Below are 56332 nucleotides of genomic sequence, written 5' to 3'. Positions count from 1 at the left end.
GCAAGGAGTTGCGGGATCGGGTCAACGAGCCGGAGTGATATCGGTCCATTCGGATATTGGAGTCCTCATGCTTTGGATAAGGCGCATACTGCTGATGGGTGGAGTGCTGTTTATCGCTCTTCTCGTAGTAGTTATGGTATTGGAAAACCGGCAGGTTACTCATTTCGAACTGTTCGGTTTGCTTACCCCCGAGCTGCCCGTTGTTCTCTATGTTGCCTTGGTGTTCATCTTGGGTGGTTTCATTGGCCTATTGGCCGGTTCGTCACTTTTAGCGCGAGCTAATATACGTATCAAGGCAATCGAGAAGGATCTTGCCAAGGCTCGGAAAGAGAGAGATTCCTTACTTGCTCGGCTTTCTTCATCGAGTGATGGGGGGGGCTGACAATGGCCTGAGGCGCAAGGACTCATAGCGGATCGACTGGTTAGAGTGGCCTTCCATCTTGATTGCGTTCTGCCATCATTTTGCTTGTTACCTCCGGGCTTTTTCTTTGAAGCTGTTTCGCGATTTGAATCGTATGCTCAGCTGTACTGAGCGAGCAATCAGTCTTCAGAAAACTAAAATACTTCTTACGGAACTGAGGCGTGTTCTTGGCTGTCTATCGTAGAATTCCTTGTACAGATAATCTCTGGCACAGGGTGTGCTACTTGAGGAGGCGTCGAGATATGTCATGTTTTTTATATGCACTCTCTTTGTCTTGGTGATAATGCACATCGGTGGAGTTGTAGCTTCTCGTTTCGAATAGCTTCAGTTCGGGGCTTGCGTGAGCTATAGAAGACAGATTATGGAGTTCCGATAATGGTAGCGTTGAAAGAAGAAAAAAACGGTGGCGGTGAAATTGATCTCGTAAGACTTTTTCAGATTCTATGGAAGGGAAAGTGGATTATCCTGGTCGTAGCTCTTATATTTGGCATTGTTGCTGCTATATATGCCTATACAAGTAAGCCAGTTTATGAAGCCAGTATCGCCGTGTTGCCACCCTCGCTGAGCAATGTTGCCGGTTTTAACCAGGGGCGCACCAAGGAGTCGGGTCTTCAGGCATTTAAGGTTCAGGATGTCTATTCCGTGTTCTTGCGCAATCTTCAAGCTGATGAGACTCGGCACCGCTTCTTCGAGAATGTCTACTTGCCGTCGCTAGGAGGTGAGAGGCCGGCGTCGCGCGATAGTCTCTATAGGGTATTTAATGAAAAGATCAGTATTACTCTGCCAGACAAGACCCAGCCGAGTCGCTATCGGCTAACAGTAGAACAGGAAGATCCTGAGCTGGCCGCTGAGTGGATCCGTCGCTATCTTGCCGATACGGCCGAACATTCCGTCCAAGAAATGGTTAAGAATGCGCACCGTGAGATAGAGGTCAAGGCTCGGGATGTCGATCAGCGGATCCAAACGCTACGTGAAACTGCTAAGTTACGCCGTGAAGATAGAATTGTGCAACTTAGAGAGGCTCTAAAAGTCGCGGATGCTGTGGGGTTGGAAAAGCCTCCGATGATAAGTGGGCAGGTATCTGAGCAGCTTTCGGCTATCATGAACGGTAGCTTGATGTATATGCGGGGCAGCAAGGCGCTTAGAGGAGAGATTGAGGCTTTGGAAAGTCGTGTGTCAGATGATCCTTTCATCCCTGCTTTACGAACTCTGCAGGAGCAGGAGAAACTCTATAGTAGTTTACGGGTAAACACCGACGAGGTTGCTGTGTTCCGTCAGGATGGTTCGGTTGAGACGCCCGATTCTCCCGTGAAGCCGAAGAAGCTTTTACTCGTCATGATGGGGTTGTTGCTCGGTGGTGCGGTTGGTGTCGTGGCTGTCGTGTTTAATTCGCTCTATCGCAATAAGCGGTAATTATGGTTGGAATGGGCAGGGACGCCCTATCCGGCTGTGCCTCTCATAAAATAAGCCATATCATTCGATATTTTCCCTTTATTTTCTTCGAGCCCATGGCCTTTTCTGGAAAAATGTAAGCACTCCTTTTGTTAAGTAGGTGGAGAAGCTGGAACACTTTTCTATTGAAGGGGATGAGCAGTGATCCTGCATTCATTTTCGCTCCGGATAACGTTGTTGAACGGATGGTAGCGCCTCTAGCGTCCAACGAGGAACGCTGCGGTCTAGTCAATTTTTTGACTATTTCTGCGGTCAGTAGCCAGCAAGGCTGGGGCTCGATCATGGGATTCTTCCAGAGTCAAGCAGCTTATCGAAGGAAGAGACTGTATATAATCGAACGGATTGGCGGTATGGCTCGTCTTGCCAGTGATGCTAGCTGTGACAAGGCAGGTAGGTTACCCTTTGCCTAGCGGGGCGAGCCTTGTACTTCAAAGGGCTAGCCTTGGAGTACAAGGCGCAAGCAGATATCTTGCTAGCCAGGTCAAAGATACCTGCATCCTGTCAAATGCGCTGTAAGGGAAACAGGGAGTGTCGGGAGGGTTTGGCTAGCGACTCCCTGTTCTGTAGACATGATAACAGGTGGTTCATATAGGTCCTGTTACTACTTGCTGAGATGGAAATATGGAAAACCTGAGAGAAAAAGTTACTAGAAAGTTCAAGAATAAAGAGGCTCTTGTCGGGATCGTGGGGTTGGGCTATGTCGGACTCCCGCTTATGTTGCGTTATAATTCGATCGGTTTTAGAGTGCTTGGCATTGATATCGACGCCGAAAAAGTTAGAAGGCTGAATTCCGGTGAAAGCTATATTGAGCATATATCCGCGGAAAGCATTTCTCACGCTTGCTCTTCTGGTTTTGAAGCTACGACCGACTTCTCTCGGGCAAAAGAGTGCGACGCACTTATTCTTTGTGTTCCGACCCCGCTGAATAAATATCGCGAGCCGGATATGAGTTTTGTGGTTAATACGACGGAAGCTATTAAGCCGTATCTGCGTGAAGGACAAGTCGTCTCTCTTGAAAGCACAACCTATCCAGGTACCACTGAGGAGGAGCTGCTACCCAGGGTTCAGTCCGATGGGCTGGTCGTTGGGAAAAGTATATTTCTAGTCTATTCGCCAGAGCGTGAAGATCCAGGTAATCCGAATTTTGAAACCCGCACTATTCCAAAGGTAATTGGGGGGCATACCCCGGAATGCCTGGAAGTTGGAGTCGCTCTTTACGAACAGGCTATAGATAAAGTAGTTCCAGTGAGCTCTACCAAAGCTGCGGAAATGACCAAATTGCTGGAAAATATTCATCGCGCGGTGAATATCGGCCTGGTCAATGAGATGAAAGTAGTCGCGGACCGAATGGGTATCGATATTTTTGAAGTGGTAGATGCTGCAGCGACCAAACCTTTTGGATTTACCCCTTATTATCCAGGGCCTGGTTTGGGAGGGCACTGTATTCCCATCGATCCTTTCTACCTGACCTGGAAAGCACGCGAATATGGCTTGCATACTCGCTTCATCGAACTTTCTGGTGAAGTCAACAAGGCTATGCCGGAGTATGTAGTCAGTAAGCTAATGGATGGGCTGAATGAAAGAGGTAAGGCTCTTAAAGGCAGTCGCGTCTTGGTACTGGGTATTGCCTATAAGAAAAACGTAGATGATATGCGTGAGTCTCCTTCGGTTGAAATCATGGAACTGATTCAGGCCAAAGGAGGCATTGTCTCTTATAGCGATCCCCATGTTCCCAGTTTCCCCAAAATGCGTGAGCATCACTTTGACCTTGCTAGTGAGCCTCTGACTGCCGAAAGGCTTTCTCGTTTCGATGCGGTTGTGTTAGCAACTGATCATGATCGGTTTGATTACGATCTTATCCATGCTCACGCCAGCCTGGTTGTAGATAGTCGTGGAAAATATCGGGCGCCATCGCAGAAGGTAATCAAAGCCTGATCCCACAGTAGTCAAGTAGCTACTTGGCTGCGGACATTGACTTCGTCAGAGATATTTCATGAAACGTTTTGCTCTCATTGGTGCTGCTGGTTACATTGCCCCCAGGCATATGCGCGCTATCAAAGATACCGGAAATGTATTGACATGTGCCTATGATATCAATGATTCCGTTGGGATAATCGATAGTATCTCTCCGCAGAGTGAATTCTTTACGGAGTTTGAGAGATTTTACGACTATGCTTGGCGATTAAAGCGTAGGCCTGAGCAAGCTTTAGACTTTGTCTCTGTCTGCTCGCCTAATTACTTGCATCATTCCCATATCACAGCAGGTCTCCGTTTGGGTTGCGACGTGATCTGTGAAAAGCCTTTGGTTCCTAGTTCTGAATTGCTCGATGATCTTGCCATTGTCGAGCATGAAACCGGTCGTCGGCTTTGGAATATTCTCCAATTACGTCATCATACAGCAATTCTTGATCTGAAGAAGAAGGTGGAAAATGGCACCAAAACCCACAAGCATGAGGTTGACCTGACCTATATAACTAGCCGCGGCAAGTGGTATATGGAAAGCTGGAAAGGCGATCCCAGAAAATCCTTTGGAGTGGCCACGAATATTGGTGTGCATTTCTACGATATGTTGCATTTCATATTCGGTAGGTTGCAAAGAAATGTTGTTCACTACTCAAATGAATCTAAGGCAACAGGTTACCTTGAGTATGAAAATGCGCGAGTGCGCTGGTTCCTTTCCATCGATGCCAATGATCTTCCCGCCTCTGTTAAGGGTAAAAAACCTACTTATCGCTCGATTACTTGTGATGGCGTAGAAGTCGAGTTTTCAGAAGGTTTTACCGATCTGCATACGCTCAGTTATGAGTCGATTCTTGTTGGGGGAGGCTTCGGAATCGAGGAGGCACGTCATTGCGTAGAGACAGTGGAAACCATTCGCTCCCTCAAAGCAGTAAAAGCTGAAAATGAAGAAGGTCACCCATTCTTGGCTAAATTGGTGTGATGTTATGGGGTTTTATCAGCACGATAGCGCAATTGTTGACGAAGGAGCTCAAATTGGAGACGGTTCTCGAATTTGGCACTTCGTGCATGTGTGTGCAGGGGCTAGAATTGGCAAGGAAGTTTCTCTAGGCCAAAATGTGTTTGTTGGAAATAAAGTATCCATTGGTGATCGATGTAAAATTCAGAACAACGTATCTGTCTATGACAATGTTACTCTAGAGGAAGGGGTCTTTTGTGGACCGAGTATGGTATTTACAAATGTCCATAATCCACGTTCGCTAATTGAGCGAAAAAGTGAGTACCTGAATACACTGGTGAAACGTGGCGCTACCTTGGGAGCCAACTGCACCATTGTCTGTGGGGTAACTATCGGTTCCTTTGCTTTTATTGGGGCTGGAGCTGTAGTCACGTCAGATGTGCCATCATATGCGTTGATGGTAGGTGTTCCCGCACGACAAGTTGGTTGGATGAGCGAGTACGGTGAAAGACTTGATTTGCCGGTGAATGGAAAAGGTAAGGCTACTTGTCCACATACTGGGGATACGTATCGACTGTCTGCAGATGGACTGGTGAAGGAGTTGGTGGCGTGATTGACTTTATTGACCTGCGGGCGCAGCAGGCACGTATTAAAGATAAGCTCGACCTCGCAATTGCCCGGGTACTTGAGCATGGACAATATATACTTGGTCCCGAGGTGGCTGAGTTAGAGCAAAAGCTGGCCAATTATGTCGGGGTTCGGCACTGTATCAGTGTAGCTAACGGGACAGATGCCCTGCAGATTGCGCTGATGGCATTGAATGTAGGGGCTGGCGATGAAGTTATTACCCCAGGATTCAATTATATAGCCACTGCGGAAACAGCTGCATTACTAGGGGCAACACCGGTTTATGTCGATGTTGACCCTCGCTCATATAATCTAGATCCAAAGCTGCTGAAAGCAGCTATCACAGCAAGAACTAAAGCGATTATTCCTGTATCGTTGTATGGGCAGTGTGCCGATTTTGACGAGATTAATGAGATTGCAGCGGAGTATGGTATCCCTGTTATTGAGGATGCTGCTCAGAGTTTTGGTGCAATCTATAAAGGAAGGCGCTCCTGTAGTTTGACTAAAATTGCATGCACCAGCTTTTTCCCTAGTAAACCATTGGGTTGTTACGGTGATGGTGGAGCAATTTTCACGGAAGATGACGGCTTGGCCGAGGTTATGCGCCAAATAGCTCGACATGGCCAAGACCGTCGCTATCATCATATCCGGGTGGGAGTAAATAGCCGCCTTGATACCTTGCAGGCAGCTATCCTTCTTTCAAAGATGGAAGTTTTTGATGAGGAAATGCAGTTACGCCAAAGAGTAGCACAACGTTACAGTTCTTTATTGCAGGCTGCAGGGCTTGACTCTATGCCCTACATTGAGCCGTATAATGTTAGTGCTTGGGCTCAATATACTATTCGTGTGAATGAACGGTATAATGTTCAGAGCTATCTTAAAGATGCAGGTATCCCAACTGCTGTTCATTATCCTATCCCCCTGAATAAACAGCCGGCGGTTTCTAACGACAAAGCATATCTGCCAGTTGGGGATATGGTTGCAGAAGAGGTATTGAGTCTTCCAATGCACCCTTATCTCACTGACGAAGCAATTGAGACTATTGTTAAGGCTCTCGTCAAATGAGCAGTATTCTCATACTTACAAATGCTTTCCCTTATTATCCTGGGGAGCAATTTATTGAAGATGAGATAGCATTTTGGGCTGAGAGCTCATTTTCCGAGGTGTATATTTTGCCCGCCACTTGCGGAAAAGATAGAAGATGGCTGCCTGAGAATATAACGCTCTCAACCCCGATTCAAGAAAAATCGAGATTGAATTTGATTTTTAGAGCGCTTATTTCCGCTGTCTTCATAAAAGAGATTCGATGTTTGATAAAAGCAAGGGAATTCAGCTTTTTAAAATTATATTATGCATTGAAAGCGTCGGCATTGACCAAGTCATCTGAGTTGGCGTTGCGCCAATTCGTATCCAATAATGGAAAAATCGATGTCGTTTATTGTTATTGGAATGATGTACAAGCTTACGCTTCTTGTTTGCTGAAGCAGGAAGGGTTAATCGGTAAAGTAATCTCTAGAGCTCATGGGTTCGATCTTTACGAAGAGCGACGCGCGCATGGCTATATGCCTCTGAAGCGACAGTTTGTTGATTGTTTTGATGCCGTATTTCTTCTTTCCGAACAAGGCAGAAATTATTATCAAGAGCGCTATTCTGCAGCCGATGAAAAACTCAAGATTTCTAAGTTAGGTGTACCCATTCCCAAAGGTGGTTCAAAAGTAAGTGAGGAGGGACTCCATCTGGTCTCTCTTTCTTCATGTATTCCTATAAAAAGAATTGACAAAATCATTTCCACTGTGAGGCTTCTTGCCCTTGAACACCGCTCCATTAAAATAAAGTGGACCCACTTGGGAGGAGGAGCTTTGAAGCTTGATCTCGAGTCTCTAGCCAGGACGGAACTAGGAGAGCTTGAGAATGTAAGTTTTCACTTTATGGGAGAAGTCGAAAATAAAGAAGCGAAAGCTTTTTTCCTAAATAATGCTGTTGATTTCTTTATTAATGCAAGCGAGTCGGAAGGTGTGCCGGTTTCTATTATGGAAGCGATGAGTGCTGGCGTTCCTGCAATTGCTCCTTGTGTAGGTGGAATCAGATCTCTGATAGATAATAGTTGTGGGCGGTTGCTTTCTGAAAACCCTACTCCCGAAGAGTACTGTAGCTCAATTTCCAAACTCTATCTGGGAGGAGACAGGAAAACAATGCGGGAAACGGCACGTAAAAAAATAGAGAAAGATTTTAGTTCTGAGCAGAACTATAGGTCTTTTATAAAAGAAGTAGAATATTTAGTAGAAGAAAAATAATGGTTTCTCGGAAGATAGCGGTTTTTGCTATAGGCTCTATCGGGTCGGCTGTTCTTGGTCTGATAACGCTCCCTATAATTACTTGGTTTTATTCCGCTGAAGATGTTGGCCGGATTGCAATGCTTCAAGTTGCCTCAAACTTCTGTGTTCTCCTTTTTTGTCTAGGGTTGGATCAAGCCTATGTGCGTGAATATCACGAAGAAAAAAATCGCTCGGCATTATTGAAATCATGTCTTTTCCCCGGGTTGTTTTTTTTGCTTTTGTCTTGTTCTTTTTTGTTTTTTTATGATGCATCGATACTTTCTGATTTTATGTACGAGAAAAGCGATGGTCTACTTGCCTATCTGACAATGCTTTGTTTTGTTTTTGCATTGGTTTCTCGCTTCCTCTCCCTGATTCTGAGAATGCAGGAAAGAGCTCTTGCGTTCTCTTTGACTCAGATATCGCCTAAAATTCTTTTTTTGATCGTCATTGCGTCATTTTTTGTTTTTTCCATACCGGCCTCTTTTGTAAGTTTATTAGTGGCGCAAGCAATATCTATGTTTACGATCATGTCTATTTTTGCTTGGAATACCCGTGGTGAATGGAGACCATGGAATGCCTATACGTTGTACAAGACACAGTTTCATGAGTTGTTGCGTTTCGGTCTACCATTAGTTGTGGGCGGAGTGGCGGCATGGGGACTGTATGTCATGGATAGACTCTTTTTGCGTGCCTTCTCTACCTTTTCAGAGTTGGGGATATATTCAGTAGCGGTGAGTATCGCAGCAGGTGCTGGTATTCTTGGAAACATTTTTACGACCATATGGTCTCCAACGGTCTTCAAATGGGCTGCCGAGGGGGTTGATGAAAAGAAAATTGATGAAATATCGGAGCATGTACTGGCGTGCGTTTTCTATATATTTATAATAAGTGGGCTGTTCTCTTGGATGGTTCCACTTTTTTTACCTGAAGCATATGCGCCCATACAGTACATGATAACAGTATGTGTGGCCTCTCCCTTACTTTATGCTCTCTCAGAGGCAACGGCGATCGGCATCAGCATTTCTCGCCGAACCGGTCTTTCTATGCTGTCTTCTATTTTAGCTGCGTTAACTAGCTTCGGTGGTAATTATCTGTTGGTTCCTCTCTATGGAGCAGCTGGTGCAGCGGTAGCTACTGCTGTTGCGTTTTGGGTTTTTCTATTCTGCCGAACTGAGTTTTCGTGTTCGGTGTGGCGTAAGATACCTAGGCTTAAGCTTTATATGGTTACCTCTTTCTGCACTTTGACAAGCTCATTGATTTTGCTCTCCGAAGAAAAAAATCAGGCTCTTATCTTGGTTTTCTGGGCATTACTTGGATTGAAAGGAGCTTTCCTTTTCCGAAAATCTATTGGGCTTCTTCTTTCGGTGCTTATTTCTCACTATAGGAAAAGAAAAACATGTTGAGCAGAGGGCTGGTGATTTTATTCTGCTCTATGATGTTTAAAGAGGGTTCACTTTATGGTTAATCAAGGGGGCGTTGTGATCAAGAGCTCTAAAACTTTGCTCTTTGGCTTCTTGATTCTTGTTTTCCTTTTTGTCTGTTACTTTTTTAGTTTTGATGTAAGCTCCTATGTTGATGAGCTTTCGATAGCTTTTATAGTGCTTGCGCTTTTTGTTTATATTTTTCTCTCATTCCTTTCTTTAGGGTTTAAGCCCACCTCTTTGACAGTTCTTTTTTTTGTATCGACGGCTGTGTTCATTTTTGGGCGGTTTTTTTCAAAAATATTGAATCCCGATGTTGATATTTTTGCAATAGACTTTTTTGCTACATATAAACTAGCTCCTTATGATGGGGTGAGGCTTGGCTTTTTATCGATGATATTCCTGTTTTCAATGTATATGGGAGCTGTGCTGGGGCGGGATATCAAGTTTAAGCTAGGTAGTTCTGGCGGTGTAGAGGAAGGAGGGGGGCATTTCTCTCCCATGCTTCGCATGGTTATCTTTTTCTTGGTTGTCATTATCTGCTCGATAAATCTGTATGTAGAATACAGGAATTATGTGATTTCGTCATCTGATGGTTATCTGTCCCTATATTCTTTTCAGGGCGAGGCTTATGCCGGTGGTAAGTTTTTTAAAAGCCTCTTCTATATTGCACTTGGTTTGAGCTACTCATTTTGTCTAGAGCGTGAGAAGAAAATAATAATACTCTCGTTGTTTGTCATGGGGCTTTTGTCTTTGCTCGCAGGACAGCGAGGAGGGTTTGTTATTTCTCTATTCATGCTGCTCTGGGCATATGGAATAAACCATAAGGTCAGTTGGTTTGGCGTACTGGCTGCCTTTTCTTTGTTTTTTCTCAGCCTGGTTTTGTTTGGCTCTTTAAGTGCAAGGAGTTTGGCCGTTAATTTAGATAGTGGTTGGTTAGGGTTTGTCTCCAAGTTTCTATATGATCAGGGGATATCCTTGATGGTCTTTGATGTTTCTACTAAGGTTTCTGACTATCCTCTGGTGGCTACGATTCAGAATTTTGTCCCTGGTGCGTCTAGGCTTGCATCAATCTTCTATGACTTGCGCATGCAAGACGTGAGTTATGCAGACTATCTTGCATATCACCTCGATCCTGTTACATATCTCGGAGGGCTAGGTTTGGGATGGAGCCTGCCTAGTACGTTTTATATATGGTCGTTCGAGCAGGTTTTTCTATTTTCTGCCTTTTCAGCATGCTTTGGTTTCTTGTTGAAAACCCTAGATAACAAGACCCTTTCCAGTTCATTTTTTCTGGGCCTGGCGGCTTGCCTGGTTTCGGTGATTATCATTCTTCCTAGAAGCCAGTTCTCTAATGTTATTCCTCTGGCGATATATTTTTGTGTATTTTTTCCCGTTTTTTCGGCTTTCGCAAAAAAGTCAAAATATATTATGAGTAGCCCGGTTAGCGATAGAGGATAAAGGACATGGGTGTAGATGTTTCAATTTTGATGCCGGTCTATAATGAAGTTTTGCATCTTGAAGAGGCTCTCCAAAGTATTTCTGAGCAGGGTGAAAAGCTTTCTATTGAGGTCGTCTGTGTTGATGATTTTTCTACGGATGGGACGTGGCAGTTGATGGAGCAGCTGCGGAATAAATATAATTTTCTCAAGTGCTATAAGAATGAAAAAAAAGGTAAGAACAATGCCTTCAATTTTGCCTATGAGAGGTCTAGTGGAGGTGTTGTGGTGTTGTTGGCTGGTGACGATAAACTTGTACCTAACACCTTGAGAGCGCGAGTAGATCCAGTACTGGATCAAGATGAGAACTTTATTACTCTCTGTAAATATAGAACTTTTTCAAAAACTAAGTACCTAGATGGAATGGTTTTTCCTAAGGATAGAGAGTTAGGTTCTCTTTCGGGGGGGACAATAGCTTTCAATAGAAGATTTGCTGAGAGAGTCTTTCCTATTCCGCCTGTTCTTGGAAATGAGGATATGTGGATTAAGTGTCACGCCACCTATGCTGAAGACGTGAATGTTATCCATGTTCCAGTTGTTTCTCTGTTATATCGTTTGCATGATAATAATTCTTTAAAGAGAGATGTTGGGTTTTCTAAAAAAAACGAAATGATTTCGAAGAGATCCATTGTTTATAGTGTTTATCTAGAGAGATACAGGGGAGAGCTCTCGGTAGCGGTCTCCGCTTCGTTGGCTAAGCTCGCTGCTTTAGAAACTCTTCGTGCAAATCGATCCATTCTCAGCATTCTCTTCTTCAAGAATATTCCTCTTGTCGATAAGCTTCGAGCTATTGTTTATGCTTCGCCGTTGCTCCATTGGATTCATATTAGGCTGTTAAGATGGACCTCAAGAACTTGATTTGATTAAGTTAAAATCATACATCTGAGGCTTTTGTAGGAGCTTGCGATATAACAAGGATGGAGTGATTTTGAAGATCACATATATCTTGAATCGTTCGGACTTCATGGGAGATGCCAATGTACACTTGCTTGACCTCGCTCATGGGGCTCGGCGGGCTGGCCATGACGTTACAATTCTTGTAGGCAGGGATGGGGTCTTCTTTAAAAGTTTGAGAGAAAGAGGGATTTCTTGCTTTCCTTTGAAACATATAAAGAGAGACATTGAACTAGTATCTGATCCATTCGAGACTTGGCTGCCCAAGGGTTATTGGGATAGTTGGGGCCGAGGCGAGTTGAGATAGTCATTGGGATATAACATGAACATTTTGGTTACTGGTGGTGCCGGCTTCATTGGAAGCAAGGTGGTTTCGGAGCTGCGGAAGCGGGGTATGAATGTCCGAATCTCCTCAAGGAAGATGCAATCCATCGTTGGGGTTGATTGTGTGAAAGTCGACCTCCTCAACAGTGAGGTCGATCTCGACTTCCTGGTGTCCGACTGTACGGTTATTCTCAACTGCCTCGGAGAGCTTCAGGATGAGAGCAAGATGCATGCTCTTCACGTCGAGGCAACAGAACGGCTGATCATTGCTGCGAAAAGAAGTGCTCGCCAATCTGGTATGCCAGTGCATTGGGTCCAACTAAGCAGTGTGGGTGCATACGGTCCTGTTCTGGAAAAGGCCAACTCCGAGCGTATTGTCACGGAGGAAACCGCTTCTGCTCCGGTAGGAGTTTATGAATGCACCAAGACGATTGCCGATGAACTGGTGATGTCTTCCGTCGAAAATGGTGTTTTCAGCTATTCTATTTTGCGGCCGTCCAATGTATATGGTTCAGGAATGCCAAACGGGTCGTTGCGTCAATGGGCGCGATTGATCAAGGCGCACTGTTTTTTCTATGTGGGGCCCCCAGGATCAGTTTCTACCTATGTACATGTTGACGATGTTGTCGAGGCACTTCTGCTCTGCGCATTTGAGGAAAGAGCGAAGAATCAGATATTCAATATTTCCAATGATTGCACACAAGAGAGCCTAGTGGAGGCGATGGCAGGATTGCAGGGAGTCTCTCCACCTTTTTTGCGCTTCCCAGAAGCGTTGGCGAGAATGATCGCCTTCGTTTTTTCGGGGATAAAGATGTTTCCTCTGACATCATCTCGTATAGATTCCTTGGTGGCGCGCACTCATTACTCATGCAATAAGTTGAACCATATATTAGGTTATGTGCCTAGTCGTGATATAACAAAAGAAATATCTGAAGTTATTCTCGATAAGGAAGGCCGGCGTTGAGCTATTTCAATTCAAAGGGGGTTGAGGGCGTGCGCATCGCCAGGGTCTCTACTGTGACTTTTTTTGTTGAGACCCAATTGAGAGCTCAAATTTCCGCACTTGCCCATGCGGGGGCCGAGATCACGATTGTTGCTAGTGAAAAAGAGCTTTCTAAAAATATTGATAATTGCCGTTATGCTTCTATTGTAATTCCAAGAAAAATTTCTCCGCTTAGCGATCTCCTGGCTTTGTATAAACTCTGGCGATTTTTTCGAAAAGAGCGGTTTGACATCGTTCACTCTACCACTCCAAAGGCAGGTTTGTTATGTGCGCTAGCAGGAAAGCTTGCCTTCGTGCCCATCCGTTTGCATACTTTTACGGGGCAGCCTTGGGTGGGTTTAAAAGGTTTGAAATATCTTCTTTCCAAGGGCAGTGACAAGCTTATAGCGCTTCTCAATACTCATTGCTATGCGGATAGTATTTCGCAGCGCAAATTCATCATCGATAGCGGTGTTGCAGATGATGACGATATCTCGGTTATTGGTGAAGGGTCGCTTGCCGGAATTGATCTGAAACGTTTCGCGGCTTCGCGTTATAGCTTGAATGAAAGAGTTTCTCTGAAAGCTTCCCTGGGTATCGGAAGAGCCTCGAAGACTCTGCTTTTTGTTGGGCGTCTTACTCAAGACAAGGGTGTTTTGGAGTTATTGGCGGCTTTTGAGAGCTTAGTCGGAAATCATGATGTTTTTCTTATGCTCCTTGGGCCGCATGAGATGAGCGAAGAAGAGCTTTTGGCCGGTTTTTCTAGTGATCTCAAGGAGCGACTTATTCTTTTGGGGTTTTCTGATGAGCCGGAAAAGTTCATGGCTATAGCGGATATGCTGCTCCTGCCTAGCTACAGGGAGGGTTTCGGTACTGTGGTGATCGAGGCCGCGGCCATGGGGGTGCCGACTATCGGTTCGGATATCTATGGTCTGAGCGATGCCATTGTCAATGGTGAGACAGGCCTGCTTGTGCCAGTGAAAAACTCTCAAGCGTTGGCTGCGGCAATCGATCAGCTATTAGGTGATGAGCGACTCTGCAAGGAACTGGGGGAAAAGGCTCGGATTCGAGTGGAGAAAGAATTTTCCAGTCAACGTATTAGCAATCTTTTGATTGGAGAATATACACGGTTGCTGGAGAAAGACAGGGGAGACTCATGAGCAGAATCCTGGTGACAGGGGCCTCAGGTTTTGTTGGAAGGGCTTTGTCGGAGCAGTTGCAGCGTCTGGGGCATGGAGTCGTTGCCGCTGCACGAAGCACATCCTCTCGCATTCCTTCTTCTGTACGGTCTGTATTGACTGGTGACCTGTGTCCCGATACTGACTGGTCCGAGGCCTTGCAGGCGGTAGATATCGTTATTCATGCCGCGGCGCGCGTCCATGTGATGAATGAAACGCTTGCCGATCCACTTCAGGAGTTCCGCAAGGTGAATGTGGAGGCAACCTTGAACTTGGCGCGACAGGCTGCGAGCAAGGGGGTACGGCGCTTCATATTTATCAGTTCAATAAAGGTCAATGGAGAAGCTACAGAGGATGGGCGTCCATACAGAGCCGATGACGAACCCCGGCCGATTGACCCCTATGGCCTGTCTAAGCTAGAGGCGGAGAGAGGTCTTCTGGATCTGGCAGCAAGAACTGGAATCGAGGTGGTTATAATTCGCCCGGTCTTGGTTTATGGTCCAGGCGTCAAAGCCAATTTTCTCAACATGATGAAGGTTATTAATAAGAGGATTCCGCTTCCCTTCCTTCTGGTTGACAATCGAAGAAGCTTGGTGGCGTTGACCAATCTTGTCGATTTGATCACCTCCTGCCTTGAGCACCCTTCGGCCGCGAATCAAGTATTTTTGGTAAGCGACGATGAAGATCTTTCCACGAGAGAACTTTTAAAACGCATGGGGATTGCATTGGGTGCGCCTGCCCGGCTGCTTCCTGTGCCTGTTTTTCTTATGAAGTTTATAGCAAGAATGCTTGGTAAGGGTACTTTCTCCCAGCGATTGCTTGGGTCTTTGCAGGTTGATATAAGCAAGACAAAAGAACTTTTGGCTTGGCATCCACCTTTGAACGTCGATGAGGCTTTGAAGGAGACGGCGCGCCACTTTCTGGATTCTAAAGAATGAATTTAATAATTATTCTTCCTATAATAGCTGCCTTGGCTTTCCTGCTGACGGCAATTTTGCGGAGATATGCGCTGGCCAATAGCGTGATTGATGTACCCAACGACCGTAGCTCCCATTCCATGCCTACTCCACGGGGAGGAGGCGTCTCTATAGTGATAAGTTTTTTGCTGGCAATACTGCTTCTGGGTTTCTTAGGGGTTGCCGATTGGACTTTTGTGATTGCATTATTCGGGGCGGGCCTTGGTATCGCTACTATTGGCTTCCTTGACGACCATGGACATATCGCTGCCCGCTGGAGGCTTCTCGGGCATTTTGCAGCTGCATCCTGGATACTTTATTGGCTGGGCGGTTTTCCTCCGCTGCTTCTTCTAGGTACCACCCTTGATATGGGGTGGTTTGGTCATATATTGGCCGCCATATACTTGGTTTGGATGCTTAACCTCTATAACTTCATGGATGGAATCGATGGAATTGCCGGTATAGAAGCCATAACCGTTTGCCTTGGCGGTGTACTGCTTCTTTTCTGCCTGGGAAAGGGGCTGGATAATGAAGGGATTTGGGTTCTTGCCGTGCTTGCAAGTGCCGTTCTGGGCTTTTTGATTTGGAACTTCCCTCCGGCAAAGATATTCATGGGAGATGCGGGAAGCGGATTCCTGGGTGTCGTTCTGGGGGCGCTTTCCGTCAAGGCAGCATGGGTGGCCCCGGAGCTTTTTTGGAGTTGGCTGATTCTTCTGGGTATTTTTGTCGTCGATGCAACATTTACTTTATTACGAAGACTTCTTCGTGGGGATCGCATTTATGAAGCCCATCGGAGTCATGCGTATCAGTACGCATCTCGATACTTCGGAAAGCATTTGCCTGTCACCTTGGGAGTTTTCTTCATAAATGTTCTCTGGCTCTTTCCATTTGCTCTGGCAGTTGGCTTGGGAATGGTCGATGCGCTACTAGGTGTGTTTGTTGCATACTTGCCTCTGATCTTGATTGCCGTGAGGTTTCGTGCCGGATCGCTGGAGACGGTTTGACTTCTGGAACCTTTCGCACCCCTCTTGAGCCTAACCCAGGCCTGGTGTGACGTTTCAGTGCTTGTCTCTATCTGGATTTGCTAATCTGGTTACGCTTGTGAGCTGTTTAGAAAGGAGTAGGGAGAGCTGGATGATAGATGGTTTGCGTGTTCGACTGCTGGGGCTGCCGCGTCGTTATAAAAGGATCTTGCAGGTCCTTGCCGACGTAGCGCTGGTCTGGCTCTCCCTTTGGTTGGCATTCTTGGTGCGGTTGGGCACGGAAGACATGATCAGCCCCTTCGAGGGCCATGCCTGGCTGTTCATCGCCGCCCCGTTGGTGGCCATTCCCCTGTTCATCCGCTTCGGCATGTACCGGGCGGTGATGCGCTACCTGGGCAACGACGCCCTTATCGCGATCGCCAAGGCCGTCACCATTTCCGCGCTGGTCCTGTCGTTGCTGGTCTACTGGTACCGCTCCCCGCCGGCGGTGGTGCCGCGTTCCCTGGTGTTCAACTACTGGTGGTTGAGCATGCTGCTGATCGGCGGCTTGCGTCTGGCCATGCGCCAGTATTTCATGGGCGACTGGTACTCTGCTGTGCAGTCGGTACCATTTCTCAATCGCCAGGATGGCCTGCCCAGGGTGGCCATCTATGGCGCGGGGGCGGCCGGCAACCAGTTGGTTGCGGCATTGCGTCTCGGTCGGGCGATGCGTCCGGTGGCGTTCATCGATGACGACAAGCAGATCGCCAACCGGGTCATCGCCGGTCTGCGGGTCTATACCGCCAAGCATATCCGCCAGATGATCGACGAGACGGGCGCGCAGGAGGTTCTCCTGGCGATTCCTTCCGCCACTCGAGCCCGGCGCCGAGAGATTCTCGAGTCCCTGGAGCCGTTCCCGCTGCACGTGCGCAGCATGCCCGGCTTCATGGACCTGGCCAGCGGCCGGGTCAAGGTGGACGACCTGCAGGAGGTGGACATCGCTGACCTGCTGGGGCGCGACAGCGTCGCACCGCGCAAGGAGCTGCTGGAACGGTGCATCCGCGGTCAGGTGGTGATGGTGACCGGGGCGGGCGGCTCTATCGGTTCGGAACTCTGTCGGCAGATCATGAGTTGTTCGCCTAGCGTGCTGATCCTGTTCGAGCACAGCGAATACAACCTCTATAGCATCCATCAGGAACTGGAGCGTCGGATCAAGCGCGAGTCGCTTTCGGTGAACCTGTTGCCGATCCTCGGTTCGGTGCGCAATCCCGAGCGCCTGGTGGACGTGATGCGTACCTGGAAGGTCAATACCGTCTACCATGCGGCGGCCTACAAGCATGTGCCGATCGTCGAGCACAACATCGCCGAAGGCGTTCTCAACAACGTGATAGGCACCTTGCATGCGGTGCAGGCCGCGGTGCAGGTCGGCGTGCAGAACTTCGTGCTGATTTCCACCGACAAGGCGGTGCGGCCGACCAACGTGATGGGCAGCACCAAGCGCCTGGCGGAGATGGTCCTTCAGGCGCTCAGCAACGAATCGGCGCCGGTGCTGTTCGGTGACCGGAAGGACGTGCATCACGTCAACAAGACCCGTTTCACCATGGTCCGCTTCGGCAACGTCCTCGGTTCGTCCGGCTCGGTCATTCCGCTGTTCCGCGAGCAGATCAAGCGCGGCGGCCCGGTGACGGTCACCCACCCGAGCATCACCCGTTACTTCATGACCATTCCCGAGGCGGCGCAGTTGGTCATCCAGGCCGGTTCGATGGGGCAGGGCGGAGATGTATTCGTGCTGGACATGGGGCCGCCGGTGAAGATCCTGGAGCTCGCCGAGAAGATGATCCACCTGTCCGGCCTGAGCGTGCGTTCCGAGCGTTCGCCCCATGGTGACATCGCCATCGAGTTCAGTGGCCTGCGTCCTGGCGAGAAGCTCTACGAAGAGCTGCTGATCGGTGACAACGTGAATCCCACCGACCATCCGATGATCATGCGGGCCAACGAGGAACACCTGAGCTGGGAGGCCTTCAAGGTCGTGCTGGAGCAGTTGCTGGCCGCCGTGGAGAAGGACGACTACTCGCGGGTTCGCCAGTTGCTGCGGGAAACCGTCAGCGGCTATGCGCCTGACGGTGAAATCGTCGACTGGATCTATCGCCAGAGGCGGCGAGAACCCTGAGTCATCGTTCTCCGGAAAAGGCCGCCTAGCGGCCTTTTTTGTTTTCTCCGTACGATGTTTCCGGTGCCGGACCAGGAAGCGACTGCTTTGCTGGGGCTGTCGATCCAGGTGCGTTCCACGGCGATAAGGTGGTTTCGTGGATGGGCATGAAGCCCTCTACGTGGTCATTCATCTCTGAAGGAGTGCACCCATGCACCTAATCAAATCCGCTCTGCTTCTCATCCTGTTCGCCTGTCTTCCGTTTTCGGCTTCCGCCGCACCGGTCGCCGTCGCCAAGAATCCGCTGGCCGCAACGACACCTGCGACGACCGTGTCGCCGGGGGAGCAGGTCAATATCAATACGGTCGATGAGGCCGCCCTGATACGGGGGCTCAACGGTGTCGGCGAGTCCAAGGCCAGGGCGATCCTCGAGTATCGTGCGGCCCATGGTCCGTTCGTCTCGGTGGATCAACTGCTGGAAGTGAAGGGGGTAGGCCCGGCGTTGCTGGAGAAGAACCGGTCGCGGATCGTCATCGAGTGAGGTGCGACTGAAGGGGCGAACTTTCGTCCCGATAACGAAAAAGCCCCCGGCATGTGCCGAGGGCTTTGAATTTGGCTCCGCGACCTGGACTCGAACCAGGGACCCAATGATTAACAGTCATTTGCTCTACCGACTGAGCTATCGCGGAACAGCGAGGCGTATGTTACTGATTAAAAAGGGGAAGTCAAGCCTCCCCCGATGACTTCCCCTTTTTCCCTACAGGACCTGGACGATGGCCTTGGTGATGGTCTCCAGGTTCGATTTGTTCAGCGCGGCGACGCAGATACGGCCGGTGCTGACGGCATAGATACCGAACTCGGTCTTCAGGCGCTCGACCTGGTCGGCGGTCAGGCCGGAATAGGAGAACATGCCACGCTGGCGACCGACGAAGCTGAAGTCGCGCTTGGCGCCGTGGGCTGCCAGTTGCTCGACCATCGCCAGGCGCATGTCGCGGATGCGGTCGCGCATCTCGCCCAGTTCCTGCTCCCAGAGGGCCCGCAGTTCCGAGCTGTTGAGCACGGAGGAGACGACGCTGGCGCCGTGGGTCGGTGGGTTCGAATAGTTGGTGCGGATCACCCGCTTCACCTGGGACAGCACGCGGGCCGATTCATCGCGGCTTTCGGTCACGATCGAGAGGGCGCCGACGCGTTCGCCATAGAGCGAGAAGGATTTGGAGAACGAGCTGGAAACGAAGAAGCTCAGGCCCGACTGGGCGAACAGGCGCACCGCGGCGGCGTCTTCCTCGATGCCGTTGCCGAAGCCCTGGTAGGCGATGTCGAGGAACGGCACGTGGCCCTTGGCCTTGAGCACGTCCAGCACCTGTTTCCAGTCGTCCAGCTCGAGATCGACGCCGGTCGGATTATGGCAGCAGGCGTGCAGGACCACGATCGAGCGGGCCGGCAGGGCATTCAGGTCTTCCAGCAGGCCGGCGCGGTTCACGCCATTGCTGGCGGCGTCGTAATAGCGGTAGTTCTGCACCGGGAAGCCGGCGGCTTCGAACAGTGCGCGGTGGTTTTCCCAGCTCGGGTCGCTGATGGCCACGGTGGCGTCGGGCAGCAGGCGCTTGAGGAAGTCGGCGCCGAGCTTGAGGGCGCCGGTGCCGCCGACGGCCTGGGTCGTGACCACGCGGCCGGCGGCCAGCAGCTCGGATTCGTTACCGAACAGCAGTTTCTGTACGCCCTGGTCGTAGGCGGCGATCCCTTCGATCGGCAGGTAGCCGCGCGGCGCGTGGGCCTCGATGCGGGCCTTCTCGGCAGCCTGCACGGCACGCAACAGCGGAATGCGCCCCTCCTCGTTGTAGTACACGCCCACGCCCAGGTTGATCTTGCCCGGACGGGTATCGGCGTTGAAGGCTTCGTTCAGGCCAAGGATGGGATCACGCGGTGCCATTTCGACGGCAGAAAACAGACTCATTTTGCGGCTGCTCGGAGTGTGAAGAGAGGAGGGCAACGCAACCCGTTATGCGGGGGCGCAAAGGGTTGCGCAAACGGGGGGTTATTATAGACACCCCTTGATGCATGCGGCGACATTTAGGTGCATGCTTTCAGCTATTTCTGACGCCGGATTTTCCTTGGCGTCACAGCTCCCTGCGAGGTTTTTCATGGATACGTTCCAACTCGACTCGCGCTTCAAGCCCGCCGGCGACCAGCCGGAAGCCATCCGGCAGATGGTCGAGGGGCTGGAGGCGGGGCTTTCGCACCAGACCCTGCTGGGGGTGACGGGCTCTGGCAAGACTTTCAGCATCGCCAACGTGATTGCCCAGGTGCAGCGCCCGACCCTGGTCCTGGCGCCGAACAAGACCCTGGCGGCCCAGCTCTACGGGGAGTTCAAGACGTTCTTCCCGCACAATTCCGTGGAGTACTTCGTTTCCTACTACGACTACTACCAGCCGGAGGCCTACGTACCGTCTTCCGATACCTATATCGAGAAGGACTCCTCGATCAACGACCATATCGAGCAGATGCGCCTGTCGGCGACCAAGGCGCTGCTCGAGCGTCCGGATGCGATCATCGTCGCCACCGTGTCGTCCATCTACGGCCTCGGTGATCCCGCGTCCTACCTGAAGATGGTCCTGCACCTGGACCGCGGCGACCGCATCGACCAGCGCGAACTGCTGCGGCGACTGACCAGCCTGCAGTACACCCGCAACGACATGGATTTCGCCCGTGCGACTTTCCGTGTGCGTGGCGATGTGATCGACATCTTCCCGGCCGAATCCGATCTCGAGGCGATTCGTGTCGAGTTGTTCGACGACGAGGTGGAAAGTCTCTCGGCCTTCGACCCGCTCACCGGCGAGGTGATCCGCAAGCTGCCGCGCTTCACCTTCTACCCCAAGAGCCACTACGTGACCCCGCGCGAGACGCTGCTGGAGGCGGTCGACCAGATCAAGGCCGAACTCAAGGAACGCCTGGACTACCTGCGCAACAGCAACAAGCTGGTGGAAGCGCAGCGCCTGGAGCAGCGCACGCGTTTCGACCTGGAGATGATCCTCGAACTGGGCTATTGCAACGGCATCGAGAACTACTCGCGCTATCTTTCCGGGCGGGCCCCCGGCGAGCCGCCGCCGACGCTCTATGACTACCTGCCGGCCAACTCGCTGCTGGTTATCGACGAATCGCACGTCAGCGTTCCGCAGGTCGGCGCGATGTTCAAGGGCGACCGCTCGCGCAAGGAGACCCTGGTGGAATACGGTTTCCGCCTGCCTTCGGCGCTGGACAACCGGCCGCTGCGCTTCGAAGAGTGGGAGGCGGTGAGTCCGCAGACCATCTTCGTCTCCGCCACCCCGGGCCCCTACGAGGCGGAACATGCCGGGCGGATCATCGAGCAGGTGGTGCGTCCCACCGGGCTGGTCGATCCGGAGATCGAGGTACGCCCGGCGATGACCCAGGTGGATGACCTGCTCTCGCAGATCCGCCAGCGGGTGGCCAAGAACGAGCGGGTGCTGGTGACTACCCTGACCAAGCGCATGGCCGAAGACCTCACCGATTATCTCGGCGATCACGACGTGCGGGTGCGCTACCTGCACTCGGACATCGATACCGTCGAGCGAGTGGAGATCATCCGCGACCTGCGCGCCGGTGCGTTCGACGTGCTGGTGGGGATCAACCTGCTGCGCGAAGGCCTGGACATGCCCGAGGTGTCGCTGGTGGCGATCCTCGACGCGGACAAGGAAGGCTTCCTGCGCTCGGAGCGCTCGCTGATCCAGACCATCGGTCGTGCCGCGCGCAACCTGCACGGCAAGGCGATCCTCTACGCCGACAACGTCACCGGCTCGATGCAGCGTGCGATCGACGAGACCGAGCGGCGTCGGGCCAAGCAGATCGCGTTCAACCAAGCCCATGGCATCGTGCCCAAGGGGGTGCGCAAGGATATCAAGGACATTCTCGAAGGCGCCGTGGTGCCCGGCGCGCGCGGCAAGCGCAAGGGCGTGGCCAAGGTGGCGGAGGAGAGCGGGCGCTACGAGAACGAACTGCGCTCGCCGAGCGAGATCAGCAAGCGCATCCGCCAACTGGAGGAAAAGATGTACCAGTTGGCCCGCGACCTGGAGTTCGAGGCGGCGGCGCAACTGCGCGACGAGATCCAGACGCTGCGCGAGCGCCTGGTCAACGTCTGAACCTCAGTGAGCCCCGGCGTCGGAGCGGGCGCCGATGCCGGCCGGCAGCGAGCGGGTCAGCAGCACCGCGAGCATGCTCACTGCGAGCACCATGCCGATGACATGGAAAGCATCGTTGTAGGCCATGATCATCGCCTGCTGGTGGGTGATCTCGCTGAGTTTGCCCAGCGCCGCCTGCTGGCTGCCCAGTTGCGCGGCGAGTTGCGCGAGGCGTTCGTCGACCTGCGGGTTGGTCGGCACCAGGGCTTCGCGCAGATAGTCGAAGTACACCTTGGCGCGACTGTCGAGCAGGGTCGCGAGCAGGGCGATGCCGATGGCGCCGCCGAGGTTGCGCAGGATGTTGAACAGGCTCGAGGCCGAGCCGGCATCCTGTGGCTGCAGGTAGGCGGTGGCGATCAGCGAAATGGTCACCATGATCATCGGCTGGCCGAGGGCGCGCAGTAGCTGGATCTGGTTGAACTGCGGTCCGGCGAAGTCCGGGTTGAGCACTCCGGAGAAGAAGCTGGCAAGGCCGAACAGGCCGAAGCCGGCGGCGCAGAGCAGGCGCGGCGAGACCAGCTTCATCAACTTCGGGACCAGCGGGATCAGGAACAGCTGGGGAATGCCCATCCACATGATCACCTCGCCGATCTGCATGGCGTTGTAGCCCTGGATTTGCGCCAGGTACAGCGGCAGTACGTAGATCGAGCCGTACAGGCCCATGCCCAGACCGATGCTGGAAATGCTCGCGAGGCCGAAGTTGCGGTTGCGCAGGATGCCCAGGTCGATCAGCGGGTTCGGCCGCGACAGTTGCAGGATGACGAACAGGACCAGGCTGAACAGGGCGACGCTGCCGAGGCTGACGATCAGTTGCGACTCCAGCCAGTCCTTGCGGTGACCTTCCTCGAGGAAGACCTGCAGGCAGCCCAGGCCGATGCCGAGGGTGACGATGCCGGCGTAGTCGGTACTCTTCAGCAGTTCCCAGTGCGGCGCCTTTTTCTCCAGGCCGTAGAGCAGCCCGGCGATCATCAACAGGCCCGGCGGCACGTTGATATAGAAGATGTATTCCCAGCCGAAGTTTTCCGTCAGCCAGCCTCCCAGGGTCGGTCCGATGGAGGGCGCGAAGGTGGCGGTGATGGCGAACAGCGCCATGCCCTTCGGACGGTGGTGTTCCGGCAACTTGACCAGGGCCAGGGTGAACGCCAGCGGAATCAGCGCGCCGCCGGTGAAACCCTGCATGGCGCGGAACACGATCATGCTTTCCAGGTTCCAGGCGAACGAGCAGAGCAGCGAGGACACCAGGAAGCCCACCGAGATCATCACCGCCAGGCGCCGTGCCGAGAGCAGCTGCACCAGCCAGGCGGTCATCGGGATCATGATGATCTCCGCCACCAGATAGGAGGTGGAGATCCACGAGCCTTCCTCGAGGGTCGCCGCCAGCGCGCCCTGGATGTCCTTCAGTGAGGAGTTGGTGATCTGGATGTCGAGCACCGCCATGAATGCGCCGAGCATGGCGCTGAGCACCGCGATCCAGTCGCGCCGGGTCGGTTCGCCAAGCGGCCGGGCCAGCGCCTCAGCGGTCACGGAGCTCGACCTCGGCTTCGACGGACATGCCGGGGCGGATGCGGCCATGCAACGGGTTGTCGGCCTCGAACACGATCTTCACCGGGATGCGTTGCACCACCTTGGTGAAGTTTCCGGTGGCGTTGTCCGGTGGCAGCAGGCTGAACTGCGCGCCGGAAGCGGCAAACAGGCTATCGATGCGGCCGTCGATAGGCGTGTCGGGGAAGGCGTCGAAGGTCAGGCGCGCCTTCTGCCCGTCGCGCATGCGGCCGACCTGGGTCTCCTTGAAGTTGGCCTGGACCCAGATGTCTTCGTCCGGCACCAGTGACAGCAAATGGGTACCAACCTGCACGTACTGGCCGTTGCGTGCGCTGCGCTGGCCGACCAGGCCGTTGATCGGCGAATGGATCAGGGTGCGTGACAGGTTGATTTCGGCTTGCGCCAGTTCGGTGCGGGCGCTGGCGATCTGCGCTTCCAGGCGCTTGATCTCGGCGCCCAGGGTGTCGCGCTGGACGCGTTGTGCCTCGAGGTCGGCGCGGGCCTTGGCCAGTTGCGAGCGAGCCACGTGGTTGTCGGCGGTGAGGGTGGTGACCCGTTCCTCGGAAACGTAGCCGGGCTTGCGCAGGGCTTCGGCGCGGTTCAGGTCGATCTGTGCGCGGCCGAGGGTTGCCTGGCTGGCGTTGACGTCGGCGGCGCTGGCGGCGATCAGGCTGCCCTGCTGCACCAGCTTGCTGCGCGCCTGGGCCAGTTCCGCCTCGCGGGTGGCCAGCGCGGCCTGGGCGCGCTCGACGGCGAGCTTGAAGTCGGCGTCTTCCAGGCGTACCAGTAGCTGCCCCTTGTCCACGTGCTGGTTGTCGCGCACCAGGACTTCCTCGACCCGCGCGCCCAACTGGCTGGCCACCCGCGTGATCTCGCCCTGGACGTAGGCGTTGTCGGTGCTTTCCACGTGGCGGCCGATGAACCACCAGTGGAGGAAGAAGGCCAGGGCGATCAGGCCGACGGCCACCAGGAAGACGGTCAGGCGACGTTTGAGTTGGGCGGGCATGGGTGGAGTGTTCCGTCGGCAAAATTCGGCCAATCTAGCAGTGTTCCGCCGGACGTTATAGGCGCTACACTTCGGACTCTTTGTTGCTTATAGGGAACAATAATGGGGCTTGATGATGCGCTGATCTTCACCCGCGTGGTGGAGTACCACAGCTTCACCCAGGCCGCGCAGAGCCTGGGCATGCAGAAGTCCACGGTGAGCCGGCGCATCGCCCTGCTGGAGGAGCGCCTGGGCGTGCGCCTGCTCAATCGCACCACCCGCAAGTTGCGCCTGACCGAAGTAGGGCAGGCCTACTACGAGCGCTGCCGGCAGATCATGCACGATTTCGCCGAGGCCGAGCAGGCGGTCATGCAGTTGCAACAGGCGCCGTCGGGATTGCTGCGGATCACCTCGCCGATAGAGTTCGGCCAGATGTTCCTCGCCAGCCTGCTGGGCGACTTCATGCGCCAGTACCCGCAGATCACCGCCGAGGTCGAGCTGGCCTCGCGCAGCGTCGATCCGCTGCAGGAGGGCGTCGACATCGTGATCATGGTCGGCCAGCCGGAGGATTCCACCCTGGTGGCCCGTCGCCTGCTCTCTACCAGCCGCTGGCTCTGCGCCAGCCCCGACTACCTGGCGGCGCACGGCACGCCGACATCGGTGGCCGAGCTTGCCGGGCATCGCGCGGTCCTTCTGTCCACCGACTCCCAGCGCTACTGGCCGCTTTCCGGAGACAGCCTGCCCTGCCAGCGGGTGCTGTCCTGCAACAACATCACCTTCGCCCGCGAGGCGGTGGTCGCCGGTGCCGGCATTGCCGCGCTACCGGCGCTGATCTGTGCGGAGAGCGTGCACAGCGGGCGTCTGGTGCGTTTGCTGGCGGACGTGCCGTTGCCGGTCGGCGAACTGTATGCGGTCTATCCTTCGCGGCGTTTCCAGGCGATGAAGGTCAAGGCCTTCCTCGATTTCCTGATCAGCCGCCTGCCGGCCGACACCGGTCGTTTACTGGAGCCGGAGGCGGCCCGCCTGATAACATCGCGCCCCTGAATTTCCGTTTTAACTTCCGCTTGGCAAGAGAGTCTCCATGACCACTGTTCGTACTCGCATCGCCCCGTCGCCGACGGGCGACCCGCACGTCGGTACCGCATACATCGCGCTGTTCAACCTGTGCTTCGCGCGTCAGCACGGCGGTCAGTTCATCCTGCGCATCGAGGACACCGACCAGCTGCGTTCGACGCGGGAGTCCGAGCAGCAGATCTACGACGCCCTGCGCTGGCTCGGCATCGAGTGGGACGAGGGCCCGGACGTCGGCGGCCCGCATGGCCCGTACCGGCAGAGCGAGCGCGGGCACATCTACAAGAAGTATTCGGACGAACTGGTCGAGAAGGGCCATGCCTTCACCTGCTTCTGCACGCCCGAGCGCCTCGATGCGGTTCGCGCCGAGCAGATGGCGCGCAAGGAAACCCCGCGCTACGACGGCCACTGCATGCACCTGCCGAAGGATGAGGTGCAGCGCCGCCTCGCCGCCGGCGAGTCCCATGTCACCCGCATGAAGGTGCCGACCGAGGGTGTCTGCGTGGTGCCGGACATGCTCCGCGGCGATGTCGAGATTCCGTGGGATCGCATGGACATGCAGGTGCTGATGAAGGCCGACGGCCTGCCCACCTACTTCCTCGCCAACGTGGTCGACGACCACCTGATGGGCATCACTCACGTCCTGCGCGGCGAAGAGTGGCTGCCGTCGGCGCCCAAGCTGATCAAGCTCTACGAGTATTTCGGCTGGGAGCAGCCGCAGCTGTGCTACATGCCGCTGCTGCGCAACCCGGACAAGAGCAAGCTGTCCAAGCGCAAGAACCCGACCTCTATCACCTTCTACGAACGCATGGGCTACCTGCCGCAGGCGCTGCTCAACTACCTTGGGCGGATGGGCTGGTCGATGCCGGACGAGCGCGAGAAATTCACCCTCGCCGAGATGATCGAGCATTTCGACCTGTCGCGCGTCTCCCTGGGCGGACCGATCTTCGACCTGGAGAAGCTCTCCTGGCTGAACGGGCAGTGGATCCGCGAGCAGTCCGTGGAGGAGTTCGCCCGTGAGGTGCAGAAGTGGGCGTTGAATCCCGAATACCTGATGAAGATCGCTCCGCACGTGCAGGGACGGGTGGAGAACTTCAGCCAGATCGCACCGCTGGCCGGATTCTTCTTCAGCGGCGGGGTGCCGCTGGACGCTTCGCTGTTCGAACACAAGAAGCTCGATCCGACCCAGGTCCGCCAGGTCCTGCAACTGGTGCTGTGGAAACTCGAATCCCTGCGCCAGTGGGAGAAGGAACGCATCACCGGCTGCATCCAGGCTGTCGCCGAGCACCTCCAGCTCAAGCTGCGCGACGTGATGCCGCTGATGTTCCCGGCCATCACCGGGCATGCCAGCTCGGTTTCGGTGCTGGACGCCATGGAGATTCTTGGCGCCGACCTGTCGCGCTATCGCTTGCGCCAGGCCCTGGAGCTGTTGGGGGGGGCGTCGAAAAAGGAAACCAAGGAGTGGGAGAAGATCCGCGACGCCATTCCCGGCTGACCGGCTTTCTTCCACAGTCGATGACGAGGCCCGCCCAGTTGCGGGCCTCGTTTTTTGGGGAGGGGAGGTAAGTGATTGTTCTTCCGGTAAAATTTTTTAGGTTTCGATGAAAAATAATGTTGACAGCCTCAAGCCTCACCCTTAGTATGCGCCCCGTCTTCACGACGAACTCAACGAAGTGAAGCGATCCAGCGGTACTTTGGGGCTATAGCTCAGCTGGGAGAGCGCTTGCATGGCATGCAAGAGGTCGACGGTTCGATCCCGTCTAGCTCCACCAAATTGCCGGGAATACGCGGTTGGTTTTGCGGATTCCTACGAAGGTTTCGTCCCCTTCGTCTAGTGGCCTAGGACACCGCCCTTTCACGGCGGTAACAGGGGTTCGAGTCCCCTAGGGGACGCCACTTCATGTTCATCCGTCCCAGCAATGGATGAGCGTGTCGATGACCGGAAGGTTGTCGAAGCGATCGGAAGATCGCCCGCCTGATGGCGAATTCGGGGCTATAGCTCAGCTGGGAGAGCGCTTGCATGGCATGCAAGAGGTCGACGGTTCGATCCCGTCTAGCTCCACCACATTCCAAGGCCAGCATCGCTGGCCTTACTTTTCGAAGGTTTCATTGTCCCCTTCGTCTAGTGGCCTAGGACACCGCCCTTTCACGGCGGTAACAGGGGTTCGAGTCCCCTAGGGGACGCCACTTTTTCCCGCTCTGCGGGGCTCTATAGGGCCATTCCGAATTGGAATGGCCCTTTTGTTTTTTCCCTTTTCGAATTTCCTGACAGACGGTCCGGCCGTACGCTTGCCGATTTTTATTATGCATATAATATTTCACTCATAATATTTTCGGAGATCGTCATGAGCGACAAGAAAACCCAGACCCGTGCCCGCATCCTCGGTGCCGCCACCCAGGCCCTGCTCGAGCGGGGCGCCGTCGAGCCTAGCGTCGGGGAAGTGATGGGCGCGGCGGGGCTCACCGTCGGCGGCTTCTATGCCCACTTCCAGAGCAAGGATGCGCTGATGCTCGAGGCATTCGAGCAATTGCTCGGCAAGCGCCGCGAACTGCTCGGCGAACTCGACCCCGGATTGTCGGGAAAGGAGCGTCGGGCCTTGGCGGCCGCCTTCTACCTGTCGCGCAAGCATCGGGACGCACAGGTCGACGCCGGTTGTCCGCTGCCGGCGACCCTCGCCGAGGTGGCGCGCCTGCCGGAGGGGTTTCGCGAGGTCTTGAGCAGGCATGTCGAGATCATGGTCGCCAGCCTGGCGGAAAGTCCCGAGGAAACCGACGTCGCCCTGGCCGACCTGGTGTTGATGATTGGCGGTTTGGCGCTGGCCCGGGCATTGGGGCCGGGCGAGCTGTCCGACCGGGTTCTGCGTGCCGCCAAGCAGGCGGTGAACTGAGGAGGTGCGAGATGAGCAGCCTGACCTGGATTCGCGGTTTCAACGGGACGATCGGCCGCATCGCGCCGCGTTGGACGGCCGAGCGTATGCGTCGGGCGTTCATGATGCCTGGCGAGTGGCCGCCGAAGGATTGGGAGCTGCCGCTGCTGGCCAGCTCGGAGCGCGTCACTCTGCGCTTCGGGCTGTCGGTGTTGCGCTGGGGCGAGGGGCCGGCAGTCCTGCTGCTGCATGGCTGGGCCGGCAGGCCGACACAGTTCGCCCATCTGATCGAGCAACTGGTCGGCGCGGGTTATTCGGTGTATGCCCTCGATGCGCCGGCCCATGGCCGCTCGCCGGGCAGGGAGGCGAACGTGGTGCTGTTCGCCCATGCCTTGCTGGAGGCCGCTGGCGAGTTGCCGCCGCTGCGTGCGGTGGTCGGTCATTCCCTGGGTGGCGCGGCGGCGTTGCTGGCGGCCCAGATGGGGCTGCGCAGCGAAGCGCTGGTGACGGTCTCGGCGCCGTCGCGGATTCTCGAACAGTTGCGCCTGTTCGCTCGTTTCGTCGGTTTGCCGGCCCTGGCTCGCTCGCATTTCATCCGCCTGGTCGAGCGTCAGGCGGGCATATCCGCGGCGTGCCTGGATGTGGCGCGCTACCGTCTGGAAATGCCCGGACTGGTGGTGCATGCCGACGACGACCCGCGCGTAGCGGTGGAAAATGCCGAGCGCATCCATGCCGCCTGGCCGGCCAGTCGCTTGCTGCGCCTGCCGGGCGGCGGCCACCACCGACTGCTCGGCGAGCGCAGGCTGAGCGAGTCGCTGCTGGCGCTGCTCGAGGAGCGTCCGGCGATGCGCGCTTGCCGGCGCGTGGAAAAGACGGCGAGCGCTTCCTGAGGCGCGTAGCAGAGGGGTTGTCGTTGTCCTGACCTCGGTTCTTCGGTAAAAAGCGCTGTGGCCCGCGCGGAGCGATCCGGCGGGGCGAGCCGTTTCGAATCGAGGAATGCCCATGACATTGCCGCTGGATCGGGTCCTGCTGCAGGCCAGCCCGGTATTGCCGGTGCTGGTGATCGAGGACGTGGCGCTGGCGCCCGACCTGGCGCGCGCGTTGTATGCGGGCGGCGTCACGGTGCTGGAAGTGACGCTGCGCACGCCGCAGGCGCTGGACGCGATCGCCGCCATCCATCGCGAGGTGCCCGAGGTCCTGCTGGGGGCGGGTACCCTGATTCACACCGAGCAGTTTCTCGAGGCACGCGACGCGGGCGCGCAGTTCGCCGTCAGCCCCGGATGCACGCCGCGCCTTGCCGCCGCCGCGGAGGATGCCGGCCTGCCATACCTGCCCGGGGTGATGACGCCTTCGGAAGTGTTGCTGGCGCTGGAGTACGGTTATCGCTCGCTGAAGCTGTTCCCGGCCGATGGCACTGCCAGCGTGAAAATGCTGAAAAGCCTGAAGGGGCCGTTCACCGGCATCCGCTTCTGCCCGACCGGCGGGGTCAACCTGGACAACCTGCTGAATTTCCTCCGCCTGCCCAATGTCGCCTGTGTCGGCGGCACCTGGCTGGCGCCGCCGAGCCTGATCCGGGCGCGGGCCTGGGATCAGATCACACAACTGGCCAGGGAAGCGCGCGAACTGGCCGGCAGCCTGGAGCAGCATTGATGAATTGGGACTACGCCGATCCGTTCGTGATCGACCTCAGGGTCCTCGCCGAGGACATCGACGGGCTCGGCCACGCGAACAACGCCGTCTACGTCAGTTGGCTGGAGCGCTGCGCCTGGCGCCACTCGCAGCGGCTGGGCCTGGACCTGGCCGAGTACCGCCGGCTGGACCGGGCGATGGCGGTGCTGCGCCACGAGATCGACTACCTGGCCGCGGCCTACGAGGGCGACGAACTGCAACTGGCGACCTGGATCGTCGAGTCCGACCAGCGCCTGCGGATGAACCGGCGCTTCCAGTTGGTACGCCCGGCGGATGGCGCCACGCTGCTGCGGGCGCAGACCACCTTCGTCTGCATCGAACTGTCCAGCGGCAAGCCGAAGCGGATGCCGGCGGAGTTCATCGACGGCTATGGCCAGGCTCTGCTAGCCGGGGCCTGACCCGTCGCGCGTCGGCCGGCAGGCATTCGCACTTTGTTCCGGGCGGCGGATTCTCTAGAATCCGCCGCCTGTCATTTTCGAGGTAGTGGTTCGTGCAAATCGCCCTGGCACCGATGGAAGGTCTGGTGGATGAAATCCTCCGCGACGTGCTGACCCGCGTCGGCGGCATCGATTGGTGCGTCACCGAATTCATCCGCATCACCGATCGCCTGCTGCCGGCCACGGCTTTCCACAAGCTGGCGCCGGAGCTGCGCGACGGCAGCCGGACCCGCGCCGGGACGCCGATGCGTGTGCAGTTGCTCGGCTCCGATCCTGCGTGCCTGGCGGATAACGCCGCGTTCGCCTGTGAGCTGGGCGCCCCGGTGATCGACCTGAACTTCGGTTGTCCGGCCAAGACCGTGAACCGCTCGCGCGGCGGCGCGGTATTGCTCAAGGAGCCGGAGCTGATGCACGACATCGTCGCCGCCGTGCGTCGCGCGGTGCCGAGCGAGATTGCGGTGACCTCGAAGATGCGCCTGGGCTACGACAGTCCCGACGGCGCCCTGGATTGTGCGCGGGCCCTGGCCGACGGCGGCTCGGCCCATGTAGTGGTGCATGCCCGGACCAAGGTCGATGGCTACAGGCCGCCGGCGCACTGGGAATGGGTGGCGCGGGTGGCCGAGGCGGTGCGCGTGCCGGTGTTCGCCAATGGCGAGGTGTGGACGCTCGACGACTACCTGCGTTGTCGCGAGGTCAGCGGGGTGGAGGACATCATGCTCGGTCGCGGCCTGGTCTCGCGTCCTGGCCTGGCTCGGCAGATCGCCGCCTGGCGCGATGGCGGCGAAATCCGCGAGATGCCCTGGAGCGAGCTGTTGCCGCTGCTGCGCGACTTCTGGCTACAGGCCCGGCGCAAGCTCGCCCCGCGCTATGCCCCGGGGCGTCTCAAGCAGTGGCTGGGCATGCTCACGCGCACCTATCCCGAAGCCGTCGAGCTGTTCGCGCGGATTCGCCGGGAAAGCGATTGCGAAACCATCGACCGGCTGTTGCAGGTGTCGTTCAGCCAGGCGGCCTAGCTTGCGTAGCAGGCCTAGCGGCCGCCGCTGACATCGATGAAGGTGCCGGTGCTGTAGCTGGCTTCGTCCGACGCCAGCCAGAGAATCGCCCGCGCGACTTCCTCCGCCGTACCGCCGCGTCCTAGCGGTATGCCGCCCTTCAGGCGTTCGATACGGCCGGGCTCGCCGCCGCTGGCGTGGATCTCGGTATCGATCAGTCCGGGCCGCACCGCGTTGACCCGGATACCCTCCGCCGCCACTTCCCTGGCCAGCCCGATGGTCATGCTGTCGATGGCGCCCTTGGCGGCGGCATAGTCGATGTATTCGTTGGGCGATCCCAGCCGCGAGGCCATCGAGGATACGTTGACGATGCTGCCGCCGCGCCCGCCGTGGCGGGTCGACAGGCGCTTCACCGCCTCGCGGGCGCAGAGGAAGCTGCCGGTCACGTTGGTCGCGAATACCCTGTGCAGGCGCGCCGCGTCGATGTTTTCCAGGCGCGTCTGCGCTTCCAGCACGCCGGCGTTGTTGACCAGCACGTCGAGGCGGCCGAAACGTTCGTCGATGGCGGCGAACAGCCGCTCGACATCGCCTTCCTCGGCTACGTCGGCCGCCACCGCCAGGGCTTCGCCGCCCTGGCGCTCGATGCGCTGGCGCAGCGCTTCGGCGGCCTCGCGGTTGCGCAGATAGTTGAGGACGACCGCATAGCCGCGTTCGGCGGCGAGCAGAGCGGTGGCGGCGCCGATGCCGCGGCTGGCTCCGGTGATCAGCATGACGTTGCGCATGATGATGCTCCCCAGGTCAGTAGCGAGTGAAGGTCAGGTAGTCGGCGTCCCAGCCCAGGCCCTGCCAGAACAGGTTGGACAGCGGCGCGTCAAGGGCCGATTGCGCGCGGATCAGGCCGGCGCCGCGCGAACGCAGGGCCTCCTCGGCACTGCCCACCAGTTCCCGGGCCAGGCCCTGGCGGCGGGCCTGCGGCAATACATAGAGCTCTGCGATCTCTCCGACCCGTGCCTGACCGTCCTCGATCTGCCACAGGTGGGCGAGGATGAAACCGCGGGGATGCTGCTGGGCCTCCGCCAGCCAGAGTAAGCGGTTGCGCGAGGCGGCCAGGAGCAGTGCCTGGATCGCCTGTTGGTCGCCGGCATCCAGGGTTTCCCCGGCTTCGCGGACATTGGCTTGCCAGAGCGCGGCCACCGCGGGGACGTCGTCGGCGCTGGCCAGGCGAACCCGGTGTTGCTCTGGCGTCGCATCGAGCTCCTGGCCGACCCGCAGCAGGTTGCCGTCGGGATCGACCAGGGCGAATTCGCGCATGCCCCAGGGCTGGTCTTCCAGGGCCGTGATGCGTGGAATCCCCTGGCCGCCTAGGCCGAGGGCCGCGGCCTGGCGATGCAGCGCCTGGGCGTCCTCCAGGCGCAGGTAGGCAGCGCTGCAATTGGTCTTCGGTTCGAGCGCTTCGAACAGCGACAGGTGCAGCTCCAGGGCGCCGCGCTGGAGGATGGCGTAGGTCGGATAGCGAGCGCCAAGGTGGAAGCCGAGGGACTGGTAGAAGGCGCTGGCGCTGTCCAGATCGCGGCAGGGGAAGGTCGGGATTGCGCGTTCCATGGCGACGGTTCTCGAAAGGATGAGTTTCGATCTGAGCACGACGAACGGTCGTTCTCAAGGCTCTTGAAATACTTCCGACGATCCCTATCTAGTTCGTGCGGGATGCCGAAGACGGGTTCCGCATCAGAGTACTTGCTGATAATTCAGGAGATTCGCAATGAGCAACGCTTTTTCCCTCGCCCCGCTGTTCCGTCATTCCGTAGGCTTCGATCGCTTCAACGATCTGTTCGAGTCGGCCCTGCGCAATGAGGCCGGGAGTACCTACCCGCCCTACAACGTCGAAAAGCACGGTGACGACGAGTATCGCATCGTCATCGCCGCCGCCGGCTTCCAGGAAGAAGACCTGGACCTGCAGGTCGAGCGCGGCGTGCTGACCGTCAGTGGCGGCAAGCGCGAGAAGTCCACGGACAACGTGACCTACCTGCACCAGGGCATCGCCCAGCGCGCCTTCAAGCTGTCGTTCCGCCTCGCCGACCATATCGAGGTCAAGGCGGCTTCGCTGGCCAACGGCCTGCTGAACATCGACCTGGTCCGGCTGGTTCCGGAAGAAGCCAAGCCGAAGCGTATCGCCATCAATGGCCAGCGCCCGGCACTGGACAACCAGTAACCGTCAGCGGTGATCGAAAAAAGGCGCCTTCGGGCGCCTTTTTTCATTTCGTTGCGCTATCGGCCCGGGGCTCTGCCGGTGTGCCGTCAGGCACCTCGTCCAGCAGGACGTCGAGGTCGACGGCGGCCGCCATCGCCCGGTTGCCTTCGTCGCTGGGGTGCAGATGGTCGCCGGAGTCGTAGCGCGCGGCGAGCCGCGACGGCTGCTCCGGATCGCGCAATGCCGCGTCGAAGTCGATCACCGCATCGAAGGCGCCGGCATGACGGATCCACTCGTTAACCTGCCTGCGCAGGGCTTCCTTGGTGGGCTGGTAATAATCGCTCAACGGCGTGCCGGGCAGTGCGCCCTCGAACGGCGTGAGGGTCGCGCCGACGACCCGGATACCCCGGTTGTGTGCCCGTTCGATCAATTGCCGGTAGCCGGCGATCAGCGCTTCCAGGGTGGGCGGTGCGGCATTCCGGGCGAAAGCGGTACCGGGCCAGGCAATGTCGTTGATGCCGAGCATCACCACCATGCTGCTTGCGCCTGGCTGGGCCAGTACGTCGTGGTCCAGACGTGCCAGCGCGCTCGCGCCCATGCCGTCGCTCAGCAGGCGGGCGCCGGAAATCCCCGCATTGACCACGGCGACGCCATGCGGGGCCAGGCGTTCGGCGAGGAAGTCCGGCCAACGGCTGTTCCGGTCGAGGCTGGCGCTGGCTCCGTCGGTGATCGAGTCGCCGAGCGTCACCAGCGTCCGCGTTGCCGTTTCGGTTTCGACCAGGATACCTGTCAACAGCAGGCGCGCGGTGGTGCTCTGGCTGTCCGCCGCGTCCAACTGCAATGCGTGGCTTTGGGTCTGCTCGCCGGCGACGATCCAGCCCGTCTGGCGGCCGTCCCAGTGGAAGGTTTCCATGGGCGTGGCGGTCGGCAGGTAGAGACTCACCAGCACCTGCGAGAGCGCGGCCACCGGCATCGCCACCGGATCGCTGAGTAGCGTGGCGCCGGGCGCGATGGTCGCCGTCCGGCGTCCGCCAAAGGTCACGTCATGCAGGCTGCCGGTGGCGACCGCGGCGCGCTCGGAACCGGGTTTGGCCAGGGTGGCCCGGCCGATCCGGATCGGGCGCTTTCCATAGGTATTTGCCAGGACGATGCGCACGCGTGTTCCTCCCAGGCTGATTCGCGCCAGTTGCCGCACCGTCTGGTCGTGCAGTTCGGCCGGCACGTTGCTGGGAAACAGGAAGTCCTCAGCCCAGACCGGCTGCGGGCTGGCCTGCCAGCTGGCGGTCCAGGAAGCGGCCGGCGCGGCGCAGGCGTACAACAGGCTCGTCGCGAGCGCGAAGGCCCGGGTTGCGCTGGAGGTCGCGGCGGGAAGTCTTTCGATGGGGCGTTTCATGTCGTTGAATTCAGTGGTTATCCTGTAGCTGATGATGAATTCAAAGATTTAAGGGAAATAGACCGTAGCGGGGAACATCATTTATGAAGCGAAATCATCAGGCAGGGCGCCATGGCCCGGCTTGAAGTCAACCGTTCCGGCGAACTGGAGGTGTTTGCCCGGGTCGTCGAGTCGGGGGGCTTTTCCGCCGCCGCTCGACGTTGCGGCATGACGCCCTCGGCAGTCAGCAAGCTGATCACCCGGCTCGAACAGCGCCTGGGAACCCGCTTGCTGAACCGCTCCACCCGTCAATTGCAACTGACGCCCGAGGGATGCACGTTCTACGAGCGCGGGGTGCGTATCCTGGCCGACCTGGAGGAAGCCGAGCGGTGTGCGAGCGAAAACGCGGCGCCGCGCGGGCGCTTGCGAGTCAACGCCAACGTGCCTTTCGGACATCATTTCCTGCTGCCGCTGGTGCCCGAGTTCCTCGCGCAGCATCCCGAGGTGACGCTGGATATCGTGCTGACCGATGAGGTCGTCGACATCCTCGAGCAGCGCACCGACGTGGCCGTGCGCGCGGGGCCGCTGAAAAGCTCGAGCCTGGTGGCGCGCAAGCTGGGGAGCACGCGCATGCTGATCGTCGGTGCGCCGGCCTACCTGGCCCGGCATGGCATGCCGGCCACGCCGCAGGCGCTGCTGGGGCACAACCGCCTCGGCGCCAACTATGTGCGAACGCGCTCCGGCTGGCCGCTGCGGGACGCCGGCGAGGAACTCGTGGTGCCGTTGTCGGGCAACGCCCAGGCCAGCGATGGCGAGGCGCTGCGCCGTCTGGCCGTGGCCGGCCTGGGCCTGGCGCGGCTGGCCGCGTTCCAGGTGCGCGAGGACATAGCCGCCGGTCGCCTGATTCCCGTGCTCGAGGCATACAACCCGGGCGACCTGGAGGAAGTCCACGCCGTCTACGTCGGCCAGGGCGGCTATCTGCCGCTGCGCGTGCGGGCGTTCCTGGACTTTCTGGCGGAGCGCGTCGATATGAGCCAGGGTTGATCGCAGTGCTACATGAATACGCCGATTCCGCGGCCGAAAGCTTTTCTTCCTAGCGCTTCAGTAACAGGAGGCAATCCAGATGAGCGATGACATCCAGCGTTACCCCAGCAGCCTGCCGTTTCCCTTTTCCCGCGCGGTGCGGGCCGGCGGCTTCCTGTTTCTTTCCGGACAGGTGCCGATGAGTCCGACCGGCGAGGTGGTACGTGGCGATATCCAGACCCAGACCGAAGCGGTGATGGCACGCATCGGCGAGACCCTGGAGAGCTGTGGCGCGCGTTTCGACCAACTGGTGAAGGTCACCGTCTGGCTGTCGGACATGGCCCACTTCGCCGGTTTCAACGAGGTCTACCAGCGTCATGTGCAGGGGGCCTTGCCGGTACGCTCGACGGTGACCGCCGGGCTGGCGCTGGGGGTCGACGTGGAGGTCGAGGTGCAGGCGTGGGTCGGCGAGGGCTGAGTCGCGAGGGCATTGGCATGCAGGTCGGGTGAGCGCTGGCCGCGGACGGCGAAGAGGGAAGGGCCTACCCGTGGCGTCCGACCTGAATCGCTTCAGGCCGCTGGAGTGCCGTTGCCGAATGCCTGTTCGTCGAGCAGGCGCATGAAGGCGCGCGCGGCGTTCGACAGGGTCCGCTCGGTGTGCAGGATGTAGCCGAGCTGGCGGCTGAGCTGGATGTCCTGTAGCGGCAGGCGCACCACCTGGTCGTCGAGCATGGTCCGCGGCAGCACGCTCCAGGCCAGGCCGATGGAGACCATCATCTTGATGGTCTCCAGGTAGTTGGTGCTCATGGCGATGTTCGGCGTCAGCCCTTCGGCTTCGAACATGCGCCGCACGATGTGGTGGGTGAAGGTGTTGCCGCCGGGGAATACCGCGGGGTGCTTGGCGACGTCGGCGAGGAACACCGTGCCCTGTCGGGCCAGCGGGTGCTCCGGGGCGGCGACGAAGTCCAGCGGGTCGTCCCACACCGGGACTGCGCGCACCGGTTCGGCGGTTTCCGGGGCCAGGGTGATCACCGCCAGCTCCGCACGGCCATGAAGGATCTCCTCGTAGGCCACTTCCGAATCCAGGAACTGGATATCCAGCGCCACCTGCGGATGCGCCCGGGTGAAGGCGCGCAGCAGCGGCGGCAGGCGATGCAGGCCGATGTGGTGGCTGGTGGCCAGGACCAGCCGGCCGCTGACCTCGCCGGTGAGGTTGTTCAGCGCCCGGCGGGTGTCGTCGAGCACGTTGAGCAACTGGTAGGCGCGCGGCAGCAGGGCGCGCCCGGCCTCGGTGAGGTTGACCTCGCGGCCGACCCGGTCGAACAGCCGGGCATTGAGCTGCTGTTCGAGGGCGGCGATGCGCTTGCTCACCGCCGGTTGGGTCAGGTGCAGGCGCTCGCCGGCCTCGGAGAAGCTGCCGGTCTCGGCAATGGCGATGAAGGTGTTGAGGCTGTTCAGGTCCATTGCGGGCCTCCGCTGGTTTCGGCTGCCCGGAGCTTAGCGCCAATGGATTCCTGTTGGGAATGCTTTGGATGAAAAATATGAATTTGAGTTATTCGTAGACAAGCCATAGGATCATCCTCACAAGCCCTGTGGGCATAGAAATGAGCTGATGAGGAAATCCCGATGGCCGGCAAGACCCTCTACGACAAACTCTGGGACATGCACCTGGTCAAGCAGCGCGACGACGGTTCGGCGCTGATCTATATCGACCGCCATATCCTGCACGAAGTGACCTCGCCGCAGGCCTTCGAGGGTCTTCGCCTGGCCGGGCGCAAGCCGTGGCGGATCGACGCCAACATTGCCACCCCGGACCACAACGTGCCGACCACCCGCACCGAGCGCAAGGGCGGCATCGCCGCCATCGCCGACGAGGTCTCGCGCCTGCAGGTGCAGACCCTCGACGAGAACTGCGATGACTTCGGCATCACCGAATTCAAGATGAACGACGTGCGCCAGGGCATCGTCCATGTGGTCGGTCCGGAGCAGGGCGCGACCCTCCCGGGGATGACCGTGGTCTGCGGCGACTCGCACACTTCCACCCACGGCGCCTTCGGCGCGCTGGCCCACGGCATCGGCACTTCCGAGGTCGAGCATGTGCTGGCGACCCAGTGCCTGGTGGCGAAGAAGATGAAGAACATGCTGGTCAAGGTCGAAGGCAGGCTGCCGGCCGGCGTCACGGCGAAGGATATCGTCCTCGCGGTGATCGGCAGGATCGGCACCGCCGGCGGCAACGGCCACGCCATCGAGTTCGCCGGCAGCGCCATCCGCGACCTGTCCATCGAAGGGCGGATGACCATCTGCAACATGTCGATCGAGGCGGGCGCCCGCGTCGGCCTGGTCGCCGTCGACCAGAAGACCATCGACTACGTGAAGGGCCGGCCCTTCGCGCCGAGCGCCGAGCAATGGGACCAGGCCGTCGCCTGCTGGCAGGGGCTGGTGTCGGACGCCGATGCCCGCTTCGATACCGTGGTCGAGCTGGACGCCGCGCAGATCAAGCCGCAGGTCAGCTGGGGCACGTCGCCGGAAATGGTCCTGGCCGTGGACCAGAACGTGCCGGACCCGGCCCGCGAGAGCGACCCGATCAAGCGCGGTTCGATCGAGCGCGCCTTGAAGTACATGGGCCTGCGGCCGAACCAGGCGATCACCGACATCCAGCTGGACCGGGTATTCATCGGTTCCTGCACCAACTCGCGGATCGAGGACCTGCGTGCCGCCGCCGAAGTGGCCAGGGGCCGCAAGGTCGCCGCGACCATCAAGCAGGCGCTGGTGGTGCCGGGTTCCGGGTTGGTCAAGGAGCAGGCCGAGAAGGAAGGCCTGGACCGGATCTTCATCGAGGCCGGCTTCGAATGGCGCGAGCCGGGCTGTTCCATGTGCCTGGCGATGAACCCGGACCGGCTGGAGAGCGGCGAACACTGCGCCTCGACCTCCAACCGCAACTTCGAGGGCCGTCAGGGCGCCGGTGGCCGTACCCACTTGGTCAGCCCGGCGATGGCCGCCGCCGCAGCCGTCAACGGCCGCTTCATCGATGTCCGCGAATTGCTCGCCTGAGGAGAACCGAGATGAAACCCTATACCCAGACGACCGGTCTCGTCGCTCCGCTGGATCGCGCCAACGTCGATACCGATCAGATCATTCCCAAGCAATTCCTCAAGTCGATCAAGCGCACCGGCTTCGGCCCCAACCTGTTCGACGAATGGCGCTACCTGGATGTCGGGCAGCCGGGACAGGACAACTCGAAGCGTCCGCTGAACCCGGACTTCGTCCTCAACCAGCCGCGCTACCAGGGCGCCAGCGTACTGCTGGCGCGGGAGAACTTCGGCTGCGGCTCGTCCCGCGAGCACGCGCCCTGGGCGCTGGACGAGTACGGTTTCCGCACGGTGATCGCACCGAGCTATGCCGACATCTTCTTCAACAACAGTTTCAAGAACGGCTTGCTGCCGATCATCCTGCCCGAGGCCGAGGTGGACGAACTGTTCCGCCAGGTCGAGGCGAACGAAGGCTACCAGTTGTCCATCGACCTGGCGGCGCAGACCGTTACCCGTCCTGATGGCAAGGTGCTGGGTTTCGAGGTCGACCCGTTCCGCAAGCATTGCCTGCTCAACGGCCTCGACGACATCGGCCTGACGCTGCAGGACGCCGATGCGATCCGCGCCTTCGAGGACGGCTACCGCCAGCAGCAGCCCTGGCTGTTCCGCTGAGCGGCACGCGAGTCCCCTTGCCGGGCGCATCCTGGGTAGGGTGCGCCCGGTTTTTCTCCTGGAGTAGGTTCATGAGCGACCACGATGACGTTGTCCAGCGCCAGTTCGGCGCCCAGGCTGCGGCCTACCTGAGCAGCGCCGTGCATGCCCAGGGCGAGGAATTCGCCTTGCTGCGCGACGCCCTGGCCGGGCGCCCGGAAGCGCGGGTCCTCGACCTGGGTTGCGGCGCCGGCCACGTGAGCTTCCAGGTCGCCGCCCTGGCAGGGGAGGTGGTGGCCTACGATCTTTCCGCCGAGATGCTCGCCGTGGTGGCGCAGAGCGCCGCGGAACGGGGCATGGCGAACATCCGCACCGAGCAGGGCAAGGCGGAGAGCCTGCCCTTCGCCGACGGCGAGTTCGATTTCGTCTTCAGTCGCTATTCCACCCATCACTGGCGCGACGTCGGCCTGGCCCTGCGCGAGGTGCGGCGGGTGCTCAAGCCCGGCGGGGTGGCGATCTTCGTCGACGTGGCGGCGCCCGGGCAGGCCTTGCCGGACACCTTCCTGCAGACCGTCGAGCTGCTCCGCGACACCAGCCATGTGCGCAACTACTCGCCGGCCGAGTGGGCGCGCCTGAGCGGCGAGGCTGGCTTGCTGGTCACCGGAAGCCGGCGCCAGCGTCTGCGCTTGGAGTTCCAGTCGTGGGTCGAGCGGATGCGTACGCCGGAGGTGTTCCGCCAGGCGATCCGCAGCTTGCAGCTGGCGGTGGGCGAGGAAGTCAGAGAGTATTTCGAGATTGCCGACGACGGCTCGTTCAGCACCGACGTGCTGGTGCTGTGGCTGCGTCGGGAGTGACGGTTCGATCACGGCGGCGCATGCCCGCCGTTCAATGAATGAAGGACAAGAGGGTGTTATGAGCAAGCAGATCCTGGTTCTCCCCGGTGACGGTATCGGTCCGGAAATCATGGCGGAAGCGGTCAAGGTGCTGGAGCTGGCCAACGACAGGTTCCAGCTCGGCTTCGAACTGGCCGAGGACGTCATCGGTGGCGCGGCCATCGACAAGCACGGCGTGCCGCTGGCCGACCAGACCCTGCAGCGCGCGCGCCAGGCCGATGCGGTGCTGCTGGGCGCGGTAGGAGGGCCGAAATGGGACAGGATCGAACGCGATATCCGTCCCGAGCGCGGCCTGCTGAAGATCCGCTCGCAACTGGGCCTGTTCGCCAACCTGCGTCCGGCCATCCTCTATCCGCAACTGGCCGCGGCCTCCAGCCTGAAGCCGGAAGTGGTCGCCGGGCTGGACATCCTCATCGTCCGCGAACTGACCGGCGGCATCTACTTCGGCCAGCCCCGCGAGCAGCGCGTGCTGGAGAACGGCGAGCGCCAGGCCTACGACACCCTGCCTTACAGCGAGAGCGAAATCCGTCGTATCGCCCGCGTCGGTTTCGACATGGCCCGCGTACGCAACAACAGGCTCTGCTCGGTGGACAAGGCCAACGTCCTCGCCTCCAGCCAGCTGTGGCGGGAAGTGGTGGAAGAGGTGGCGAAGGACTACCCGGACGTCGAGCTTTCCCATATGTACGTGGACAACGCCGCCATGCAGCTGGTGCGCGCGCCCAAGCAGTTCGACGTGATGGTCACCGACAACATGTTCGGCGACATCCTGTCGGATGAGGCTTCCATGCTGACCGGTTCCATCGGCATGCTGCCTTCTGCCTCGCTCGACGCGAACAACAAGGGCATGTACGAACCCTGCCACGGTTCCGCCCCGGACATCGCCGGTCAGGGCATCGCCAACCCGTTGGCGACCATCCTCTCGGTCTCGATGATGCTGCGCTACAGCTTCAGCCAGGCGACCGCCGCCGACGCCATCGAGCAGGCGGTGAGCAAGGTCCTCGACCAGGGGCTGCGCACCGGCGACATCTGGTCCGAAGGCTGCCGCAAGGTCGGCACCCGGGAAATGGGCGATGCCGTAGTCGCGGCACTCAAGAATCTGTAATCTGACGGGCTTGGCCGGCGCCATGATGGCTGCCGGCCAGCTCACTTCTCTCATATAGGTGTAGTTGCGATGAAGCGTGTAGGTCTGATCGGTTGGCGCGGGATGGTGGGTTCCGTACTCATGCAGCGGATGCTGGAAGAGCGGGACTTCGACCTGATCGAGCCGGTGTTCTTCACCACGTCGAACGTCGGTGGCCAGGGCCCGGAAGTGGGCAAGGACATCGCTCCGCTGAAGGACGCCTACAGCATCGACGAGCTGAAGACCCTCGACGTGATCCTGACCTGCCAGGGCGGCGACTACACCAGCGAAGTATTCCCCAAGCTGCGCGAGGCCGGCTGGCAGGGCTACTGGATCGATGCCGCCTCCAGCCTGCGCATGGAAGACGACGCGGTGATCGTCCTCGACCCGGTCAACCGCAAGGTCATCGACCAGGCCCTGGACGCCGGCACCCGCAACTACATCGGCGGCAACTGCACCGTCAGCCTGATGCTGATGGCCTTGGGCGGGCTGTTCGACGCCGGCCTGGTCGAGTGGATGAGCGCCATGACCTACCAGGCCGCCTCCGGCGCCGGTGCGCAGAACATGCGTGAACTGCTCAAGCAGATGGGCGCCGCCCATGCATCGGTGGCGGATGACCTGGCCAACCCGGCCAGCGCGATCCTCGACATCGATCGCAAGGTGGCGGAGACCCTGCGCAGCGAAGCCTTCCCCACCGAGCATTTCGGCGCGCCGCTGGGCGGCAGCCTGATCCCCTGGATCGACAAGGAACTGCCCAACGGGCAGAGCCGCGAAGAGTGGAAGGCCCAGGCGGAGACCAACAAGATCCTCGCCCGCTTCAAGAACCCGATCCCGGTCGACGGTATCTGCGTGCGCGTCGGCGCCATGCGTTGCCACAGCCAGGCGCTGACCATCAAGTTGAACAAGGATGTGCCGCTGACCGACATCGAGGGCCTGATCAGCCAGCACAATCCCTGGGTCAAGCTGGTGCCGAACCACCGCGAGGTAAGCGTGCGCGAGCTGACCCCGGCCGCCGTCACCGGCACCCTGAGCGTTCCGGTCGGGCGCCTGCGCAAGCTGAACATGGGCTCCCAGTATCTCGGCGCCTTCACCGTCGGCGACCAGTTGCTGTGGGGCGCTGCCGAGCCGCTGCGGCGCATGTTGCGCATCCTGCTGGAGCGCTGATCGATCCGGCGCCGTCCGCAATGGGCGGCGCCTCGATTGCCTGGGCGAGGGTGGGCAAGTAAAGTGCCACGCCTATTTCGCAGACCGCCGAGGCTTTTCCCATGTCCCAGCCCCTCAATGTCGCAGTCGTAGGCGCCACCGGATCGGTTGGCGAGGCTCTGGTCGGTCTCCTCGACGAACGCGACTTCCCGCTTCATCGTTTGCACCTGCTGGCCAGCGCCGAGTCGGCCGGGCAGCGCGTGGGTTTCGCCGAAAGCAGCCTGCGCGTCGGCGATGTCGATAGCTTCGATTTTTCCAGTGTCGGCCTGGCCTTCTTCGCCGCGGCAGCCGAGGTGTCGCGTGCCCATGCCGAGCGCGCCCGCGCGGCGGGTTGTTCGGTGATCGACCTGAGCGGCGCCCTGGAACCGAGCGTCGCACCGCCGGTCATGGTTTCGGTGAATGCCGAACGCCTGGCCTCGCAAGCGGCGCCGTTCCTTTTGTCCAGTCCTTGCGCCGTAGCCGCCGAACTGTGCGAAGTGCTGGCGCCACTACTGGCCACGCTGGATTGCCGGCAACTGAACCTGACAGCCTGCCTCTCCGTCTCCAGCCTGGGGCGCGAAGGGGTCAAGGAACTCGCCCGGCAGACCGCCGAACTGCTCAATGCGCGCCCCCTGGAGCCGCGTCTCTTCGACCGCCAGATCGCCTTCAACCTGCTGGCGCAGGTCGGCGCGGTGGATGGCGAGGGGCACAGCGCCATCGAGCGGCGCATCTTCGCGGAGGTGCAGGCCTTGCTTGGCGAGCGTATCGGACCGTTGAACGTTACCTGCATCCAGGCGCCGGTATTCTTCGGCGACAGCCTCAGCGTGACCCTGCAGTGCGCGGAACCGGTGGACCTGGCCGCGGTGACGCGGGTCCTCGATGCGACGAAAGGTATCGAATGGGTCGGCGAGGGCGATTATCCGACGGTGGTCGGCGATGCCCTCGGCCAGGACGAGACCTATGTCGGCCGGGTGAGGGCGGGGCAGGCTGATCCCTGTCAGGTCAATTTGTGGATTGTGTCTGATAATGTGCGAAAAGGTGCCGCGCTGAATGCCGTGCTCCTGGGTGAGTTGTTGATAAAACACTATCTGTAAAAGATACTTACCCACAGATTTGTAGAATTATTCGAGCTTGTTAATACTGGTTCGATCCGCTGCTGCCGGGGAGCGTCCGTCCATGCATGGCTGGGCGAGCGGACAGCAAGCACCGACGCACTCCCTCTCGTGAATCGAGAAAAGATATTAAAACCAAGGGATTACACTATGGTTCGGCTTCGTACACTGGTTCGGGCAATCGCGGCGGCCTCGGTCCTGACTTCCGGCATGGCGCATGGATTGGGACTGGGGGAAATCACCCTGAAGTCGGCGTTGAACCAACCGTTGGATGCCGAGATCGAGCTGCTCGAAGTTCGTGACCTGGGTTCGGGCGAGGTGATCCCGAGCCTGGCGTCGCCGGAAGAGTTCAGCAAGGCGGGCGTCGATCGCCTGTACTACCTCACCGACCTGAAGTTCACGCCGGTGGTGAAGCCCAACGGCAAGAGCGTCATTCGCGTGACCTCGTCGAAGCCGGTGCAGGAGCCCTACCTGAACTTCCTGGTCCAGGTGCTCTGGCCGAACGGCCGCCTGCTGCGCGAGTACACCGTCCTGCTGGATCCGCCGCTGTACTCCCCGCAGGCCGCGGCAAGCGCTCCGCAAGCGCCGGTCAGCGCGCCGCGCGCGACCGGCGCCCCGCGAGCCCCGCAGGCTCCGGCTCCGGTGCGTACCACCGCGCCGGCAGGCAGCGACACCTATCGTACCGTTTCCAACGACACGCTTTGGGAGATCGCCCAGCGCAACCGTACCGATCGCGTTTCCGTACCCCAGGCGATGCTTGCGTTCCAGGAACTGAATCCGGGCGCCTTCGTCGATGGCAACATCAACCGGCTGAAGAGCGGCCAGGTCCTGCGCATTCCCACCGAACAGCAGATGCTGGAGCGCTCGCCGCGCGAGGCGCTGTCCCAGGTGCAGGCGCAGAACCAGAGCTGGCGCGGCAGCCGCAATCCGGCCGCGGGCAGCGCTGGCGCCAGGCAGTTGGATGCGACCCAGCGCAATGCCGCCGGGTCGGCGCCATCCAAGGTCGACGCCACGGACAACCTGCGTCTGGTGTCTGGCGAGGGCAAGGCCAGCAAGGGTGCCGACAAGGGCGGGAAGGGCGACAGCAAGGCGCTCGCCGATACCCTGGCGGTGACCAAGGAAAGCCTCGACAGCACTCGCCGCGAGAACGAAGAACTGCAGAGTCGCATGCAGGATCTGCAGAGCCAGCTGGACAAGCTGCAGAAGTTGATCCAGTTGAAGGACGCCCAGTTGGCCAAGCTGCAAGGGCAGTTGGGCGCCGAAGGCCAGGGCGCAGCCCAGCCGAACGCAGCCCTGCCGGATGCGTCCCAGCCCAATGCAGCCGCGCAGGCGCCGGCTCAGCCCGGGACTCCCGCTGCGGCAGCGCCGACTCCTGCTCCGGCCGGAGACGCACCCGCCGCTCCGGCGCAGCCTCCGGTGGCGCCGCCGCCCGCGCCAGCTGCCGAGAAGCCTCCGGCACCTGCCGTTCCGGCGCCCGCTCCGGTACAGGCGGCAGAACAGCCGGCACCGAGCTTCCTCGACGAACTGCTGGCCAACCCGCTGTGGTTGGCGGTGATCGGCGGTAGCGCACTGCTGGCGTTGCTGGTGCTGCTGATGATCCTGTCGCGGCGCAATGCGCAGAAAGAGAAGGAAGAAGCCCAGGCTTTCGCCGCGGATGCCGGCGAGGAACAGGAGGATGCGCTGGACCTGGGAAAGGACGGCTTCGACGACCTGACCCTCGACGAGCCTGAACCGCAGGTCGCAGCCGCTGCGCCGCAGGTCGAGAAGACCACTGCGCAGACTTCCGATGCGCTGGGCGAGGCCGACATCTATATCGCCTACGGGCGTTTCAACCAGGCCGCCGAACTGTTGCAGAACGCCATCTACGACGAGCCGCAGCGCACCGACCTGCGCCTCAAGCTGATGGAAGTCTATGCCGAGATGGGCGATCGCGAAGGTTTCGCTCGCCAGGAAAACGAGCTGCGCGAAATCGGCGGCGCACAGCCGCAGGTCGAGCAGCTCAAGTCGCGCTATCCGGCAATGGTCGCGGTCGCCGCGGTTGCCGGCCTGGCCGGCGCCAAGCTGGCGCAGGACGAGCTGGATAGTTTCAGCCTCGACGACCTGTCGCTCGACGACAGCGGTCACGCGGCCAAGCCGGATGCGGCAGGACAGGATCTCGACGACGCCTTCGACCTGAGCCTGGACGACCTGGGCGGCGGCGATCTTGGCAGCGACGACGTGCAGGCCGACCTCAAGTCCGACAGCGGGGCGCTGGACGACCTGACCCTGGACAGCGATCTGGACCTGGCGGCCTCGACCGCGGCGGACAAGCCTGTCGACGATCTCGACTTCGGCCTGGATTTCGCGGAGTTGGCAGAGACTCCGAGCCAACCCAAGCATGACGACCTGGGCGATTTCTCCCTGGATCTCGATGCGCCGGAAGACAAGCTTTCGGACGACGACTTCCTGCTTTCGCTGAACGACGAGGTGCCCGCCGCGGCGCCCGCCGACAACGAATTCACCCTCGATACCGAGGCTGCCGAAGAGCCGGCGTTGTCCCTGCCGGACGACTTCGACCTGTCGCTGGCCGACGAGCCGACGGAGCCGGCCGCTCCGGAGAAGGGCGAGGACAGTTTCGCCGCCCAGTTGGACGAGGTGAGTGCGCAGTTGGACGAGTTGGCCAGCAACCTTGACGAGCCGAAGAGCGCGGCGCCGAGTTTCTCCGCCGAGGATGCAGCGGTCGCCTCCGCCCTGGACGGAGACGCCGACGATGACTTCGACTTCCTCTCCGGTGCCGACGAAGCGGCGACCAAGCTGGATCTGGCTCGCGCCTACATCGACATGGGCGATAGCGAAGGCGCGCGCGATATCCTCGACGAAGTCCTGGCCGAAGGTAACGACAGCCAGCAGGCGGAAGCCCGCGAGTTGCTGGAGCGCCTGGCCTGATCCGGAAATGAAGCGACCCTCATGAACGATGTTGTTCCGCCAGCGGCAGCCGAATCGGCTGCCGCTGGCGTTTCCAGAATCGCCCTCGGCATCGAGTACAAGGGCTCCCGCTATCGTGGCTGGCAGCGCCAGGAAGCCGGCGTGCCTTCCGTGCAGGAAGCGCTGGAGCGCGCCTTGTCGAAGGTTGCCGCCGAGCCGGTCGGGGTGATCTGCGCCGGCCGTACCGACGCTGCCGTTCATGCCAGCGGCCAGGTGGTGCATTTCGACACCGCGGTGGAGCGCCCGTTGAAAGCATGGGTGATGGGCACCAACGCCAACCTGCCCGCGGATATCAGTGTGACCTGGGCGAGAGTGATGCCGGCGCATTTCCACGCGCGCTTCTCGGCCATGGCCCGGCGCTATCGCTACGCCATCTACAACGATCCGATCCGCCCGGCGCACCTGGCCGAGGAGATCACCTGGAACCATCGGCCGCTGGATATCGGGCGGATGCGCGAGGCGGCCCAGGTACTGGTCGGCACCCATGACTTCACCTCGTTTCGGGCGGTGCAGTGCCAGGCCAAGTCGCCGGTCAAGACCATGCATCACGTGCGCTTGCTGGAGCATGGTCGGTTGATCGTGCTGGACATCCGCGGTAACGCTTTCCTTCACCATATGGTGCGCAACATCGCTGGCGTCCTGATGACCATCGGTGCCGGTGAGCGGCCGATCGAATGGGCGAAGGAGGTGCTCGAGGCGCGCGACCGGCGCGCCGGTGGGGTCACCGCTCACCCCTACGGACTCTATCTGGTGCGGGTGGAGTACCCCGGGGAGTTCGAGTTGCCCGAGCGCTACCTGGGGCCGCATTTCCTTTCCGGATTGCCCGATATCGTCGGCTGACGTCGAATCGGGCTTTTGCTACCATCGAGAATTCCCGCCGGACCGGCCGTCCGGCGGTTCGTCGCTCACTCGCCGAGGATTCTCCGTCGTTGCCAGCCGTTCGCATCAAGATCTGCGGTATCACCCGAGTCGAGGACGCCCTGGCCGCCGCCGCGGCGGGCGCCGATGCCATCGGCCTGGTGTTCTATGCGAAGAGCCCGCGGGCGGTGGATATCCATCGGGCGCGGGAAATCGTTCGTGCCCTGCCGCCGTTCGTGACCAGCGTCGGCCTGTTCGTCAACGCCAGCCGCTGCGAACTGGGCGAGATTCTCGATGCGGTGCCGCTGGACCTGCTGCAATTCCATGGCGACGAGCGCGCCGAGGACTGCGAGGGACATCGGCGACCCTACCTGAAAGCCCTGCGGATGAAGCCCGGCGACGACATCGTCGGGCGCGCGGCGGCATATCCGGGAGCTGCCGGGATTCTCCTGGATACCTATGTGGAAGGCGTGCCCGGCGGCACGGGGGCGGCGTTCGACTGGTCGCTGGTGCCGGCCGACCTGGGCAAACCCCTGGTGCTGGCCGGCGGTCTGACGCCGGATAACGTCGGCAGGGCAGTCGAGCAGGTCAAGCCCTACGCGGTGGACGTCAGCGGTGGCGTCGAGGCGAGCAAGGGAATCAAGGATGCGGCGAGGGTCCGCGCGTTCGTGGACGCGGTGCGTTCGCGGCGCCGCGACGAGACATGATGTGACGACGGGCGGCCCGCCGCCGTCCACTAGCGTGTCGCCGTTTCCGCGACAACGCCCGGCCGCCGATAGGGAGGCCAGACATTTCGCGATAGCCGCTCGCCGGGTATCGCCCAGGTGACCGCGCAGGCGGGGGATGGGACAGGCCGCGAAACGCTTCGCAGCCGTGGGGCCCACCGCTGCCGGCGGTCACGAAGATGAATTTGCTCAGGGACGCCGTCACCGGATCGGTGCGGCCATCCCGACCTTGCACTGGAGAACAAAGAGCATGAGCAACTGGCTGGTAGACAAGCTGATCCCTTCCATCATGCGTTCCGAGTCCCAGAAGAGTTCGGTACCGGAAGGCCTGTGGCACAAATGCCCGTCCTGCGAAGCCGTGCTGTACCGTCCGGAGCTGGAAAAGACCCTGGATGTCTGCCCGAAGTGCGACCACCACATGCGCATCAACGCGCGTACCCGCCTGGACATCTTCCTCGATGAGGACGGTCGCGAGGAGCTGGGTGCCGACCTCGAGCCGGTGGACCGCCTGAAATTCCGCGACAGCAAGAAGTACAAGGATCGCCTCGCCGCGGCACAGAAGGACACCGGCGAGAAGGACGCGCTGATCGCCATGAGCGGCAAGCTGCAGGGTATGCCGGTGGTCGCCTGCGCCTTCGAGTTCTCCTTCATGGGCGGTTCGATGGGCGCCATCGTCGGCGAGCGCTTCGTTCGCGCAGCCAACGTCGCCCTGGAGAAGCGCTGCCCGCTGATCTGCTTCTCCGCCTCCGGCGGCGCGCGCATGCAGGAAGCGCTGATCTCGCTGATGCAGATGGCCAAGACCTCGGCGGTCCTGGCGCGCCTGCGCGAAGAAGGCATCCCGTTCGTCTCGGTATTGACCGACCCGGTCTACGGCGGCGTTTCCGCCAGCCTGGCGATGCTCGGCGACGTGATCGTCGGCGAACCCAAGGCGCTGATCGGCTTCGCCGGTCCCCGCGTGATCGAGCAGACCGTCCGCGAGAAGCTGCCGGAAGGCTTCCAGCGTAGCGAGTTCCTCCTCGAGCATGGCGCCATCGACATGATCGTGCATCGTGCCGAGTTGCGGCCGCGCCTGGCCAATCTGCTGTCGGCCTTCACTCATTCGCCGAGCCCCGTATCCGCATGACCCAGCGTTCCCTGGCCGATTGGCTGAGCTATCTCGAACAACTCCATCCGACGGCCATCGACATGGGCCTGGAGCGTTCCCGCGAGGTAGCGCGCCGGCTCGGCCTGGGAAGGCCGGCGAAACGCGTGGTCACCGTTACCGGGACCAACGGCAAGGGCTCTACCTGCGCCCTGCTCGCCGAACTGCTGCGTGAGCAGGGGTTGTCGGTCGGGGTCTACAGCTCGCCGCACTTGCTGCGCTACAACGAGCGGGTGCGGATCGATGGCGTCGAGGCCGGCGATGCGCAACTGTGCGACGCCTTCTCCGCGGTGGAGGCCGCACGCGGCGAGATTTCCCTGACCTATTTCGAAATGGGCACGCTGGCCGCCTTCTGGCTGTTCGAGCGCGCCGGGCTGGACTTTGCGGTGCTGGAAGTCGGCCTTGGCGGGCGCCTGGATGCGGTCAACCTGATCGACGCCGACCTGGCGCTGATCACCAGCATCGGCCTGGACCATGCCGAGTGGCTGGGCGATACCCGCGAAAGCGTGGCTTTCGAGAAAGCCGGTATCCTGCGCGCCGGCAAACCGGCCCTGTGCGGCGATCTCGATCCCCCGCAGCCATTGCTGGAGCAGGTGGCTGCGCTGGGGGCACCGCTTTACCTGCGCGGTCGCGACTACGACCTGGCGCTCGCCGATCATGGCTGGCACTGGCGCGGGCTGGCCGCGGACGGCCAGGCGCTGGCGCTGCACGATCTGCCGTTGCTCGAGTTGCCCATGGAAAACGCCGCGCTGGCCCTGCAGGCCTACGCGTTGCTCGAGTTGCCCTGGCAGGCGGAGCGCCTGGCCGAGGCGCTGCGGCGGACCCGGGTGACCGGTCGCCTCGATCGCCGCGACCTGTCCTGGAACGGCCAGCCACGCCAGCTCCTGCTGGACGTCGGGCACAATCCTCAGGCCGCCCAGTACCTGGCGCAACGCCTGCGTGCCGCAGCGCCACGAGGACGCTACCTGGCGGTCTTCGGCCTGCTGGCGGACAAGGACCTGGATGGCGTACTGGAACCCTTGACCGGCTTGGTGCAGGATTGGGCCGTTGCACCGTTGCCGACCCCGCGTTCGCGGCCGGCCGCGGAGCTGGAGGCGGCGCTGATCCTGCGCCAGGTTCCGGCGAGCAGCCATGCGGATATCGCCGCCGCCCTGGACGCGCAGTGCGCCAAGGCTACCGCGGATGATGTCATTCTGCTGTTCGGATCGTTCTATAGCGTGGCCGAAGGCCTGGAATGGCTGGCCCGTAGAACGGATAAGGGGGAGTAAATCATGGCCTTGCTGGAAAGAGGGCTGAAGCAGCGCATCGTCGGGGCGTTGGTGCTGATCGCCCTGGCGGTGATCTTCCTGCCGATGCTGTTCACCCGCGAAGACGAGTCGCGCCAGGTCGTGGTGGAAGCGCCGCCGCGCCCGCAAGCGCCGGCCATGCCCAGTGTCGAGGTGCAGCCGACCGAGGTGCCGGAACTGCAGCCCGGCGAAGAAGACATCGCTCCCGAGATCGTCGAGGAAGGCTCCTCGGCCGCCGCCGGCCAGCCCAGCCAGCCGATCGGCGGCCTGCCGGCGACCCCGCCGGCCACCCAGCCGCCCGCCCAGGCCCAGGCACCGGCCGCCAGCCCGCCGCCAAGCCAGCCGCAACCGCCCGCTGCGCCGCCGAGCCCGCCGCCCGCGGAGAAGCGCCTGGACGCCAACAACCTGCCGCAGAGCTGGTCGGTACAGCTTGCCAGCCTGTCCAACCGGGCGCGCGCCGAGGAACTGCAGAAGACCCTGCGCTCCCAGGGCTACAACGCCTACATCCGCAGCTTCGACGGGATGAACCGGGTCTTCGTCGGGCCGGTGATCCAGCGCGCCGAGGCGGATCGCCTGCGCGACCAGTTGAGCAAGCAGCAGAAGCTCAACGGCTTCGTCGTGCGCTTCCAGCCGGAACGCGGTTGACCGCGACCCGCGGCTTACCGTCGCGGGCGCGCTCTGCTAAAATGCAGCGCCTTTTCTGCTTGTGGGCTGCATAGTGGCATTTACCTGGGTCGATTGGACGATGGTCGCCATCATCGTCGTTTCCAGCCTGATCAGTCTGAGTCGCGGCTTCGTCAAGGAAGCCTTGTCCCTGCTTACCTGGATAGTCGCCGGCGCGGTGGCCTGGATGTTCGGCGGGGCGCTGGCGCAGCACCTGGGCGAATACATCCAGACCCCCTCGGCCCGCATCATCGCAGCCTGCGCGCTGCTGTTCATCGCGACCCTGCTGCTCGGGGCGCTGGTCAACTACCTCATCGGCGAACTGATCCGGGTCACCGGCCTGTCCGGCACCGACCGCTTCCTCGGCATGGTCTTCGGCGGTGCGCGCGGCGTACTGCTGGTCGTGCTGCTGGTCGGCCTGCTCAGCCTGGCCCCGGTACAGCAGGACCCTTGGTGGCAGCAGTCGGTGCTGATGCCGCATTTCCTGATGGTCGCCGACTGGTCGAAGAACTTCATTCTCGGTTTCGCCGGCCAGTGGTTGCCGGCCGCGCCGATAACGCCGCCGAGCGGCATCGGCGGGCTGCTTCCCAGCCAGTGATTTTGGCGGGACACTGGCTGAGGCCAAGTCCCGCGGTTTTCCAGGGCGGCGCGTCGATGGCGCGGCGCCGGCGGCACAGGACGTGCCGCGAGCCAGTCGGCGGCGAAGGTCGCCGATTCGCGGGAGCCAGCGGCCCACGAGGCCCTGGTCAGCTCGATGGTCCGGGACGGACCGATCGCGCTTCCCATCTTTCCAGCTTGAGCCAAGTAGGGGTTGCGTCACATGTGTGGCATCGTCGGTATCGTGGGCAAGTCGAACGTCAATCAGGCGCTGTATGACGCGCTCACCGTCCTCCAACATCGCGGCCAGGACGCTGCCGGTATCGTCACCTGCCATGACGATAAGCTGTACCTGCGCAAGGACAACGGCCTGGTCCGCGACGTCTTCCAGCAGCGCCACATGCAGCGCCTGATCGGCAGCGTCGGCATCGGCCATGTGCGTTACCCGACCGCCGGCAGCTCCAGCTCGGCGGAGGCGCAGCCGTTCTACGTCAACTCGCCCTACGGCATTACCCTGGCGCACAACGGCAACCTGACCAATGTCGAGCAGTTGGCCAAGGAAATCTACGAATCCGACCTGCGCCACGTGAACACCAACTCCGACTCGGAAGTGCTGCTCAACGTGTTCGCCCACGAGCTGGCGGTGCGCAACAAGCTGCAGCCCACCGAGGAGGACATCTTCGCCGCGGTTTCCTGCGTGCACGACCGTTGCGTCGGCGGCTACGCGGTGGTGGCGATGATCACCGGCCACGGCATCGTCGGTTTCCGCGACCCCAATGCGATCCGTCCGATCGTCTTCGGCCAGCGGCATACCGAGAATGGCGTCGAATACATGATCGCCTCCGAGAGCGTGGCCCTGGACGTACTCGGCTTCACCCTGATCCGCGACCTGGCGCCGGGCGAGGCGGTGTACATCACCGAGGAAGGCAAGCTCTACACCCGCCAGTGCGCCAAGGCGCCGAAATACGCGCCGTGCATCTTCGAGCACGTCTACCTGGCGCGTCCGGATTCGATCATGGACGGCATCTCGGTGTACAAGGCGCGCCTGCGCATGGGCGAGAAGCTTGCCGACAAGATCCTCCGCGAGCGTCCCGACCACGACATCGACGTGGTCATCCCGATCCCGGACACCAGCCGCACCGCGGCGCTGGAACTGGCCAACCGGCTCGGCGTGAAGTTCCGCGAGGGCTTCGTCAAGAACCGCTACATCGGCCGCACCTTCATCATGCCCGGCCAGGCGGCGCGGAAGAAATCCGTGCGGCAGAAGCTCAACGCCATCGAGCTGGAGTTCCGCGGCAAGAACGTGATGCTGGTGGATGACTCCATCGTCCGCGGCACCACCTGCAAGCAGATCATCCAGATGGCCCGCGAGGCCGGGGCGAAGAACGTCTACTTCTGCTCCGCCGCGCCGGCCGTGCGCTACCCCAACGTCTACGGCATCGACATGCCGAGTGCGCACGAGCTGATCGCGCACAATCGCAGCACCGAGGACGTCAGCAAGCTGATCGGCGCCGACTGGCTGGTCTACCAGGACCTGCCCGACCTGATCGATGCGGTCGGCGGCGGCAAGATCAAGATCGATCACTTCGACTGCGCCGTGTTCGACGGCGAGTACGTGACCGGCGACGTCAACGAGGCCTACCTGAACCGGATCGAACAGGCGCGCAACGATGCGACCAAGGCCAAGAGCCAGGCGGTCAGCGCGATCATCGATCTGTACAACGACTGACAAAGGGGAGAGCGGCATGACTCAGGACTGGGATGCCGGGCGTCTCGACAGCGACCTGGAAGGCGCGGCCTTCGACACCCTGGCGGTTCGCGCCGGGCAACGGCGGACGCCGGAGGGCGAGCACGGCGAGGCGCTGTTCACCACTTCCAGCTACGTCTTCCGCACCGCCGCCGACGCGGCCGCGCGGTTCGCCGGCGAAGTGCCGGGCAACGTCTATTCGCGCTACACCAACCCCACGGTACGCACCTTCGAGGAGCGCATCGCCGCCCTCGAAGGAGCCGAGCAGGCGGTGGCCACGGCGTCGGGCATGTCGGCGATCCTCGCCCTGGTGATGAGCCTGTGCAGCTCCGGCGACCACGTGCTGGTCTCGCGCAGCGTGTTCGGCTCGACCATCAGCCTGTTCGACAAGTACTTCAAGCGCTTCGGCATCCAGGTCGACTATCCGCCGTTGAGCGATCTCGCGGCCTGGGAGGCGGCGTGCAAGCCGAATACCAAGCTGTTCTTCGTCGAGTCGCCATCCAACCCGCTGGCCGAGCTGGTGGATATCGCCGCGCTGGCCGAGATCGCCCACGCCAAGGGCGCACTGCTGGCGGTGGACAACTGCTTCTGCACGCCGGCGCTGCAACAGCCGTTGAAGCTCGGTGCGGACGTGGTGATCCACTCCGCGACCAAGTACATCGACGGCCAGGGCCGGGGCATGGGCGGGGTGGTCGCCGGTCGCGGCGAGCAGATGAAGGAAGTGGTCGGCTTTCTCCGCACCGCCGGACCGACCCTCAGCCCGTTCAACGCCTGGCTGTTCCTCAAGGGCCTGGAAACCCTGCGTATCCGCATGCAGGCGCACAGCGCCAGTGCCCTGGCCCTGGCCGAATGGCTGGAGCACCAGCCGGGCACCGAGCGGGTCTACTACGCGGGCCTGCAGAGCCATCCTCAGCATGAGTTGGCCCGGCGCCAGCAGAGTGGCTTCGGCGCGGTCGTCAGCTTCGACGTGAAGGGCGGGCGCGATGCCGCCTGGCGCTTCATCGACGCCACCCGGATGGTCTCGATCACCACCAACCTGGGCGACACCAAGACCACCATCGCCCACCCGGCGACCACCTCCCACGGTCGGCTGTCCCCCGAGGACCGCGCGCGCGCCGGGATCGGCGACAGCCTGATCCGGGTCGCGGTCGGCCTGGAGGATCTCGACGACCTCAAGGCCGACATGGCCCGGGGGCTGGCCGCGCTGTGATCGAACCCAATCTGCGAGGCAACGGCAAGGTCGCCCTGGTCACCGGGGCGGCCCGGGGCATTGGCCTGGGCATCAGTGCCTGGCTGATCGCCGAGGGCTGGCAGGTAGTGCTTGCCGACAACGACCGTGAACGCGGTGCCAGGGTGGCCGAGGCGCTGGGCGAGCACGCCTGGTTCGTGGCCATGGACGTGGCCCAGGAGGGCCAGGTGGCGATGAGCGTGGCCGAGGTGCTCGGTCAGTTCGGCCGCCTCGACGGCCTGGTCTGCAACGCCGCCATCGCCAATCCGCGCAATACGCCGCTGGAGGCGCTGAGCCTCGGCGAGTGGACCCGCACCCTGGCGGTCAACCTGACCGGTCCGATGCTGCTGGCCAAGTACTGCACGCCTTATCTACGCGCGCACAACGGCGCCATCGTCAACATCGCCTCGACTCGTGCCCACCAGTCGGAGCCTGACTCCGAGGCCTACGCCGCGAGCAAGGGCGGGTTGCTGGCGCTGACCCATGCCCTGGCCGCCAGCCTGGGCCCGGAGATCCGTGTCAATGCGCTCAGCCCCGGCTGGATCGATACCCGCGAGGCCGCCGAGCGCGAGGCTGCGCCGCTGACCGAGCTGGACCACGACCAACACCTGGTCGGCCGGGTCGGAACGGTGGAGGATGTCGCGTCGCTGGTGGCCTGGCTGCTCTCCGAGGACGCC

Annotated in this window: 52 protein-coding genes and 5 tRNA genes (2 of these 57 cut by a window edge); 48 read left to right on the top strand and 9 right to left on the bottom strand. The window is 60.1% G+C overall.

Features of this window, described 5'->3' with window-relative positions:
• From ihfB to FOC67_RS16895, 3 genes are all read left to right on the top strand, one after another.
• Window positions 1–38, top strand: the end of a protein-coding gene (gene ihfB, locus FOC67_RS16905) for an integration host factor subunit beta (RefSeq protein ID WP_003091441.1). Its footprint begins 247 nt before the window's first position; the window shows 38 of its 285 coding nt (coding positions 248–285); the start codon falls outside the window, past its left edge; it ends in the stop codon at window positions 36–38.
• A 56-nt stretch (window positions 39–94) separates the two neighbouring features.
• Window positions 95–382 carry a lipopolysaccharide assembly protein LapA domain-containing protein gene (locus tag FOC67_RS16900; RefSeq protein WP_004350996.1) on the top strand — a complete coding sequence of 96 codons (288 nt, stop codon included), beginning with the start codon at window positions 95–97 and terminating at the stop codon, window positions 380–382.
• A gap of 414 nt (window positions 383–796) precedes the next feature.
• Window positions 797–1834 (top strand): LPS O-antigen chain length determinant protein WzzB, encoded by a 1038-nt coding sequence (locus tag FOC67_RS16895; protein WP_009313749.1) that lies wholly within the window; start codon window positions 797–799, stop codon window positions 1832–1834.
• 43 nt (window positions 1835–1877) lie between these two features.
• Here the strand turns inward: FOC67_RS16895 and FOC67_RS16890 are convergent, their stop codons facing one another.
• Window positions 1878–2156 carry a hypothetical protein gene (locus FOC67_RS16890; RefSeq protein WP_159068395.1) on the bottom strand — a complete coding sequence of 93 codons (279 nt, stop codon included), beginning with the start codon at window positions 2154–2156 and terminating at the stop codon, window positions 1878–1880.
• A 338-nt stretch (window positions 2157–2494) separates the two neighbouring features.
• Between FOC67_RS16890 and wbpA the strand changes: the two genes are divergently transcribed.
• The 14 genes from wbpA (at window position 2495) to FOC67_RS16820 (ending at window position 18641) form a co-directional block, all read left to right on the top strand.
• Entirely contained in the window at window positions 2495–3808 is a 1314-nt protein-coding gene (gene wbpA / locus FOC67_RS16885) for a UDP-N-acetyl-D-glucosamine 6-dehydrogenase (RefSeq protein ID WP_009313750.1), read from the top strand.
• 58 nt (window positions 3809–3866) lie between these two features.
• Window positions 3867–4814: a Gfo/Idh/MocA family protein gene (locus FOC67_RS16880; protein ID WP_004350987.1), complete on the top strand. Its 948-nt coding sequence runs from the start codon at window positions 3867–3869 to the stop codon at window positions 4812–4814.
• 4 nt (window positions 4815–4818) lie between these two features.
• Window positions 4819–5403 (top strand): acyltransferase, encoded by a 585-nt coding sequence (locus tag FOC67_RS16875; RefSeq protein ID WP_031627545.1) that lies wholly within the window; start codon window positions 4819–4821, stop codon window positions 5401–5403.
• Window positions 5400–6482: a DegT/DnrJ/EryC1/StrS aminotransferase family protein gene (locus tag FOC67_RS16870; RefSeq protein WP_009313759.1), complete on the top strand. Its 1083-nt coding sequence runs from the start codon at window positions 5400–5402 to the stop codon at window positions 6480–6482. The genes FOC67_RS16875 and FOC67_RS16870 overlap by 4 nt, the downstream gene beginning before the upstream one ends.
• Window positions 6479–7711: a glycosyltransferase gene (locus FOC67_RS16865; protein WP_004350982.1), complete on the top strand. Its 1233-nt coding sequence runs from the start codon at window positions 6479–6481 to the stop codon at window positions 7709–7711. The genes FOC67_RS16870 and FOC67_RS16865 overlap by 4 nt, the downstream gene beginning before the upstream one ends.
• Entirely contained in the window at window positions 7711–9138 is a 1428-nt protein-coding gene (locus FOC67_RS16860) for a lipopolysaccharide biosynthesis protein (RefSeq protein WP_009313760.1), read from the top strand. Before FOC67_RS16865 ends, FOC67_RS16860 begins: the two co-directional genes overlap by 1 nt.
• Before the next feature lie 75 nt (window positions 9139–9213).
• Window positions 9214–10617, top strand: coding sequence for an O-antigen polysaccharide polymerase Wzy (gene wzy, locus FOC67_RS16855; RefSeq protein WP_170869074.1), 1404 nt, complete (start codon window positions 9214–9216; stop codon window positions 10615–10617).
• 5 nt (window positions 10618–10622) lie between these two features.
• Window positions 10623–11513, top strand: a complete 891-nt coding sequence (locus tag FOC67_RS16850) for a glycosyltransferase family 2 protein (RefSeq protein ID WP_004350976.1) — start codon at window positions 10623–10625, stop codon at window positions 11511–11513.
• Window positions 11514–11871: 358 nt separating this feature from the next.
• Window positions 11872–12837 carry an NAD(P)-dependent oxidoreductase gene (locus FOC67_RS16845; RefSeq protein WP_009313763.1) on the top strand — a complete coding sequence of 322 codons (966 nt, stop codon included), beginning with the start codon at window positions 11872–11874 and terminating at the stop codon, window positions 12835–12837.
• Window positions 12834–14015: a glycosyltransferase family 4 protein gene (locus FOC67_RS16840; protein WP_009313764.1), complete on the top strand. Its 1182-nt coding sequence runs from the start codon at window positions 12834–12836 to the stop codon at window positions 14013–14015. Before FOC67_RS16845 ends, FOC67_RS16840 begins: the two co-directional genes overlap by 4 nt.
• Window positions 14012–14971, top strand: a complete 960-nt coding sequence (locus tag FOC67_RS16835; protein WP_009313765.1) for an SDR family oxidoreductase — start codon at window positions 14012–14014, stop codon at window positions 14969–14971. The genes FOC67_RS16840 and FOC67_RS16835 overlap by 4 nt, the downstream gene beginning before the upstream one ends.
• Window positions 14968–15993: a glycosyltransferase family 4 protein gene (locus FOC67_RS16830; protein ID WP_009313766.1), complete on the top strand. Its 1026-nt coding sequence runs from the start codon at window positions 14968–14970 to the stop codon at window positions 15991–15993. Before FOC67_RS16835 ends, FOC67_RS16830 begins: the two co-directional genes overlap by 4 nt.
• 130 nt (window positions 15994–16123) lie before the next feature.
• On the top strand, window positions 16124–18121 hold the full coding sequence (locus tag FOC67_RS16825; RefSeq protein WP_009313767.1) for a nucleoside-diphosphate sugar epimerase/dehydratase: 1998 nt from the start codon (window positions 16124–16126) through the stop codon (window positions 18119–18121).
• Between the two features lie 190 nt (window positions 18122–18311).
• The gene (locus tag FOC67_RS16820; RefSeq protein WP_009313768.1) at window positions 18312–18641 is read left to right on the top strand and encodes a ComEA family DNA-binding protein; all 330 of its coding nucleotides are present in this window, start codon (window positions 18312–18314) and stop codon (window positions 18639–18641) included.
• Between the two features lie 72 nt (window positions 18642–18713).
• Here FOC67_RS16820 and FOC67_RS16815 read toward each other — a convergent pair.
• Both FOC67_RS16815 and FOC67_RS16810 read right to left on the bottom strand, forming a co-directional pair.
• Window positions 18714–18789, bottom strand: a tRNA-Asn gene (locus FOC67_RS16815).
• A 68-nt stretch (window positions 18790–18857) separates the two neighbouring features.
• Complete coding sequence (locus tag FOC67_RS16810; protein WP_003110849.1) at window positions 18858–20054, bottom strand: amino acid aminotransferase; 1197 nt, start codon at window positions 20052–20054, stop codon at window positions 18858–18860.
• 187 nt (window positions 20055–20241) lie between these two features.
• On the opposite strand from FOC67_RS16810, the gene uvrB reads away from it, so the two are divergent.
• On the top strand, window positions 20242–22254 hold the full coding sequence (gene uvrB, locus FOC67_RS16805) for an excinuclease ABC subunit UvrB (RefSeq protein WP_003091426.1): 2013 nt from the start codon (window positions 20242–20244) through the stop codon (window positions 22252–22254).
• Window positions 22255–22257: 3 nt separating this feature from the next.
• Here the strand turns inward: uvrB and FOC67_RS16800 are convergent, their stop codons facing one another.
• Window positions 22258–23757 (bottom strand): MDR family MFS transporter, encoded by a 1500-nt coding sequence (locus FOC67_RS16800; protein WP_074198866.1) that lies wholly within the window; start codon window positions 23755–23757, stop codon window positions 22258–22260.
• Between the two features lie 49 nt (window positions 23758–23806).
• Window positions 23807–24841, bottom strand: a complete 1035-nt coding sequence (locus FOC67_RS16795; RefSeq protein ID WP_003091421.1) for an HlyD family secretion protein — start codon at window positions 24839–24841, stop codon at window positions 23807–23809.
• A gap of 102 nt (window positions 24842–24943) precedes the next feature.
• Here FOC67_RS16795 and FOC67_RS16790 point away from each other — a divergent pair, with 102 nt between their 5' ends.
• The 11 genes from FOC67_RS16790 to FOC67_RS16740 all read left to right on the top strand — a co-directional run bounded on the left by FOC67_RS16790 (window position 24944) and on the right by FOC67_RS16740 (window position 31897).
• A complete protein-coding gene (locus tag FOC67_RS16790) occupies window positions 24944–25864 on the top strand; it encodes a LysR family transcriptional regulator (RefSeq protein WP_003091419.1) in 921 nt (306 codons plus the stop codon).
• A 37-nt stretch (window positions 25865–25901) separates the two neighbouring features.
• Window positions 25902–27386, top strand: coding sequence for a glutamate--tRNA ligase (gene gltX, locus FOC67_RS16785; RefSeq protein ID WP_003104596.1), 1485 nt, complete (start codon window positions 25902–25904; stop codon window positions 27384–27386).
• 201 nt (window positions 27387–27587) lie between these two features.
• A tRNA-Ala gene (locus tag FOC67_RS16780) sits at window positions 27588–27663 on the top strand.
• A gap of 48 nt (window positions 27664–27711) precedes the next feature.
• Window positions 27712–27787 (top strand) — tRNA-Glu (locus FOC67_RS16775).
• Between the two features lie 93 nt (window positions 27788–27880).
• Window positions 27881–27956, top strand: a tRNA-Ala gene (locus FOC67_RS16770).
• 46 nt (window positions 27957–28002) lie between these two features.
• Window positions 28003–28078 (top strand) — tRNA-Glu (locus tag FOC67_RS16765).
• 158 nt (window positions 28079–28236) lie between these two features.
• Window positions 28237–28779 carry a TetR/AcrR family transcriptional regulator gene (locus FOC67_RS16760; protein ID WP_003091415.1) on the top strand — a complete coding sequence of 181 codons (543 nt, stop codon included), beginning with the start codon at window positions 28237–28239 and terminating at the stop codon, window positions 28777–28779.
• Between the two features lie 11 nt (window positions 28780–28790).
• Window positions 28791–29648, top strand: coding sequence for an alpha/beta fold hydrolase (locus FOC67_RS16755; RefSeq protein WP_003107646.1), 858 nt, complete (start codon window positions 28791–28793; stop codon window positions 29646–29648).
• Between the two features lie 112 nt (window positions 29649–29760).
• Window positions 29761–30408, top strand: coding sequence for a bifunctional 4-hydroxy-2-oxoglutarate aldolase/2-dehydro-3-deoxy-phosphogluconate aldolase (locus FOC67_RS16750; RefSeq protein WP_003091412.1), 648 nt, complete (start codon window positions 29761–29763; stop codon window positions 30406–30408).
• A complete protein-coding gene (locus tag FOC67_RS16745; protein ID WP_003107647.1) occupies window positions 30408–30845 on the top strand; it encodes a thioesterase family protein in 438 nt (145 codons plus the stop codon). Before FOC67_RS16750 ends, FOC67_RS16745 begins: the two co-directional genes overlap by 1 nt.
• Before the next feature lie 92 nt (window positions 30846–30937).
• Window positions 30938–31897: a tRNA dihydrouridine(16) synthase DusC gene (locus FOC67_RS16740; RefSeq protein ID WP_003104220.1), complete on the top strand. Its 960-nt coding sequence runs from the start codon at window positions 30938–30940 to the stop codon at window positions 31895–31897.
• A 14-nt stretch (window positions 31898–31911) separates the two neighbouring features.
• Here FOC67_RS16740 and FOC67_RS16735 read toward each other — a convergent pair whose 3' ends face one another.
• Together FOC67_RS16735 and FOC67_RS16730 are read right to left on the bottom strand one after the other, a co-directional pair.
• A complete protein-coding gene (locus tag FOC67_RS16735; protein ID WP_003091407.1) occupies window positions 31912–32658 on the bottom strand; it encodes an SDR family oxidoreductase in 747 nt (248 codons plus the stop codon).
• A gap of 16 nt (window positions 32659–32674) precedes the next feature.
• Window positions 32675–33478, bottom strand: coding sequence for a glyoxalase/bleomycin resistance/extradiol dioxygenase family protein (locus FOC67_RS16730; RefSeq protein ID WP_003130549.1), 804 nt, complete (start codon window positions 33476–33478; stop codon window positions 32675–32677).
• A 157-nt stretch (window positions 33479–33635) separates the two neighbouring features.
• Here FOC67_RS16730 and FOC67_RS16725 point away from each other — a divergent pair, with 157 nt between their 5' ends.
• Window positions 33636–34085, top strand: a complete 450-nt coding sequence (locus tag FOC67_RS16725; RefSeq protein ID WP_003091405.1) for an Hsp20 family protein — start codon at window positions 33636–33638, stop codon at window positions 34083–34085.
• A gap of 43 nt (window positions 34086–34128) precedes the next feature.
• On the opposite strand, the gene FOC67_RS16720 is transcribed toward FOC67_RS16725, so the two are convergent.
• Window positions 34129–35457 carry an SGNH/GDSL hydrolase family protein gene (locus tag FOC67_RS16720; protein ID WP_009313770.1) on the bottom strand — a complete coding sequence of 443 codons (1329 nt, stop codon included), beginning with the start codon at window positions 35455–35457 and terminating at the stop codon, window positions 34129–34131.
• Between the two features lie 111 nt (window positions 35458–35568).
• Here FOC67_RS16720 and FOC67_RS16715 point away from each other — a divergent pair, with 111 nt between their 5' ends.
• On the top strand, window positions 35569–36480 hold the full coding sequence (locus tag FOC67_RS16715) for a LysR substrate-binding domain-containing protein (protein WP_003111185.1): 912 nt from the start codon (window positions 35569–35571) through the stop codon (window positions 36478–36480).
• 79 nt (window positions 36481–36559) lie between these two features.
• Window positions 36560–36937: a RidA family protein gene (locus tag FOC67_RS16710; protein WP_003091402.1), complete on the top strand. Its 378-nt coding sequence runs from the start codon at window positions 36560–36562 to the stop codon at window positions 36935–36937.
• A gap of 92 nt (window positions 36938–37029) precedes the next feature.
• Here the strand turns inward: FOC67_RS16710 and FOC67_RS16705 are convergent, their stop codons facing one another.
• Window positions 37030–37923 carry a LysR family transcriptional regulator gene (locus FOC67_RS16705; protein WP_003091401.1) on the bottom strand — a complete coding sequence of 298 codons (894 nt, stop codon included), beginning with the start codon at window positions 37921–37923 and terminating at the stop codon, window positions 37030–37032.
• 162 nt (window positions 37924–38085) lie between these two features.
• Between FOC67_RS16705 and leuC the strand changes: the two genes are divergently transcribed.
• From leuC to FOC67_RS16625, 16 genes are all read left to right on the top strand, one after another.
• A complete protein-coding gene (gene leuC, locus FOC67_RS16700) occupies window positions 38086–39510 on the top strand; it encodes a 3-isopropylmalate dehydratase large subunit (protein WP_003091399.1) in 1425 nt (474 codons plus the stop codon).
• Window positions 39511–39521: 11 nt separating this feature from the next.
• Window positions 39522–40160 carry a 3-isopropylmalate dehydratase small subunit gene (gene leuD / locus FOC67_RS16695; RefSeq protein WP_003091398.1) on the top strand — a complete coding sequence of 213 codons (639 nt, stop codon included), beginning with the start codon at window positions 39522–39524 and terminating at the stop codon, window positions 40158–40160.
• Window positions 40161–40231: 71 nt separating this feature from the next.
• On the top strand, window positions 40232–40993 hold the full coding sequence (locus tag FOC67_RS16690; protein WP_003091396.1) for a class I SAM-dependent methyltransferase: 762 nt from the start codon (window positions 40232–40234) through the stop codon (window positions 40991–40993).
• Between the two features lie 58 nt (window positions 40994–41051).
• Window positions 41052–42134 carry a 3-isopropylmalate dehydrogenase gene (gene leuB, locus FOC67_RS16685; protein ID WP_003091395.1) on the top strand — a complete coding sequence of 361 codons (1083 nt, stop codon included), beginning with the start codon at window positions 41052–41054 and terminating at the stop codon, window positions 42132–42134.
• Between the two features lie 69 nt (window positions 42135–42203).
• Complete coding sequence (gene asd, locus FOC67_RS16680) at window positions 42204–43316, top strand: aspartate-semialdehyde dehydrogenase (protein WP_003111187.1); 1113 nt, start codon at window positions 42204–42206, stop codon at window positions 43314–43316.
• Between the two features lie 101 nt (window positions 43317–43417).
• Window positions 43418–44428, top strand: coding sequence for an aspartate-semialdehyde dehydrogenase (locus FOC67_RS16675; RefSeq protein WP_003163305.1), 1011 nt, complete (start codon window positions 43418–43420; stop codon window positions 44426–44428).
• A gap of 168 nt (window positions 44429–44596) precedes the next feature.
• A complete protein-coding gene (fimV, locus tag FOC67_RS16670) occupies window positions 44597–47371 on the top strand; it encodes a motility hub landmark protein FimV (RefSeq protein WP_009313771.1) in 2775 nt (924 codons plus the stop codon).
• Window positions 47372–47392: 21 nt separating this feature from the next.
• Window positions 47393–48250 (top strand): tRNA pseudouridine(38-40) synthase TruA, encoded by an 858-nt coding sequence (truA, locus tag FOC67_RS16665; RefSeq protein ID WP_009313772.1) that lies wholly within the window; start codon window positions 47393–47395, stop codon window positions 48248–48250.
• Between the two features lie 89 nt (window positions 48251–48339).
• Entirely contained in the window at window positions 48340–48975 is a 636-nt protein-coding gene (locus FOC67_RS16660) for a phosphoribosylanthranilate isomerase (protein ID WP_003091389.1), read from the top strand.
• A gap of 268 nt (window positions 48976–49243) precedes the next feature.
• Complete coding sequence (gene accD, locus FOC67_RS16655) at window positions 49244–50116, top strand: acetyl-CoA carboxylase, carboxyltransferase subunit beta (RefSeq protein WP_003104199.1); 873 nt, start codon at window positions 49244–49246, stop codon at window positions 50114–50116.
• Window positions 50113–51402 carry a bifunctional tetrahydrofolate synthase/dihydrofolate synthase gene (gene folC / locus FOC67_RS16650; RefSeq protein WP_009313773.1) on the top strand — a complete coding sequence of 430 codons (1290 nt, stop codon included), beginning with the start codon at window positions 50113–50115 and terminating at the stop codon, window positions 51400–51402. Before accD ends, folC begins: the two co-directional genes overlap by 4 nt.
• A gap of 3 nt (window positions 51403–51405) precedes the next feature.
• Window positions 51406–52065 (top strand): SPOR domain-containing protein, encoded by a 660-nt coding sequence (locus FOC67_RS16645; RefSeq protein ID WP_023104566.1) that lies wholly within the window; start codon window positions 51406–51408, stop codon window positions 52063–52065.
• 73 nt (window positions 52066–52138) lie between these two features.
• Window positions 52139–52681, top strand: coding sequence for a CvpA family protein (locus tag FOC67_RS16640; RefSeq protein WP_003113932.1), 543 nt, complete (start codon window positions 52139–52141; stop codon window positions 52679–52681).
• A gap of 222 nt (window positions 52682–52903) precedes the next feature.
• Entirely contained in the window at window positions 52904–54409 is a 1506-nt protein-coding gene (gene purF, locus FOC67_RS16635) for an amidophosphoribosyltransferase (RefSeq protein WP_003091383.1), read from the top strand.
• A 16-nt stretch (window positions 54410–54425) separates the two neighbouring features.
• A complete protein-coding gene (locus FOC67_RS16630) occupies window positions 54426–55637 on the top strand; it encodes an O-succinylhomoserine sulfhydrylase (protein WP_009313776.1) in 1212 nt (403 codons plus the stop codon).
• Window positions 55634–56332 carry the 5' portion of an SDR family oxidoreductase gene (locus tag FOC67_RS16625; RefSeq protein ID WP_003091381.1) on the top strand. It continues 69 nt past the right edge of the window, so 699 of the gene's 768 nt are visible here — the first part of the coding sequence; the start codon lies at window positions 55634–55636; its stop codon lies off the right edge, out of view. The genes FOC67_RS16630 and FOC67_RS16625 overlap by 4 nt, the downstream gene beginning before the upstream one ends.

It is taken from the genome of Pseudomonas sp. FDAARGOS_761 (assembly GCF_013343155.1).
Taxonomy (GTDB): Bacteria; Pseudomonadota; Gammaproteobacteria; order Pseudomonadales; family Pseudomonadaceae; genus Pseudomonas; species Pseudomonas aeruginosa.
The sequence above is the reverse complement of the archived record's forward strand: the minus strand, read 5'-3'. Positions and strand labels throughout refer to the sequence as shown.

Excerpts from the sequence above, each read along its gene's own strand:
- FOC67_RS16900 (WP_004350996.1), top strand. The coding sequence starts at position 95 with ATGGGTGGAGTGCTGTTTATCGCTCTTCTCGTAGTAGTTATGGTATTG.
- FOC67_RS16895 (WP_009313749.1), top strand. The coding sequence starts at position 797 with ATGGTAGCGTTGAAAGAAGAAAAAAACGGTGGCGGTGAAATTGATCTC.
- FOC67_RS16890 (WP_159068395.1), bottom strand. The coding sequence starts at position 2,156 with ATGATCGAGCCCCAGCCTTGCTGGCTACTGACCGCAGAAATAGTCAAA.
- wbpA (WP_009313750.1), top strand. The coding sequence starts at position 2,495 with ATGGAAAACCTGAGAGAAAAAGTTACTAGAAAGTTCAAGAATAAAGAG.
- FOC67_RS16880 (WP_004350987.1), top strand. The coding sequence starts at position 3,867 with ATGAAACGTTTTGCTCTCATTGGTGCTGCTGGTTACATTGCCCCCAGG.
- FOC67_RS16875 (WP_031627545.1), top strand. The coding sequence starts at position 4,819 with ATGGGGTTTTATCAGCACGATAGCGCAATTGTTGACGAAGGAGCTCAA.
- FOC67_RS16865 (WP_004350982.1), top strand. The coding sequence starts at position 6,479 with ATGAGCAGTATTCTCATACTTACAAATGCTTTCCCTTATTATCCTGGG.
- FOC67_RS16860 (WP_009313760.1), top strand. The coding sequence starts at position 7,711 with ATGGTTTCTCGGAAGATAGCGGTTTTTGCTATAGGCTCTATCGGGTCG.
- FOC67_RS16850 (WP_004350976.1), top strand. The coding sequence starts at position 10,623 with ATGGGTGTAGATGTTTCAATTTTGATGCCGGTCTATAATGAAGTTTTG.
- FOC67_RS16845 (WP_009313763.1), top strand. The coding sequence starts at position 11,872 with ATGAACATTTTGGTTACTGGTGGTGCCGGCTTCATTGGAAGCAAGGTG.
- FOC67_RS16835 (WP_009313765.1), top strand. The coding sequence starts at position 14,012 with ATGAGCAGAATCCTGGTGACAGGGGCCTCAGGTTTTGTTGGAAGGGCT.
- FOC67_RS16830 (WP_009313766.1), top strand. The coding sequence starts at position 14,968 with ATGAATTTAATAATTATTCTTCCTATAATAGCTGCCTTGGCTTTCCTG.
- FOC67_RS16825 (WP_009313767.1), top strand. The coding sequence starts at position 16,124 with ATGATAGATGGTTTGCGTGTTCGACTGCTGGGGCTGCCGCGTCGTTAT.
- FOC67_RS16820 (WP_009313768.1), top strand. The coding sequence starts at position 18,312 with ATGCACCTAATCAAATCCGCTCTGCTTCTCATCCTGTTCGCCTGTCTT.
- FOC67_RS16810 (WP_003110849.1), bottom strand. The coding sequence starts at position 20,054 with ATGAGTCTGTTTTCTGCCGTCGAAATGGCACCGCGTGATCCCATCCTT.
- uvrB (WP_003091426.1), top strand. The coding sequence starts at position 20,242 with ATGGATACGTTCCAACTCGACTCGCGCTTCAAGCCCGCCGGCGACCAG.
- FOC67_RS16795 (WP_003091421.1), bottom strand. The coding sequence starts at position 24,841 with ATGCCCGCCCAACTCAAACGTCGCCTGACCGTCTTCCTGGTGGCCGTC.
- FOC67_RS16790 (WP_003091419.1), top strand. The coding sequence starts at position 24,944 with ATGGGGCTTGATGATGCGCTGATCTTCACCCGCGTGGTGGAGTACCAC.
- gltX (WP_003104596.1), top strand. The coding sequence starts at position 25,902 with ATGACCACTGTTCGTACTCGCATCGCCCCGTCGCCGACGGGCGACCCG.
- FOC67_RS16760 (WP_003091415.1), top strand. The coding sequence starts at position 28,237 with ATGAGCGACAAGAAAACCCAGACCCGTGCCCGCATCCTCGGTGCCGCC.
- FOC67_RS16755 (WP_003107646.1), top strand. The coding sequence starts at position 28,791 with ATGAGCAGCCTGACCTGGATTCGCGGTTTCAACGGGACGATCGGCCGC.
- FOC67_RS16750 (WP_003091412.1), top strand. The coding sequence starts at position 29,761 with ATGACATTGCCGCTGGATCGGGTCCTGCTGCAGGCCAGCCCGGTATTG.
- FOC67_RS16745 (WP_003107647.1), top strand. The coding sequence starts at position 30,408 with ATGAATTGGGACTACGCCGATCCGTTCGTGATCGACCTCAGGGTCCTC.
- FOC67_RS16735 (WP_003091407.1), bottom strand. The coding sequence starts at position 32,658 with ATGCGCAACGTCATGCTGATCACCGGAGCCAGCCGCGGCATCGGCGCC.
- FOC67_RS16730 (WP_003130549.1), bottom strand. The coding sequence starts at position 33,478 with ATGGAACGCGCAATCCCGACCTTCCCCTGCCGCGATCTGGACAGCGCC.
- FOC67_RS16725 (WP_003091405.1), top strand. The coding sequence starts at position 33,636 with ATGAGCAACGCTTTTTCCCTCGCCCCGCTGTTCCGTCATTCCGTAGGC.
- FOC67_RS16720 (WP_009313770.1), bottom strand. The coding sequence starts at position 35,457 with ATGAAACGCCCCATCGAAAGACTTCCCGCCGCGACCTCCAGCGCAACC.
- FOC67_RS16715 (WP_003111185.1), top strand. The coding sequence starts at position 35,569 with ATGGCCCGGCTTGAAGTCAACCGTTCCGGCGAACTGGAGGTGTTTGCC.
- FOC67_RS16710 (WP_003091402.1), top strand. The coding sequence starts at position 36,560 with ATGAGCGATGACATCCAGCGTTACCCCAGCAGCCTGCCGTTTCCCTTT.
- FOC67_RS16705 (WP_003091401.1), bottom strand. The coding sequence starts at position 37,923 with ATGGACCTGAACAGCCTCAACACCTTCATCGCCATTGCCGAGACCGGC.
- leuC (WP_003091399.1), top strand. The coding sequence starts at position 38,086 with ATGGCCGGCAAGACCCTCTACGACAAACTCTGGGACATGCACCTGGTC.
- leuD (WP_003091398.1), top strand. The coding sequence starts at position 39,522 with ATGAAACCCTATACCCAGACGACCGGTCTCGTCGCTCCGCTGGATCGC.
- FOC67_RS16690 (WP_003091396.1), top strand. The coding sequence starts at position 40,232 with ATGAGCGACCACGATGACGTTGTCCAGCGCCAGTTCGGCGCCCAGGCT.
- leuB (WP_003091395.1), top strand. The coding sequence starts at position 41,052 with ATGAGCAAGCAGATCCTGGTTCTCCCCGGTGACGGTATCGGTCCGGAA.
- asd (WP_003111187.1), top strand. The coding sequence starts at position 42,204 with ATGAAGCGTGTAGGTCTGATCGGTTGGCGCGGGATGGTGGGTTCCGTA.
- FOC67_RS16675 (WP_003163305.1), top strand. The coding sequence starts at position 43,418 with ATGTCCCAGCCCCTCAATGTCGCAGTCGTAGGCGCCACCGGATCGGTT.
- fimV (WP_009313771.1), top strand. The coding sequence starts at position 44,597 with ATGGTTCGGCTTCGTACACTGGTTCGGGCAATCGCGGCGGCCTCGGTC.
- truA (WP_009313772.1), top strand. The coding sequence starts at position 47,393 with ATGAACGATGTTGTTCCGCCAGCGGCAGCCGAATCGGCTGCCGCTGGC.
- accD (WP_003104199.1), top strand. The coding sequence starts at position 49,244 with ATGAGCAACTGGCTGGTAGACAAGCTGATCCCTTCCATCATGCGTTCC.
- folC (WP_009313773.1), top strand. The coding sequence starts at position 50,113 with ATGACCCAGCGTTCCCTGGCCGATTGGCTGAGCTATCTCGAACAACTC.
- FOC67_RS16645 (WP_023104566.1), top strand. The coding sequence starts at position 51,406 with ATGGCCTTGCTGGAAAGAGGGCTGAAGCAGCGCATCGTCGGGGCGTTG.
- purF (WP_003091383.1), top strand. The coding sequence starts at position 52,904 with ATGTGTGGCATCGTCGGTATCGTGGGCAAGTCGAACGTCAATCAGGCG.
- FOC67_RS16630 (WP_009313776.1), top strand. The coding sequence starts at position 54,426 with ATGACTCAGGACTGGGATGCCGGGCGTCTCGACAGCGACCTGGAAGGC.